This is a genomic window from Ectothiorhodospira lacustris (genome assembly GCF_022227785.1).
Lineage (GTDB): Bacteria > Pseudomonadota > Gammaproteobacteria > Ectothiorhodospirales > Ectothiorhodospiraceae > Ectothiorhodospira > Ectothiorhodospira lacustris.
Map to the genome: position 1 here is coordinate 1 of NZ_JAJNQM010000011.1, position 56,528 is coordinate 56,528.

Annotated in this window: 58 protein-coding genes and 2 tRNA genes (1 of these 60 running past the window's edge); 27 read left to right on the plus strand and 33 right to left on the minus strand. The window is 64.0% G+C overall.

Annotation, left to right across the window (positions count from 1 at the left end; genetic code table 11):
* The coding region (locus tag LQ952_RS03640; RefSeq protein WP_238621302.1) for an RNA-guided endonuclease InsQ/TnpB family protein at positions 1-410 on the minus strand (410 nt) is incomplete at its 3' end.
* Between LQ952_RS03640 and tnpA the strand changes: the two genes are divergently transcribed.
* Positions 351-764, plus strand: coding sequence for an IS200/IS605 family transposase (gene tnpA / locus LQ952_RS03645; protein ID WP_238621303.1), 414 nt, complete (start codon positions 351-353; stop codon positions 762-764). The two genes, LQ952_RS03640 and tnpA, sit on opposite strands and share 60 nt — an antisense overlap.
* A 79-nt stretch (positions 765-843) precedes the next feature.
* Entirely contained in the window at positions 844-1,221 is a 378-nt protein-coding gene (locus LQ952_RS03650) for a diguanylate cyclase domain-containing protein (RefSeq protein WP_238621304.1), read from the plus strand.
* A gap of 48 nt (positions 1,222-1,269) precedes the next feature.
* On the opposite strand, the gene LQ952_RS03655 is transcribed toward LQ952_RS03650, so the two are convergent.
* Positions 1,270-3,657: a catalase gene (locus LQ952_RS03655; protein WP_238621305.1), complete on the minus strand. Its 2,388-nt coding sequence runs from the start codon at positions 3,655-3,657 to the stop codon at positions 1,270-1,272.
* 286 nt (positions 3,658-3,943) lie between these two features.
* Here LQ952_RS03655 and LQ952_RS03660 point away from each other — a divergent pair, with 286 nt between their 5' ends.
* The 5 genes from LQ952_RS03660 (at position 3,944) to LQ952_RS03680 (ending at position 9,034) form a co-directional block, all read left to right on the plus strand.
* Positions 3,944-5,209 carry a phospholipase D-like domain-containing protein gene (locus LQ952_RS03660; RefSeq protein ID WP_238621306.1) on the plus strand — a complete coding sequence of 422 codons (1,266 nt, stop codon included), beginning with the start codon at positions 3,944-3,946 and terminating at the stop codon, positions 5,207-5,209.
* A 175-nt stretch (positions 5,210-5,384) separates the two neighbouring features.
* The gene (locus LQ952_RS03665) at positions 5,385-5,564 is read left to right on the plus strand and encodes a CsbD family protein (RefSeq protein ID WP_238621307.1); all 180 of its coding nucleotides are present in this window, start codon (positions 5,385-5,387) and stop codon (positions 5,562-5,564) included.
* A gap of 66 nt (positions 5,565-5,630) precedes the next feature.
* Positions 5,631-5,849: a DUF3185 family protein gene (locus tag LQ952_RS03670; protein WP_238621308.1), complete on the plus strand. Its 219-nt coding sequence runs from the start codon at positions 5,631-5,633 to the stop codon at positions 5,847-5,849.
* A gap of 217 nt (positions 5,850-6,066) precedes the next feature.
* Positions 6,067-8,328, plus strand: a complete 2,262-nt coding sequence (locus tag LQ952_RS03675; protein WP_238621309.1) for an Ig-like domain-containing protein — start codon at positions 6,067-6,069, stop codon at positions 8,326-8,328.
* Between the two features lie 37 nt (positions 8,329-8,365).
* Positions 8,366-9,034 (plus strand): outer membrane beta-barrel protein, encoded by a 669-nt coding sequence (locus LQ952_RS03680; protein WP_238621310.1) that lies wholly within the window; start codon positions 8,366-8,368, stop codon positions 9,032-9,034.
* Positions 9,035-9,171: 137 nt separating this feature from the next.
* Here LQ952_RS03680 and LQ952_RS03685 read toward each other — a convergent pair whose 3' ends face one another.
* From LQ952_RS03685 to LQ952_RS03695, 3 genes are all read right to left on the minus strand, one after another.
* A complete protein-coding gene (locus tag LQ952_RS03685) occupies positions 9,172-9,351 on the minus strand; it encodes a CsbD family protein (RefSeq protein ID WP_238621311.1) in 180 nt (59 codons plus the stop codon).
* Between the two features lie 28 nt (positions 9,352-9,379).
* The gene (locus LQ952_RS03690; protein WP_238621312.1) at positions 9,380-9,778 is read right to left on the minus strand and encodes a PRC-barrel domain-containing protein; all 399 of its coding nucleotides are present in this window, start codon (positions 9,776-9,778) and stop codon (positions 9,380-9,382) included.
* A gap of 137 nt (positions 9,779-9,915) precedes the next feature.
* Positions 9,916-10,347, minus strand: a complete 432-nt coding sequence (locus tag LQ952_RS03695) for a DUF1523 family protein (protein ID WP_238621313.1) — start codon at positions 10,345-10,347, stop codon at positions 9,916-9,918.
* A 583-nt stretch (positions 10,348-10,930) separates the two neighbouring features.
* On the opposite strand from LQ952_RS03695, the gene LQ952_RS03700 reads away from it, so the two are divergent.
* Positions 10,931-11,716: a Crp/Fnr family transcriptional regulator gene (locus tag LQ952_RS03700; RefSeq protein WP_238621314.1), complete on the plus strand. Its 786-nt coding sequence runs from the start codon at positions 10,931-10,933 to the stop codon at positions 11,714-11,716.
* 333 nt (positions 11,717-12,049) lie between these two features.
* Complete coding sequence (locus LQ952_RS03705) at positions 12,050-12,205, plus strand: DUF3309 family protein (protein ID WP_238621315.1); 156 nt, start codon at positions 12,050-12,052, stop codon at positions 12,203-12,205.
* A 117-nt stretch (positions 12,206-12,322) separates the two neighbouring features.
* On the opposite strand, the gene LQ952_RS03710 is transcribed toward LQ952_RS03705, so the two are convergent.
* From LQ952_RS03710 to LQ952_RS03765, 13 genes are all read right to left on the minus strand, one after another.
* Positions 12,323-12,526, minus strand: a complete 204-nt coding sequence (locus LQ952_RS03710) for a hypothetical protein (RefSeq protein ID WP_238621316.1) — start codon at positions 12,524-12,526, stop codon at positions 12,323-12,325.
* A gap of 82 nt (positions 12,527-12,608) precedes the next feature.
* Positions 12,609-14,840, minus strand: coding sequence for a putative bifunctional diguanylate cyclase/phosphodiesterase (locus LQ952_RS03715; protein ID WP_238621317.1), 2,232 nt, complete (start codon positions 14,838-14,840; stop codon positions 12,609-12,611).
* Positions 14,818-17,475, minus strand: coding sequence for a chemotaxis protein CheB (locus LQ952_RS03720; protein ID WP_238621318.1), 2,658 nt, complete (start codon positions 17,473-17,475; stop codon positions 14,818-14,820). The genes LQ952_RS03715 and LQ952_RS03720 overlap by 23 nt, the downstream gene beginning before the upstream one ends.
* Complete coding sequence (locus LQ952_RS15850) at positions 17,472-17,606, minus strand: hypothetical protein (RefSeq protein WP_255721711.1); 135 nt, start codon at positions 17,604-17,606, stop codon at positions 17,472-17,474. Before LQ952_RS15850 ends, LQ952_RS03720 begins: the two co-directional genes overlap by 4 nt.
* A gap of 184 nt (positions 17,607-17,790) precedes the next feature.
* A tRNA-Met gene (locus tag LQ952_RS03725) sits at positions 17,791-17,867 on the minus strand.
* Positions 17,868-18,052: 185 nt separating this feature from the next.
* Positions 18,053-19,144 (minus strand): redox-regulated ATPase YchF, encoded by a 1,092-nt coding sequence (gene ychF / locus LQ952_RS03730; protein WP_238621319.1) that lies wholly within the window; start codon positions 19,142-19,144, stop codon positions 18,053-18,055.
* Positions 19,145-19,205: 61 nt separating this feature from the next.
* Positions 19,206-19,787, minus strand: a complete 582-nt coding sequence (gene pth / locus LQ952_RS03735; RefSeq protein WP_238621320.1) for an aminoacyl-tRNA hydrolase — start codon at positions 19,785-19,787, stop codon at positions 19,206-19,208.
* A 43-nt stretch (positions 19,788-19,830) separates the two neighbouring features.
* The gene (locus tag LQ952_RS03740; RefSeq protein WP_238621321.1) at positions 19,831-20,460 is read right to left on the minus strand and encodes a 50S ribosomal protein L25/general stress protein Ctc; all 630 of its coding nucleotides are present in this window, start codon (positions 20,458-20,460) and stop codon (positions 19,831-19,833) included.
* An 80-nt stretch (positions 20,461-20,540) separates the two neighbouring features.
* Positions 20,541-21,479, minus strand: coding sequence for a ribose-phosphate diphosphokinase (locus LQ952_RS03745; RefSeq protein WP_238621358.1), 939 nt, complete (start codon positions 21,477-21,479; stop codon positions 20,541-20,543).
* Positions 21,480-21,707: 228 nt separating this feature from the next.
* Positions 21,708-21,782: transfer RNA gene (locus LQ952_RS03750), tRNA-Gln, on the minus strand.
* Between the two features lie 8 nt (positions 21,783-21,790).
* Positions 21,791-22,672, minus strand: coding sequence for a 4-(cytidine 5'-diphospho)-2-C-methyl-D-erythritol kinase (ispE, locus tag LQ952_RS03755; protein WP_238621322.1), 882 nt, complete (start codon positions 22,670-22,672; stop codon positions 21,791-21,793).
* A complete protein-coding gene (gene lolB / locus LQ952_RS03760) occupies positions 22,669-23,268 on the minus strand; it encodes a lipoprotein insertase outer membrane protein LolB (protein WP_238621323.1) in 600 nt (199 codons plus the stop codon). Before lolB ends, ispE begins: the two co-directional genes overlap by 4 nt.
* Positions 23,265-25,043 (minus strand): tetratricopeptide repeat protein, encoded by a 1,779-nt coding sequence (locus LQ952_RS03765; protein WP_238621324.1) that lies wholly within the window; start codon positions 25,041-25,043, stop codon positions 23,265-23,267. Before LQ952_RS03765 ends, lolB begins: the two co-directional genes overlap by 4 nt.
* Positions 25,044-25,488: 445 nt before the next feature.
* Between LQ952_RS03765 and hemA the strand changes: the two genes are divergently transcribed.
* The 3 genes from hemA to prmC are packed head-to-tail and all read left to right on the plus strand — an operon-like array spanning position 25,489 to position 28,702.
* Positions 25,489-26,763 (plus strand): glutamyl-tRNA reductase, encoded by a 1,275-nt coding sequence (gene hemA / locus LQ952_RS03770; protein ID WP_238621325.1) that lies wholly within the window; start codon positions 25,489-25,491, stop codon positions 26,761-26,763.
* Positions 26,760-27,842, plus strand: a complete 1,083-nt coding sequence (gene prfA, locus LQ952_RS03775) for a peptide chain release factor 1 (protein ID WP_238621326.1) — start codon at positions 26,760-26,762, stop codon at positions 27,840-27,842. The genes hemA and prfA overlap by 4 nt, the downstream gene beginning before the upstream one ends.
* Positions 27,843-27,850: 8 nt before the next feature.
* The gene (gene prmC / locus LQ952_RS03780) at positions 27,851-28,702 is read left to right on the plus strand and encodes a peptide chain release factor N(5)-glutamine methyltransferase (RefSeq protein WP_238621327.1); all 852 of its coding nucleotides are present in this window, start codon (positions 27,851-27,853) and stop codon (positions 28,700-28,702) included.
* On the opposite strand, the gene lipB is transcribed toward prmC, so the two are convergent.
* The 9 genes from lipB to ppa form a co-directional block, all read right to left on the minus strand.
* The gene (lipB, locus tag LQ952_RS03785) at positions 28,689-29,315 is read right to left on the minus strand and encodes a lipoyl(octanoyl) transferase LipB (protein ID WP_238621328.1); all 627 of its coding nucleotides are present in this window, start codon (positions 29,313-29,315) and stop codon (positions 28,689-28,691) included. The two genes, prmC and lipB, sit on opposite strands and share 14 nt — an antisense overlap.
* Before the next feature lie 12 nt (positions 29,316-29,327).
* Complete coding sequence (locus LQ952_RS03790; RefSeq protein ID WP_238621329.1) at positions 29,328-29,597, minus strand: YbeD family protein; 270 nt, start codon at positions 29,595-29,597, stop codon at positions 29,328-29,330.
* A complete protein-coding gene (locus tag LQ952_RS03795) occupies positions 29,597-30,448 on the minus strand; it encodes a D-amino acid aminotransferase (protein WP_238621330.1) in 852 nt (283 codons plus the stop codon). The genes LQ952_RS03790 and LQ952_RS03795 overlap by 1 nt, the downstream gene beginning before the upstream one ends.
* A 135-nt stretch (positions 30,449-30,583) precedes the next feature.
* Positions 30,584-31,753 carry a D-alanyl-D-alanine carboxypeptidase family protein gene (locus LQ952_RS03800; RefSeq protein WP_238621331.1) on the minus strand — a complete coding sequence of 390 codons (1,170 nt, stop codon included), beginning with the start codon at positions 31,751-31,753 and terminating at the stop codon, positions 30,584-30,586.
* 87 nt (positions 31,754-31,840) lie between these two features.
* Positions 31,841-32,710: a septal ring lytic transglycosylase RlpA family protein gene (locus LQ952_RS03805; RefSeq protein WP_238621332.1), complete on the minus strand. Its 870-nt coding sequence runs from the start codon at positions 32,708-32,710 to the stop codon at positions 31,841-31,843.
* Positions 32,707-33,774, minus strand: a complete 1,068-nt coding sequence (mltB, locus tag LQ952_RS03810) for a lytic murein transglycosylase B (RefSeq protein WP_430733755.1) — start codon at positions 33,772-33,774, stop codon at positions 32,707-32,709. Before mltB ends, LQ952_RS03805 begins: the two co-directional genes overlap by 4 nt.
* Positions 33,771-34,889, minus strand: coding sequence for a rod shape-determining protein RodA (gene rodA / locus LQ952_RS03815; RefSeq protein ID WP_238621334.1), 1,119 nt, complete (start codon positions 34,887-34,889; stop codon positions 33,771-33,773). The genes mltB and rodA overlap by 4 nt, the downstream gene beginning before the upstream one ends.
* On the minus strand, positions 34,889-36,742 hold the full coding sequence (gene mrdA, locus LQ952_RS03820) for a penicillin-binding protein 2 (protein WP_238621335.1): 1,854 nt from the start codon (positions 36,740-36,742) through the stop codon (positions 34,889-34,891). The genes rodA and mrdA overlap by 1 nt, the downstream gene beginning before the upstream one ends.
* 116 nt (positions 36,743-36,858) lie before the next feature.
* A complete protein-coding gene (ppa, locus tag LQ952_RS03825) occupies positions 36,859-37,392 on the minus strand; it encodes an inorganic diphosphatase (protein WP_238621336.1) in 534 nt (177 codons plus the stop codon).
* A 180-nt stretch (positions 37,393-37,572) separates the two neighbouring features.
* On the opposite strand from ppa, the gene LQ952_RS03830 reads away from it, so the two are divergent.
* The 11 genes from LQ952_RS03830 (at position 37,573) to LQ952_RS03880 (ending at position 48,457) form a co-directional block, all read left to right on the plus strand.
* Complete coding sequence (locus tag LQ952_RS03830; protein WP_238621337.1) at positions 37,573-38,226, plus strand: adenylate kinase; 654 nt, start codon at positions 37,573-37,575, stop codon at positions 38,224-38,226.
* A gap of 145 nt (positions 38,227-38,371) precedes the next feature.
* Entirely contained in the window at positions 38,372-40,555 is a 2,184-nt protein-coding gene (locus LQ952_RS03835) for an LPS-assembly protein LptD (RefSeq protein WP_238621338.1), read from the plus strand.
* Positions 40,539-41,888 (plus strand): peptidylprolyl isomerase, encoded by a 1,350-nt coding sequence (locus tag LQ952_RS03840; RefSeq protein WP_238621339.1) that lies wholly within the window; start codon positions 40,539-40,541, stop codon positions 41,886-41,888. The genes LQ952_RS03835 and LQ952_RS03840 overlap by 17 nt, the downstream gene beginning before the upstream one ends.
* Entirely contained in the window at positions 41,888-42,886 is a 999-nt protein-coding gene (gene pdxA / locus LQ952_RS03845; RefSeq protein ID WP_238621340.1) for a 4-hydroxythreonine-4-phosphate dehydrogenase PdxA, read from the plus strand. The genes LQ952_RS03840 and pdxA overlap by 1 nt, the downstream gene beginning before the upstream one ends.
* Positions 42,887-42,909: 23 nt before the next feature.
* On the plus strand, positions 42,910-43,239 hold the full coding sequence (locus tag LQ952_RS03850; RefSeq protein ID WP_238621341.1) for a DUF4156 domain-containing protein: 330 nt from the start codon (positions 42,910-42,912) through the stop codon (positions 43,237-43,239).
* A gap of 26 nt (positions 43,240-43,265) precedes the next feature.
* Positions 43,266-44,057, plus strand: a complete 792-nt coding sequence (rsmA, locus tag LQ952_RS03855; protein ID WP_238621342.1) for a 16S rRNA (adenine(1518)-N(6)/adenine(1519)-N(6))-dimethyltransferase RsmA — start codon at positions 43,266-43,268, stop codon at positions 44,055-44,057.
* A 54-nt stretch (positions 44,058-44,111) separates the two neighbouring features.
* The gene (gene tal, locus LQ952_RS03860; protein ID WP_238621343.1) at positions 44,112-45,236 is read left to right on the plus strand and encodes a transaldolase; all 1,125 of its coding nucleotides are present in this window, start codon (positions 44,112-44,114) and stop codon (positions 45,234-45,236) included.
* Between the two features lie 169 nt (positions 45,237-45,405).
* Positions 45,406-46,413, plus strand: a complete 1,008-nt coding sequence (glk, locus tag LQ952_RS03865) for a glucokinase (RefSeq protein WP_238621344.1) — start codon at positions 45,406-45,408, stop codon at positions 46,411-46,413.
* 89 nt (positions 46,414-46,502) lie between these two features.
* On the plus strand, positions 46,503-46,886 hold the full coding sequence (gene apaG / locus LQ952_RS03870) for a Co2+/Mg2+ efflux protein ApaG (protein ID WP_238621345.1): 384 nt from the start codon (positions 46,503-46,505) through the stop codon (positions 46,884-46,886).
* Positions 46,887-47,008: 122 nt separating this feature from the next.
* Positions 47,009-47,608, plus strand: a complete 600-nt coding sequence (locus LQ952_RS03875) for a class I SAM-dependent methyltransferase (protein WP_238621346.1) — start codon at positions 47,009-47,011, stop codon at positions 47,606-47,608.
* 9 nt (positions 47,609-47,617) lie between these two features.
* Complete coding sequence (locus LQ952_RS03880) at positions 47,618-48,457, plus strand: symmetrical bis(5'-nucleosyl)-tetraphosphatase (RefSeq protein WP_238621347.1); 840 nt, start codon at positions 47,618-47,620, stop codon at positions 48,455-48,457.
* 11 nt (positions 48,458-48,468) lie between these two features.
* Here LQ952_RS03880 and LQ952_RS03885 read toward each other — a convergent pair whose 3' ends face one another.
* From LQ952_RS03885 to LQ952_RS03900, 4 genes are read right to left on the minus strand one after another with little or no spacing between them, the layout of a single operon-like run.
* Entirely contained in the window at positions 48,469-49,008 is a 540-nt protein-coding gene (locus tag LQ952_RS03885; RefSeq protein ID WP_238621348.1) for a phosphatase PAP2 family protein, read from the minus strand.
* The gene (locus tag LQ952_RS03890; protein WP_238621349.1) at positions 48,999-50,231 is read right to left on the minus strand and encodes a glycosyltransferase family 4 protein; all 1,233 of its coding nucleotides are present in this window, start codon (positions 50,229-50,231) and stop codon (positions 48,999-49,001) included. Before LQ952_RS03890 ends, LQ952_RS03885 begins: the two co-directional genes overlap by 10 nt.
* A complete protein-coding gene (locus LQ952_RS03895) occupies positions 50,228-50,998 on the minus strand; it encodes a lysophospholipid acyltransferase family protein (protein WP_238621350.1) in 771 nt (256 codons plus the stop codon). Before LQ952_RS03895 ends, LQ952_RS03890 begins: the two co-directional genes overlap by 4 nt.
* Entirely contained in the window at positions 50,973-51,782 is an 810-nt protein-coding gene (locus LQ952_RS03900) for a GNAT family N-acetyltransferase (protein ID WP_430733387.1), read from the minus strand. The genes LQ952_RS03895 and LQ952_RS03900 overlap by 26 nt, the downstream gene beginning before the upstream one ends.
* A 146-nt stretch (positions 51,783-51,928) precedes the next feature.
* Here LQ952_RS03900 and LQ952_RS03905 point away from each other — a divergent pair, with 146 nt between their 5' ends.
* Genes LQ952_RS03905 through LQ952_RS03920 form a run of 4 tightly spaced genes read left to right on the plus strand, consistent with a single transcriptional unit; the run spans position 51,929 to position 55,271 of the window.
* Positions 51,929-53,131, plus strand: coding sequence for a class I SAM-dependent rRNA methyltransferase (locus tag LQ952_RS03905; RefSeq protein WP_238621352.1), 1,203 nt, complete (start codon positions 51,929-51,931; stop codon positions 53,129-53,131).
* 19 nt (positions 53,132-53,150) lie between these two features.
* Positions 53,151-53,948, plus strand: a complete 798-nt coding sequence (lgt, locus tag LQ952_RS03910; RefSeq protein WP_238621353.1) for a prolipoprotein diacylglyceryl transferase — start codon at positions 53,151-53,153, stop codon at positions 53,946-53,948.
* The gene (locus tag LQ952_RS03915; RefSeq protein WP_238621354.1) at positions 53,941-54,774 is read left to right on the plus strand and encodes a thymidylate synthase; all 834 of its coding nucleotides are present in this window, start codon (positions 53,941-53,943) and stop codon (positions 54,772-54,774) included. Before lgt ends, LQ952_RS03915 begins: the two co-directional genes overlap by 8 nt.
* A complete protein-coding gene (locus tag LQ952_RS03920) occupies positions 54,771-55,271 on the plus strand; it encodes a dihydrofolate reductase (RefSeq protein WP_274521502.1) in 501 nt (166 codons plus the stop codon). The genes LQ952_RS03915 and LQ952_RS03920 overlap by 4 nt, the downstream gene beginning before the upstream one ends.
* Before the next feature lie 4 nt (positions 55,272-55,275).
* Here the strand turns inward: LQ952_RS03920 and znuB are convergent, their stop codons facing one another.
* A complete protein-coding gene (gene znuB / locus LQ952_RS03925; RefSeq protein ID WP_238621355.1) occupies positions 55,276-56,088 on the minus strand; it encodes a zinc ABC transporter permease subunit ZnuB in 813 nt (270 codons plus the stop codon).
* Positions 56,081-56,528, minus strand: partial view of a zinc ABC transporter ATP-binding protein ZnuC gene (znuC, locus tag LQ952_RS03930; protein ID WP_238621356.1) — the 3' portion only. The gene runs 395 nt beyond the window's last position; the window shows 448 of its 843 coding nt (coding positions 396-843); the start codon falls outside the window, past its right edge — the gene reads right to left on this strand; the stop codon is at positions 56,081-56,083. The genes znuB and znuC overlap by 8 nt, the downstream gene beginning before the upstream one ends.

The following is a 56,528-nucleotide window of genomic DNA, read 5'->3' on the forward strand; positions in this document are numbered from 1 at the left end:
TCCGACCGGCCTTTCTTCTTGAAGCGCGGGAAGTCCGCACGCTTGGCGAAGAAATTGGCGTAGGCGCGCTCCAGGTCCTTGAGCGTCTGTTGAAGCGGGTGCGTCGGCGCATCGGCCAGCCACGGCGTTTCCGGCCCTTTGCGCCACTCGGTGAGCAGCTTGCACAGTCCGGCATAGCCAAGCTTCTTCTCGCCTTGCTCGTAACGCTCCTTCTGCAACGCCAACGCCTTGTTGAACACGAACCGGCACGAGCCAGCGAAACGGCGCATTTGCCGTTCCTGCTGGCCGTCGGGGCGTAGCTCAAACTTGAAGGCTTGGAGTTGTTGCATGCAGAGATTATAGTTTGGCCTATGAGCAACGACAATGATATTCGACACGGTCGGCATTGCGTTTTCAAGATGCACGTCCATTTGGTCTTTGTGGCGAAATATCGCCGAAAGGTATTTGATGCCGACGCCATCAACCGGTTGCGCACGATCTTCGCCAAGGTTTGCACCGACTTCGAGGCACAACTGATCGAGATGGACGGCGAGGACGATCATGTGCATCTGCTGGTGGAGTATCCGCCCAAGGTGGCCGTCTCGAACCTCGTGAACAGCCTCAAGGGCGTCTCCAGCCGTCTGCTTCGCAAGGAGCGCCCGGATATCGAGAAACGCTACTGGAAGGGCGTGCTGTGGTCCCCGTCCTACTTCGCATCCTCCTGCGGCGGCGCGCCGATCTCCATCGTGCGCCAGTACATCGAGCAGCAGCAGACACCTCACTGAAACCCAACGACGGCTACGCCGTCCGCGCTATCCTTCCCCGCCCTGAACGGCGGGGCTTGTCGCGCGCCGGGTCAATGACTTGCTCGGACATGAGGCGGGGGACCGTCTATTGTCTGGCGTGGCGGAACGCCTGACCGATTGTGTCCGGGAGGCGGATACGGTGGCCCGTCTGGGCGGCGATGAATTTACCGTGATTCTCACCGGTGCCAAGCAGCGCAAGGACATTCAGCTGGTGGCCCGAACGATCATTGATGCGCTCGCCATGCCCTTCCCCATCGCACAACCCCCCGTGCAGATTTCCGTCAGCATCGGGATCTCGTGCTACCCCCAGGACGCATCCTCGCCCGCCGCCCTGATGGAAGCCGCAGATCGGGCCATGTACCAGGCCAAGAAATCCGGTGCTAACCGGATGTGGTTTCACGATACACCCGAAAACACAGACGGATATCCTTGCTGAGCAATGCCTTCGCGGCCCAGTGGCCAGGCCGCCGACAGGCGGGCTGAGTCATTGGGCATACGGGTCGCTTTCACGGGAGAAATGGCGATGGCTGGCCATCGCATCGATGAAGGCCGACGCGACCCCGGCGGCATCGGCGCCGTCCGCCAGCAGGATGCCCTCGTCATCATCCATGACCGGCCCGACACCGGCCAGTTCCAGCAGATCCCGGCCGGCACCCAAGGCGAGTATCGTTTTGCAGTGACGGAACGTATTTTTTATGAACTCCATCGTATGCCCGTTGCCTGCCAGCGCCTGGACCGCATCGATTCCATCAGGCAGCACCAGCGCATCGAACAGGACGGCGGGAGAATTTTCCATCGATTTGTTGGCTTCTATGTGCTCGCCGGAATCACCGACGAACAGGCCCACCCGTGGCCCCACAAAATGCACCACTGCACCCGCATCGGCCAGCGCACCATACAGGCTCACCAGCGAGGCATGGTGGGCGCCATCTTCGACCAACACGGCAATCTGACGCGTGCGGATACCGCACTCGCCCGGTAACGCCATCAGTGACAACGCCGGAGATACGGTCACCTCCGGCACCTTTGGATCGGCGATGGCCTTCGGCATGGCATCGGGCACCGCCATACCCAAACCGCCCGCGACCTGGGCAGCCAGGGCCGGTGAGACGTTCACCAGGGAGGACAGCATCCGTTCACGGATGGCGAGGACGCCGACCTTGCTCAGCTCAAAGCGGAAGGCGGCCGCAATATGCGCTTTTTCGACAGCCGTCTGACTCTCGTAGAATAGCGTGGCCTGGGCATAGTGCTCGGCAAACTTCTCCGGCTTGCCGCGGACCTTGTCTTCGGTAATGACCTCGGGGAAGGACATGAATCCGGCAGTTCCGGCCTGAAAGGGGCAGCCCCCCGCCAATGAATTGGGCTCGTACGCCACGCGCCCCCGATGCAGGGCCTGGCGGTGCATGCCATCGCGTTGATTATTCTGCACGGGGGCAAGCGGTGTATTGATCGGGATCTCGTGGAAATTGGGGCCGCCGAGTCGCGTGATCTGCGTATCCGCATAGGAATGGATTCGACCGGCAAGCAAGGGATCATTGGAGAAATCGATGCCCGGGATGATGTGCGCCGCGCAGAAGGCGACCTGCTCGGTCTCCGCAAAGAAGTTGTCGGGGTTGCGGTTGAGCACCATGCGTCCGACGGGCAGGAGCGGCACCAGCGCCTCCGGGACGATCTTGGTGGAGTCGAGCACATCGAAGCTGAAGCCCTCGGCCTGTTCCTCGGTGAATATCTGCAGCCCCAGCTCCCATTCCGGGAATTCCCCCGACTCGATGGCTTCCCACAAATCACGCCGATGAAAGTCGGCATCAGCGCCTGCAATCTTCACGGCCTCGTCCCAGACGAGTGAATGGGTTCCCTGCCGAGGCGTCCAGTGAAACTTGCAGAAGACGGATTGGCCCTGATCATTGACCAGACGAAAGGTGTGCACGCCAAAGCCCTGCATCATCCGATAGCTGCGTGGTATGGCCCGATCCGACATCGCCCACATCAACATATGGGTGGACTCCGGCATCAGGGAGACGAAGTCCCAGAACGTGTCATGGGCGGACCCCGCTTGAGGCATGCCGTGGTGTGGCTCCGGCTTGAGGGCGTGGACCAGATCGGGAAACTTCATGGCATCCTGAATGAAGAACACCGGGATGTTGTTGCCCACCAGGTCCCAGTTGCCTTCGTCGGTATAGAACTTCACGGCGAAGCCACGGGCATCGCGCGCCGTGTCCTTCGAGCCCCGCTCCCCGGCCACCGTGGAAAAGCGCACGAACACGGGCGTGATCTTGCCCTTCTTGGCAAACGGCGCCGCGCGGGTGTACTGGGTCAGGGCGTCGTAGGCCTCGAAGAAGCCGTGGGCGCCCGAACCCCGTGCATGGACGATGCGCTCGGGGATGCGCTCATGATCGAAATGGGTGATCTTTTCCCGAAGAATGAAATCTTCGAGTAGCGATGGCCCACGCAATCCGGCTTTCAACGTGTTCTGATTATCGCCGATGCGAACCCCTTGATTGGTGGTCAACGGCTGATCGCCGGCATCGACCCTGACCCGGTCGAGCGAAGCGACGGTCGCGTTCGTTCCGAGCCTTGCCGCGCCGCCGGTTTTCGCAGTCCGGGTTTCCTCGGTTGACGTACTTGCGGTCAACGCAGCGGAGTCCGGCTCCACAGTCACGCCGGCCGCTGGTGTGACGGCGTTGTCGTAACCGTATTCGAGCTCTTTGATGCTGTTGTGGGGCATCTCAGCGACAAGGTCATCACTTGCAGCGGCTTGCTCGGCGACGACGTCGTTGGTTCCGAGTATGACGTTGGCGCCCTGGGCTGCCATATCGGATGTGTCGCCTTTGCTTTTCCGCGACGACCGAGCCGATTTTTTATTCGTAGCCATGCTTCTTCTCCGCAGAGAGGGGGAATGCAGGCAGTCGAGATGCCGCTCGGACCGCCGACGCGTGACGGATTCTCAGGCCGCCCACGTAAGTCGTCTGTGCGATAACAAACGCACGCGCTGCGCCTGACCCGAAGCCATACAACCCCGCCGTGTGCTCAGTGTGATAACGCACGGACGCGCCCCTCGTCGCCCCTTAAACTGGGCGGAAAGCCACCGCATCACCTTCAGGCGCACCCGCGTTCTCCCACGGGCGGCCGGGACGGCATGGATGAGGAGCCGAAAATCTATGCTCTGGATTGTGGGGATCACGGTACTGGCCACCAGTCTGGTGCTGGTGTTGTTGCAGAACTTCAAGACACCCGAGCAGGTGGTCGAGCGCAAAGTCGAACATCGCCATGCCGTCTGCGATCCGCAGTTTCGGCGCGAGATGTCCGTCCTGCTGGGTCCGGCGATAGTGCAAGGCAATCAGGTGACCGCGCTACAAAACGGCAACGAGATTTTTCCGGCGATGCTGCCCGCCATTCGCTCGGCGCAGAGATCGATCACTTTCGAGACCTTCATCTACTGGTCAGGTGAGATTGCTGAAGAGTTCTCGCAAGCACTTTCTGAACGCGCCCGCGCGGGTGTGCCCGTCAGCGTCATCATCGATTGGGTCGGCAGCAACAAGATGGATCAGTCGTTGCTGGATGCCATGGAGGCCGCCGGGGTGCGGTTGCATCGATATCGGCCACTGCACTGGTACAACTTCGGCCGCATGAACAACCGCACCCATCGCAAGCTGCTGGTGGTCGACGGCCGCATCGGGTTCACCGGCGGGGTGGGCATCGCGGATCAGTGGACTGGCGACGGTGGCGATCCCGAGCACTGGCGAGACACCCACTTCCGGATTGAAGGACCCGTCGTGGCACAGTTGCAAGCGGCCTTCAACAACAATTGGATCAAGACCACCGGCCAGGTGCTCAATGGCCCGAGCTACTTTCCGGCCCTGGAAGAAGAGGGTGGGATGGACGCACACATGTTCGTCGCCTCCCCATCCGGCGGGAGCGAGAGCATGCATCTGATGTATCTGCTTGCCATCGCGGCGGCCGAGGCGACGATCGACCTGGCCGCATCCTACTTTGTACCCGACACGCTGTTGATCCAGGCCTTGATCGCTGCCCGTGGTCGCGGCGTTCGCGTTCGCATCCTGTTGCCGGGGCCTTACCTGGATGCGATCACGGTCAGGATCGCATCCAGGGCGGACTGGGGCGTACTTCTGCACGCGGGTGCCGAGATCCACGTCTATCAGCCGACCATGCTGCATACCAAGCTACTGGTCATCGATGCCGAGTTCGTTTCGGTGGGTTCCACCAATTTCGACATGCGTTCAATTCGGCTCAATGATGAAGCGAGTCTGAATGTATACAGCAGCGATTTCGCCACTCAGATGACGACCATATTCGAGAAGGACCTGCTGGCGGCTGAGCCGTATTCCCTTGACCGCTGGAAGAGCCGTCCGTTTCGCGAAAAGTTCTCCGAAAAAATTCTGCTACCCATTAGATCGCAGCTTTGATTGGGGGACGGATCCAACGCCGGCAACGATGTCGGGGGGTGTTTTTAAGTTAGGCAACGCACAGACCCGGCCTCAAGCTTCCATTACCGTGGGAGCCTCACCCTGCATCTACATGAGTTTGAGTTCATGATAAGAGGCAGAACCCAAAACCGAACCATCATCCGGAGATCGGCTCATGAGCAAGCATCAGGGAAATGATAGTACGAACAAGGAGAAGGGAAAGACCAAGGAGGTTACCGGAAAAGTAACCCACGAAGAAAGCACGGAGAAAAAAGGTAAAACCGAAAAACACGGCGGCAAGCATGGGACTGTGTTGGGAGAGGTCAATAGCGACGCCAAAAAGGAAAAGAAATGAACCATATATGGATGGCCGTGCCGATGACGCCATGTGTCATGGTGAAAAAAAGTAAAGGAGATGGAAATGGCAAATAATAAAGTTCTGGCTCTGGTGTTGCTTGTTGTGGGTTTGATCCTGCTTTTCTTTGCGTATCAGTCATCCCAAAGCCTGGGCGATCAGGTGACGGAGGCGGTGACCGGCCGCTTCACTGAGTCCACCATCTGGTTCCTGATCCTTGGTGCGGCTTCTGCGGTGGCGGGTGTGGGAATGCTGGTGTTCGGAAAATCCGCACGCAACTATTGATACAGCCATCGAATACCCTTCGGGCTGAACCGCCTGCTTAACGTGAAAGAACCCAGGTTCAGCCACAGACACTCCCTTCTCCCCTTGGGGGAGAAGGGCCGGGAATGAGGGTGCATCGCCATCAAGATGCATGAGAGTTAGGTAACCACTGCGGTTCATTCAAGGGACTCAAACCATGCGCGCTCTATACACCATAAACGGGGTCCGGACGTGGCTGATGGCAGGCATGCTCGGCGCCCTCACCATGACGGTTATCGGGGGCTGTGATAGCCGCGACACGATTCTCGTGACCGATGGCAATGTCACCGGAGCACCTACGATCATCGCCACGAGCCCTGAGGACGGCGCGATCAGTGTGCCGACCGACGCCGTTGTCACGGCCACCTTCAGTGAGCCCATGGCACCCTTGACCGGCAGCGCCGGCTTCGTGTTGAGCTGTGACGCACCGTGTGCGAACCCCACCGGCGACACCACCCTTGATGGCGCGGGCACCACGGCGAGCTTCACGCCGGCCGCGGCACTCGAGGTGGCGACCCTCTACACGGCGACCATTACCGGCGCGAGCAGTCAGGCCTCAGGACGGGTACTGGCGGAACCTGTGACCTGGCGCTTCAGGACAGCAGGCCCTCCGCCCACGCTGACGGCCGTCACTCCGCTTGCCAATGCCACCGGTGTGGCGACCAATACCACGGCAATCTCGGCACAATTCACTCAGCCGGTGGACGCGCTGGCAGCCGGCGATTTCACGCTCACCTGCGAGTCACCCTGCACCGACGCCAACGGCGTGGTCGGCATGAATGGGACGGGAACCATTGCGACGTTCACCGTGACCGATCCGGCCGGACTGGAGCCGTCGGTGCTCTACACGGGCACGATCGTCAGCGCCACCAGCAGTTCCACCGGCCAGCCACTGCCGGCACCCTTCGTCTGGAGCTTCACCACCGGCTCGACGCCCGATTCAACGCGGCCGCAGGTGACCCTCACGGTGCCGGAAACATCGGACCCGGGTCCGACGACCGAGGTGCCGCCCAACACGGCCATCACCGCAACATTCAGCGAAGACATGGATCCGGCCACGATCAGCGACGACGGCTTCACGCTGACCTGTGAAGCTCCCTGCGTCACACCCGCACCCTCGGGCCGGGTTTCCTACGTGGTCGGCTCACGGACCGCCGTCTTCACGCCGGATAACCCCCTCGAAGCCGAAACGACCTATACGGCAACCATCACCGGCACCGCGACGGACCTTGCGGGCAACCCCCTGAGTGGTAACCAGGGTCCAATCGTTGATGGCAGTGATTACGCCTGGACCTTCACCACTGAAACGGCGCCGGCCATCGCAGAGCCCGTTATCGTGCAGTCCACCGCCCCCCTGAACGGGGGCACGATCGCCGTATGTCCGTTGGCCGGCATCAGTGCCGTCTTCGACGTGCCCTCCGGTCTGCGCCTGGATCCGGCTTCGGTCAACGGCCTGACGTTTCGGGTGGTCGAAGATGCCGCACCATCGAATACGGTGGCGGCGGAATCGGTGGTCGTCGACGTGGACACCGGTACGATCGTCACCTTCACACCCCAGGCCCTGCTGACGGACGGCGCCACCTACCGCGCCACCCTCACGGGCGGACCCGATGGCGTGACCGACCTCGCAGTCCCACCCAACGCGTTGCTGGAGGACTTCGCCTGGACCTTCACAGCGGTGGCCCCGATCGGGAGCTGTGTGGAACCGGCCATACTCCGGTCCGCAGCACCGTTCGGCTCCTTTGGCGGCTCGGCAGGCATCACCAACCAGGGCCTCCTGACCGTCATCAATGGCGATATCGGTACCACGGCCGTCTCCACGGCGGTGACCGGGTTCGTCTCCGAGCCCGACTGCACCTATACCGTCACCACCCTCAACCAGGGCCAGGTGAACGGCCGCATCTTCGCGTCGCCCCCGCCTCCGACCGTGGCCTGCCCGCAGGATGGAACAGTGGAAACCCAGGCGATCGCAGATCAGGCCCGGCTCGATGCCGAAGCGGCGTTTATCGCACTGTCACCGGCGAACCTGCCGGGCGGACAGGATCCGGGGAACGACAATCTGGGTAACCTGACCCTGACGCCGGGCGTTTACACCGCCCAGAGCGGCGCCTTCAGGATTCAGGGCGGAGACCTCACGCTGGACGGACAAGGCAATCAGAATGCTGTCTGGATTTTCCAGATGGCCACCACGCTGACGGTCGGGGGGCCCGGCGCCGATTTCCCTCAGAGCGTCACCCTCACGAACGGTGCCCAGGCCAAGAACGTCTACTGGCAAGTGGGTAGCGCGGCCACGATCAACGCGGCAGGAGGCGGCACCATGAAAGGGACCATCATTGCCGCAGACGGAGTCAGCTTCTCCACCGCGGACAATGTCGACATCGTGACGCTGGACGGCCGGGCAATGTCCCTGGGTGGGTCCGTGACGATGGTGAACACGATCATCAACGTGCCGGCCCCGTAATGGACGTCACGCACACCCGTTCCTGGTGGAGGCACCCATGAAACTGCACACGCTCAAGTGGACATTCACGACCCTGGCCCTGGCAGGGCTTACCCTCCCCGCCGCGGCGGCCGATCCATCCCCTTGGTATTTTGGCGCGGGTCTTGGCCAGTCGCGCGCCGACATTGCCCGGAGCGATATCAGGGCCGATCTGCTCACGTCGGGATTCACCACATCGCGGTTCACCGACGACGAATCCGACGTTGGTTACAAGCTCTTCGCAGGCTACCAATTTCACCCCTATCTTGCCCTTGAAGCCGGCTATTTCGATCTTGGCCAGTTCGATTACAGGGCGACCACGGTACCGGCGGGTACCCAGTCGGGCAAGCTTGAGTTCCGGGGAGTGAATGTCGATCTGGTGGGCATGCTGCCCTTCTCCGAACGCGCGGCGGTGTTCGCCCGCGTCGGCGTTCATCGCGGTAAGGCCAAAGTCGCCTTTGCCGGTACCGGTGCGGTGGGCGTGCTGGACCCCGACGCCAGCGAAACCGATACCAATTACAAATTCGGCATCGGCTTCCAGTACACCGTCACCGATAACCTGGCCTTGCGTCTCGAGGCGGAACGATATCGGATCGACGACGCGGTAGGTAACGATAGCGATCTCGACCTGTTTTCGGCCGGGTTAGTCTTTCGTTTCGGGGGCACGAGGATCCTTGGGACGCGCTAAGCAGCGCTCCTGCTCACCACGGGTGGCGGCGGCCTCAATGGAGCAGGCCGCCGCGGTCTTGTGCTGGTGATGAAACGGCGCGGTGGTGGCTGGTTTTTTTACGACCTATCGGTACGACTTATGGGCAAAGGGCAGGACTAGCGTGAGTCCTTCTTGATATCCTCCTTCACATCGCCGTAGCCTGCCTGCACCTTACCCGTACCCTTCTGGATTTTCCCTTTACCTTCCAGCTCCTCATTACCGACCGCCCGGCCGGTGACTTCCTTGACCTTGCCTGTTGCTTCCTTGGCCCGACCTTTAACCTGATCTTTGTTCATGACACTCTCCTGCGGATATTCTCTTGACTCAGTCGCCAAGGCCATAGTGGCTTCTGACGTTCTTCGCCCAGGTGGCATCCGCCATGTCCGGCCAGTCATCCTTGTCAAAACCGGGAGCGGCCTTGAACTGCTCCACGTCCACATCCAGGATGAAGTTCTTCGCCCGAGTATCCAATGACAGGGCGTCCCAGGGCACGGCGTACAGCTTGTCGCCTATACCGAGAAAGCCACCTGCGGAAATGACGGCGTAGTTGATGCTGCCGCTGGTGGTATTCATCATGAAATCCTTGATACTACCCAGCTTTTCATCCGCTCTAGTCACAACTTCGGTACCGATCAGCGTATGGGTGCTCAGCAGAAGCTCATCGGTGAGCGCGTCCTGAGCGTACGTGGCGCTGCTTGCGCCGCCATGCGTTCTGATATTCATACTTTCTACTCCTGACAATGGCAGTGTAAGGCGCCGAACCATCCCTCAGGATCATTCAGTCGCCATGGCCCAGAGTAAACAAACATCTCTCCGGGATCTGTTCGCTGGCGAACGGAGCCAAAGCCGTTTTCAGTCAATTACTCAGCTTGTCCCGGTTCCAGCGTTTCGGCAGCTGCACCCGGGGAGCGCGTCGTCGCCTGGGTGCAACGCTCCGGGGCATCAATCGAGGTGGCATTGGGAAACATGTTCAGAAATGGGATGCGCAGGCTATATCCCTTGATGATGACGGGGACCTCCGGGCATTGCTCCTTGATCCTGCCGGCAAGGGCCTGCAGATCCGCCGAGTCGAATTTAAAATACGGCGGCAAAAAACCGGCATCCTCGTTGCGAAAGATCAGGGTCTTGGAGGTTCCCGCATAGACCGTCTCGATGCGGTACTGGATGGCCTGTCCATCGCCGGTGGTACCGGAAATCTGCACCTCCCAGGAATTCGATCCCCAGAGGAACCAGATAACGAACAAAACTGTGCTCAAAAGGACAATCAGGACAAGGGAGACCTTACTCTTCATGGGGCGCTCGGATCGAATGGATACGCTGACGGGTTGCGGTAACTTCCAGACCTGAAAGACGGCCTGTTCTCCGAAACGACACTACGGTGGCCCCATCTCCCTGTCTGTGTGCTACCGAACACAGCCCACGGTCGGGATGAAGCCCCGCCCGGGGTTACACGATGCCTGGCCGACACCCGGCTTCTCTGTGCGGCGCCGCACCGACGCGACATCCCGCCGCGCATACCGTGATAGGCGAATCACCGGGTTCATGCAGTCCGGCACCGGACCCGTCCATACAAAGGAGAAGCTCATGAATCAGATCATCTATATCGTCGGCCTTATCGTGATCGTCCTGTTCATCCTGGGGTACTTCGGCCTTCGGTAAGGTCAACGGTCGTCGGCGCCGGTCAGTGCAAGCCCCCCATGGGCGGTGAGCATCCGGCGCGGCGACAGCCCCGGACGAGGAAATTTGAAGGGCATTCCCGTTCACCCAGCGGTGCGATCGGACGGATTTCAGGACAGAGTTCACACTTGTTCCTGCAAGGATCCGGCTATACTGGTCGTGAGAAAGCAAACATGACCGGTGAAAGGAACTTCCCTCATGCAGGCCGTGCCGAACCCCAAGCTCAACCAACTTCTCGCCATGCTGCCGGATCATGACTACCGGCGCCTGCTCCCCGGCCTTGAACTCGTCACGCTCCCGCTGGGGCAGGTCATCTATGAGCCCGGCATCCCGATGGACCATGTCTACTTCCCTATCGACGCCATCGTCTCCCTGCTCTACGTCATGGAGGACGGTGCCTCAGCCGAAATCGCGGTGGTAGGCAAAGACGGCGTGGTCGGGGTCGCGCTGTTCATGGGGGGAGAGACCACCCCCAGCCAGGCGGTGGTGCAAAGTGCCGGGCAGGCCTACCGGCTCAGCGCCCGACGCCTCAAGGACGCCTTTCGTCGCGTGGGCGGGCGTCGCCAGGGGGTACTGCACGATCTGCTGCTGCGCTACGCCCAGGCATTGCTCACCCAGATGGCCCAGACCGCGGTCTGCAACCGCCACCACACCCTGGACCAGCAGTTGTGCCGCTGGCTGCTCCTGTCCCTGGACCGACTGCCCTCCAACCACCTCGTCATGACCCAGGAACTGATCGCCAACATGCTCGGCGTCAGACGCGAAGGGGTCACGGAAGCCGCCGGCAAGCTGCAACGGGCGGGGCTCATTCAATACCATCGCGGCCACATCACGATCCTCGACCGTGCGGGCCTGGAAGCGCGCAGTTGCGAATGCTACGCGGTGGTCAAACGCGAGTGTGATCGACTGGTATTCAAAGGGGCGCCCGCCAGACGCGGCAACCCGGAAGGTCGTCCCAGCACCGCCAGGGACGGCACCCGTTGACGCCCCCCCTTCGCCCTTAGGGCTGTTCTGAATCCGTCAGAGGTATTCTGAATCCCTCAGGGGTACTCTGAGTACTCTGAATCCCTCAGGAGTACTCTCGACCCGTTATTCCCGCGCAGGCGGGAATCCAGTCACGGACTGCCCCCTGGACTCCCGCCTTCGCGGGAGTGACGGTAACGGGATTGCTGCGGGAGTGACGGTAACGGCCCCCGGGGGGGCGCCTACAAAAACGGCGCCCACACCGGCCCGGGGCAATCGGTACGCTGGCGCACAGAACAGGCATGCTCACCGAAGGCAACATGGGACTCCAATCCCTGCGCGGAGTATCCGACCATGAGCCTGACAACCATTTTATTGATCGTCTTGATCCTGATCCTCATCGGCGTCATCCCGGTCTGGCCGCATGCCAGGACCTGGGGCTACGGTCCCAGTGGTGTGGTCGGAGCCATCGTGGTGGTACTGCTGATACTGGTACTGGTGGGACGCTGATGCGCCGGGGCCTGTCGCTGTCAGTGCCCTGGAAGCCGTTCACGGCAGATGGCTGAAGCCACCGCCGGGACAGGCTGGCAGCCTGTTCCGGCATCACCACGGGGCCTGGTGGAGGTATCAGCGGTCCACCTTCTCCAGCACCTGAGTCACCACATCACCCCGCCGGTAATAGGGTGGCGGCCGGCGCATCTCCCCCATCATGCGATCCCGCTCCCGGGCGCTGTCGAACCACCGGAACTGCTCCCAATGCGCGCCCAGTAGATGGTCGGCGGACAGGGTGTCCCCTTCGGGCAGGGTGACGCGGATGCCGTATCTCTTCATCAGGCTCACTCCAAAACCAGTGGAACGACAGTATCCACACAAGGGGGTGCCCGCTCAAGGTGATCCATTCAGCGCCCCGTTCCTACCCCGTTGGTTCCATCTCGACCAGTATCCGGTCGACGGGCAGGGGTTTGCCGAACAGGTATCCCTGGGCATAGTCACATTCCGCCTCACGCAACAGCTCGTGTTGCTGATGGGTTTCCACGCCCTCCGCCACCACCTTCAGCCCCAGTCGGTGGGCCATATTGATGATGCTGTGGACGATGGTACGGTCGGCCATGTCATGGGGCATGTTGTGCACGAAACTCCGGTCGATCTTGAGCAGATCGAAGGGATAGCGCTGCAGATGGGGTATCCCGGCTCTTTTGATGCCGAACTGACTCAGGGCGATTTTCAGACCGCTGGCATGCACCTCATTGATCCAGGCATCTACCCGACCATCCTCATCCTGAAGCAGTTGCTCGGTCACTTCGATAATGACGCAGTCGGGCGATATCCCCGACTGTGACAGTTGCTGCTTCCAGATATCAACGGAGACCCCTTCGACGCCGTCAGGGGACGATTCGTTGATGGCGATTTTGAGCGGTAATTCCTGTTCGCCACGGCGGGCGTTCAGCTGCTCCAGGGCGCTCAAGGACTGCTTAAAGACCCATTCATCAATCCGCCCCAGCAGGCCGGCGGCCTCCGCCAGGGCCAGGAACTGATCCGGGTTGAGCTGTCCACGCCGGGGGTGTTCCCAGCGCAGCAGGGCTTCGAACATGACGACCAACCGAGTATCCAGTGCCACAATAGGCTGGAAGCACAGGCTGAACTGGCCGTGCTCGATGGCATCGGGCAGCTCTCTGATCAGCGCTTCGCGTTCCTGCAGGGTGGCGTCCAGCTGCAGCGAAAAATGTGTCATCCGCTGCCCACCGGTCTCCTTGGCTGCGTACATGGCCCGATCGGCACACTTGATGAGACCGGCGGGGTCCGTGGCATCCCCGGGACAGAAGGCCGTGCCGATACTGGCTGAGAGTGCGACACGGGTGCCCGCCACCTCGAAGGGCTGGTCCAGGGCCTTGAGGATCTTTGCACCCACTTCATCCACACCACTGCCGCTCTCCAGCCCGCCCATGATCACCGTAAACTCATCACCACTGAGTCGTGCCGTGGTATCACTGGTGCGCACGCACCGACTGATGCGACGGGCTGCCTCCTTCAGCACGGCATCTCCGGCATCGTGTCCCAGTCGGTCGTTGATCTCCTTGAATTTGTCCAGATCGATGAACAACAGGGCCAGGAGCCGACCCCGCCGCTGGGCCTGACGGATGCCGTGGCGCAGTCGATCCAGAAACAGCAGGCGATTAGGCAGTTCGGTGAGCGGATCATAGTTGGCCTGGCGCCAGATGGCCTCTTCGGCCCGGCGCTGTTCGGTGATGTCCCTGAACACGCTGATATACCGCATCGGGAAACCGCGGTCGTCCCGCAGCAGATGCATGGAGACCCAGGCCATGTACTGCTCCCCCGACGGGCGGCGGTGCAGGATTTCTCCCTGCCAGTGACCGGTGGTGTGGAGATTCCGACGCAGTTGTTCTTCAAAAGCAGGGGACTCACGGTGGGCACGGATCAGTTCGATACTTCGATCCAGGGCCTCGTCGGCGCTAAAGCCGGTCAGGCGGGTAAAGGCGGGATTGACGAGGATGATGCGCTGCCCGGCATTGGCAACCATGACTGCTTCGTCCAGGGTCTCATAGACCGAGGCGGCGACCATCAATGCTTGGCGGGACTCCGCCAGATCGGTGATGTCCACGGCCGCCAGCAGGCAGAGATCCGAACCCACCTGACCGGCGCAGGCCTCCACCCGCAGGATGCGCGAGATACCGGTGAGGGTCGTGACCGGCAGTTCCGCATGTTCCGAGGCCTGACCGGCAAACACCTTATAGATCAGATCCGCCAGCCGAGGGCGGTCCTCCTCATTCACAAAGCCGGTCAGGTGCCGCCCCGCGAGCTCGCTTCGAGTGGTGCCCAGCAGCCTGGCTCCCGCCAGGTTGGTGCGATGCAGTATCCCCAATGAATCCAGGTTGAAATAGGCCATGGGGGCATGGTCGTAGAGCTGCGTGAACAAGTCCCTCGCCGCCTCCGCCTCAATGCGGGCCTGCTGCAAGGTCTCGTTCTGCATCTCCAGTTCCAGTTGATGCACCTGCAGCTCGTGCAGCAAGGCCAAGGCGTTGGACTCCGCGGCCGGATCAGCAGCATCGGATACCCGTTCCCGCAGCTTCTCCTCCGCCCGCCGTCTCAGTCTGCGGGCCTCATCATCCTCGTCTTGCCCGCTCATTGCCTGACTCCCTGCCGGATTCTTCCGGCGTCGATTGAAGACTGCGTAAACGATTTTCCAGGGCTTTGGCCTTGGTGATGTCCGTGAATGTGACGACCACGCCGTCGATGACGTCATCCAGGGTGCGATAGGGCATGATCTTGACCTGATACCAGCGCTCGTCCCGGGTGGGAATCTCCTCTATGGAGTGGGAGAGGGATTGCAGGACTTCCAGGGCATCATGCTGCAGGTCCGGGTATTCCAGTTCGGTGACGATATCACTCAGGGGACGTCCGACATCGGTGGCAATGAGCTTGAAGATCCGCCGTGCCGGAGCGGTGAAGCGTCGAATACGCAGGTCCTTGGTCAGAAAGACCGTGGCGATGTCGGTACTGTCGAGCAGGTTTTTCATGTCGCTGTTGGCCAGGGTGAGTTCTTCCACCTTGGACTGGAGCTCCACATTCACCGTCTGCAATTCTTCATTGAGTGATTGCATCTCTTCCTTGGAGGTGGTCAGTTCCTCGTTGGTGGACTGGAGTTCCTCGTTGGCCGAGCGAAGCTCCTCCTGGGAAGTCTGCATGTATTCCCGGGTCATGCGCAGCTCTTCCCGGGTCTGCTGCAGCGCCAGCTCCATTTCCTGAATGCGGGTATTCTTGTGTTCCTTCGGGTCCCGCGGCTCCGGCAAGGGGGCCGGCTGGGGCGACACGACCTGAAACACGATCATCAACATGCCGCTCAGGACCTGAGGCTCCTCGATGGGATAGACCGTCAGATCGATGAGTTGCATGCGCTCAGCACTGCCGACGCCGATGCCCGGTTGGCTGAAAACCTTTTTTTCCCTCATGGCCCGGGGCAGCAGTAAGGCCAGTTCCTGTCGCAACCCATCCCGAGCCATCACATGGATGTTCCAGTTGGCCCGTCCGGTGGCCGGCTCCAGATAGTCACCCGTGCGACCGAAGATGTAAAGGATGTCGCCGTCCGCGTTCACCAGCAGCGCAGGCGGTGCAAACTCCCTGAGCAGCACCTGTTCCGCCAGGGATTGCAGGCTGCCGGTGGGGGCCCCGCCGGCCCATTGGGCCAGGGTCTCTACCTCCGGTTCAGGCGGGCGGGCATGAAAATCCAGGTCGGCCACCCGGACGCGGGCCTCGGCGCGACGAAACAGATGGGCGCGGGCATCCAGCGCGGTGAACAATTCGTTGCCCCCACCGACACTTTCCGCATTGCCCAGGAAAAGAACGCCGCCCGGCAACAAGCTGTAGTGGAACAGCGGCAGCAGCTTATGCTGGAGCGTCGTATTCAGATAGATAAGCAGATTGCGGCAGATGACCAGGTTCAGCTTGGTGAAGGGCGGGTCCATGATGAGGTTCTGGGTGGCAAAAACCACCGTCTCCCGAACGGCGCGATTGACGCGATAGCCGCCGGCCTCTTCCTGAAAGAAATGCTGCAGGCGTACCGGCGAGACATCGGCGACGATACTGGCTGGATACAGCCCCTGACGCGCCCGCTCGATGGCATGTTCGCTGAGATCGGTGGCAAAGATCTGCAGGGTGACGCGACCAACGGGCGCACTTTCTTCCAGCACCTCCCGGAAGGCGATGGCCAGCGAATAGGCCTCCTCACCGGTGGAGCAGCCGGCCACCCAGGCCCGCAGGACGCACCCCCGGGATGGCGCGGACCGGATCAGGGGGGCGAGCACCTGTTTTTGCAGACTCTCCCAGGCCATCGGATCGCGAAAGAAGCTGGTCACGCCGATCAGCAACTCCTTGAACAGCAGATCCAGTTCCTGGGGATTGTCGCGCAGGAAGCGAACGTAGTTGGAGAGCCTGTCCAGCTGGTGCAGGCTCATGCGCCGCTCGATACGGCGATACAAGGTATTGGTTTTGTAATCGGCAAAGTCATGGCCGGTACGGGCCCGCAGCAATACCACGATCTTTTCCAGGGCATGGCGCTGATCCATGTCCCCGGTGCCGGTCCGCCGGGTCCCGATCTGTTGTTTGCGAACCAGATAGTCGCGGATCCGCTCGCCCATGCCGCGAACCGGCATCACCATGTCGGCCAGGCCGGCATCAATGACGCTGCGCGGCATGTCCGGGTATTGAGCCTCTTCGGGAATCTGGGCCAGCGTCAGTCCCGCATGCTCCTTGAGGGCACGCATGCCCAGGGTGCCGTCGCAGCCGGTACCCGACAAAATCACGCCGACACCATGCTCCCCCTGATCCGCCGCCAGTGAGCGAAGGAAGAAGTCGATGGGCAGCCGGGTCCCGCGACGGCCGGCGGGCTCCAGCAGGTACAACACGCCCTTGAGTACCGAAAGATCCTTGCCGGGGGGGATGACGTGAATTCGATTCGGTACCACCGTCATGCCGTCTTCCACCTGTACCACCGGCAGCGGTGTCACCTTCTGTAACAGCTCTGTGAGCATGCCCTTGCGGGTGGGGTCCAGATGCTGGACCACCACGACGGCGAATCCCGGTTGTTCAGGCAACCCCCGCAGCAGCCCCTCCAGGGCTTCCAATCCCCCGGCCGAGGCACCGACACCGACGATGGGAGGGGGCGTATGCGTGGCGGCCAGGGCTTCACGGGGCGGCCCCTGCAGCGTACTGTCCACCGGGGAGCCTGAGTCATGAGGCGGCAAGGGATTCTCGGGTGAAGTCACGGGGAGGGAGTCCTGTCGATATCGAAGGGCATGCCTCCGGACGGCCCGCCCCCGTCCTGCAGATTGAACACCCCCGACTCCGATCCGGCCCGGCGAGCCTGGGTGGCGGTGAGCTTGCTGGATGCGGCCATGGGTTCCTCCCTGGTGGACTGCGGGGATACCCGGGCGGGGCTGCTGTCCCCTGCCCTCTGATATGTCCCTGCATCTATCCCCGCAGCATACTAGGCCAGCGTGGGGATAGATGGAACCATGGACACAAAAAAACCGCGTCATACGCGGTTTTTTTGATTCACCGGACACGGCCGGGAAGCTGGATGGTGGCTACGGGTGGATTTGAACCACCGACCCCCGCATTATGAGTGCGATGCTCTGACCAGCTGAGCTACGTAGCCTTGAAAGCGCGCTATTTTGCGCGGATCCAGGATCGTTGTCAAGCGCCCCCCTTGCCGTCACTCCCGCACAGACGGGAGTCCAGGGTCTTTGGCCTGCACTGGATTCCCGCCTGCGCGGGAATGACGGGCTCTGACGCTCTCCTGACCTTCCTGTGCCTCTTGCTCAAGAGACCTTGAACAGGCTCTTAGACATTAAACCGGAAGTGCACCACATCCCCTTCCTTCATGGTGTATTCCTTGCCCTCCAGGCGCCACTTGCCGGCATCCTTGGCGCCCTGCTCGCCCTTGCAGTTCACAAAGTCGTCATAGCCGATGACTTCGGCGCGGATGAAGCCCTTCTCGAAGTCCGTGTGGATGGCGCCGGCCGCCCTGGGTGCGGTGGCACCGCGCTTGACGGTCCAGGCACGGACTTCCTTGACACCGGCGGTGAAGAAGGTCTGCAGGCCCAGCAGTTCGTAGGCGGCCCGGATCACCCGGTCCAGTCCGGCCTCTTCCAGCCCCATCTCACCCAGGAATTCGGCCTTGTCCGCCTCGTCCAGCTGGGCGATCTCCGCCTCCATGGCGGCGCAGACGGGTACGACCTGGGCGTGTTCCGCCGCGGCGTGTTCCCGCACCCGGTCCAGCAGGGGGTTATTCTCGAAGCCATCCTCATTGACGTTGGCAATGTACATGGTGGGCTTGGCAGTGATGAGCTGCAGTTCCCGCAGCAGCAGGCGTTCGTCATCATCCAGTTCGGCACTGCGGGCGGAACGCCCCTCGGCCAGCACCGCCTGCACCTTCTCGGCCACCTGCTTGCGGGCGATGGCGTCCTTGTTGCCGGACTTGGCATTGCGGGTGAGGCGATTCAGGGCCTTTTCCACGGTCTCCAGGTCCGCCAGGGCCAGTTCCGTGTGGATGACCTCGATGTCCGACAGGGGGTCCACCTTGCCGGCCACATGGATCACGTCGTCATTTTCGAAGCAGCGCACCACGTGGGTGATGGCGTCGGTCTCGCGAATGTGGGCCAGAAACTGGTTACCCAGGCCTTCACCCTTGGAGGCACCGGCCACCAGGCCGGCGATATCCACGAATTCCACGGTGGTGGGCAGCACCCGCTCCGGTGAGACGATCCCGGCCAGGACCTTGAGCCGAGGGTCGGGCACCGGCACCACCCCCACATTGGGGTCAATGGTGCAGAAGGGATAGTTTTCCGCCTGAATGCCCGCCTTGGTGAGGGCATTGAAGAGGGTGGATTTGCCCACATTGGGCAGGCCGACGATGCCGCATTTCAAGCTCATGGGAGGGTCCGGGTGGATCAGGTGGAAAAATCAGGATGGAAGAAGAGAGTCACCGGGGCAGTCACGCCGAGTGCAGACGGTTCGTGGCCTTCTGCAGCCCTTCCGACAGCAGCAGGGGCATGAGGTCGGCAGCGCGGTCGATGGCGTCCGTGATCAGGGATTCTTCCTCGCGGGATGGGCGGTTGAGTACGAACCCGACCACCTGCTCACGATGCCCGGGATGGCCTACCCCCAGACGCAGACGCATGAAGTCCTGCCCCTGGTGGGACATGATGTCACGCAGACCGTTGTGTCCGCCATGACCGCCCCCGCGCTTGAGGCGGGCCGTGCCCGGCGGCAGGTCGATCTCGTCGTGGGCCACCAGCACGGAGGTGATGGGAATTTTATAGAACTGGGTCAGCAGCCGGATGGGCTGCCCACTGTGATTCATGAAGGTCTGGGGCTTGATCAGCCAGATCTCTTGCCCCTCGATGTGGATGCGTGCCGTTTCGCCGGCGAACTTACTCTCCAGGCGAAACCGGCCGCCATGACGGCGGGCCAGTTCATCCACGAACCAGAACCCGGCATTGTGCCGGGTCATGGCGTAGTCGGAGCCGGGATTTCCCAGCCCCGCGATGACCTGAACGGTGTCTTTATCAGCCACGGGCCGGTGTCATCCTTTCTTGCAGTCGGAAAACGAAGGCGGCTTATGCCTCGCCTTCGCCCTCGGCTTCGGACTCTTCGGCAGCACTGCCGCCACGGGTCTTCAGTACGCTGACCACCGACAGATCATGATCCGGACCCTGGGCCAGGGCCACGATGCTCACCCCTTCAGGCAGCCGGATCTGGGACAGGTGCAGGGAGTCGCCCACGTTCAGGTCGGCCACGTCCACTTCGATGAACTCGGGCAGGTCCTTGGGCAGACATTCCACTTCCACTTCCACCGCCTGGTGGCTGAGCATGCCGCCGCCGGTCTTCACGCCCACGCAGCTTTCTTCGTTGATGAAGTGCAGGGGCACATGCACCTTCAGGGCCTGGTCTTCGGTGACGCGCTGCAGATCCATGTGCAGGACCATCTGCTTGACCGGATGACGCTGCAGGTCGCGCAGGATGACCCGCTCGGACTTGCCGTTCACCTTCAGGGTCAGGATGTGGGAGTAGAAGGCTTCATGGGCCAGGCTCAACCACACGGTGTTGTGGTCCAGAGTGACGGCCACGGGTTCCTTGCCGGCACCATAAACGATGGCGGGCAGCTTGCCGGCACGACGCAGGCGGCGGCTCGCACCCTTGCCCTGGTCCGCGCGCGGCTCGGCTTGCAGTTCGAAATTGACACTCATGTCGGGTTCTCCAGTCATACAAACAAAAAGCCTCTCCCGCGACCAGGAGAGGCAGTGGCGGTCGATCCGTTGTCAGTTCATCAGTCGATGAACAGGGAGCTGACCGATTCCTCGCGGTTGATGCGGCGGATGGTCTCCGCCAGCATGCCGGCAACGCTGAGCTGCTTGATGCGGCCGCAGGCCTTGGCCTCGGGACGCAGCGGCAGGGTATCCGTGACCACCAGCTCGTCGAGCTGGGAGTTGTTGATGTTTTCGATGGCGGGGCCGGACAGCACCGGGTGGGTGGCGTAGGCCATGACCTTGGAAGCCCCATGATCCTTGAGGGCCTTGGCCGCCTGGCACAGGGTGCCGGCGGTATCCACCAGGTCATCGATGATGATGCAGGCCTTGTCTTCCACGTCCCCGATGATATGCATCACCTGGGATTCATTGGGCTTGGGACGACGCTTGTCGATGATGGCCAGTTCCGCGTCATCCAGGCGTTTGGCCAGGGCACGGGCACGGACCACGCCGCCCACGTCGGGGGAGACCACCAGCAGGTTGGGGATCTTCTGGCGCCAGATGTGCCCCAGCAGGACCGGCGAGGCATAGACGTTATCCACCGGCACGTTGAAGAAACCCTGCACCTGATCGGCATGCACGTCCACCGTGAGCACCCGGTCGGCACCGACGGCTTCAAGCATGTTGGCCACCACCTTGGCGGAGATGGGCACGCGGGCGGACCGCACGCGCCGATCCTGGCGGGAGTAGCCGAAATAGGGGATGACGGTGGTGATGCGACCGGCGGAGGCCCGGCGCAGGGCATCCACCATGATCAGCAGCTCCATCAGATTGTCGTTGGTGGGCGCGCCGGTGGACTGGACGATGAAGACGTCCCGACCGCGCACGTTCTCCAGGATTTCCACCTGGACTTCGCCATCACTGAACCGGCCGACAACGGCCTTGCCCAACGGCAGGTTCAGGTGATTGACGACACTTTGAGCCAATTGGGGAGTGGCATTCCCCGCGAAGACCATCATCTTGGATTTTTCCACCACTGTGGACCTGGGCAGCATGATTCCAACAATGTCCGGTTGCGAGCGAAGCGGATGACAGGGCTGCACCAGCAGGGCTGACGCGGGCCACCCTGCCGGCGAAAAGACGTACCACCCTGCGCCATAGCGTAAACGCCGCCAGCCGGTGAGTGTCACGGAGACAATGAACCGGTGGCGGCGCTGGCCCGGCGACGGCAGGCAACGTCTGAAGAATGGCTGGGCCGGCAGGATTCGAACCTGCGAATGCCGGGATCAAAACCCGGTGCCTTACCACTTGGCGACGGCCCAATAAATCGTTATTCCTGAACAGCAGGCGCGGCCCGGAACTGCGCCCTACGCCGATGCAGCGGAGACTGATTGCAGCCTCGGGCAACGAACCCCGACCATCCGCACGGCAGGCACTCCAGGGCGGCGCGGGCGGCCTCTTCCGTCTCGAAGACACCAAACACACAGCTGCCGGTCCCCGTCATGCGCGCCGTCACGCCCTGCCCTTGCAGCCATTCCAGGGCTTTGGCCACCGCTGGAAAGCGCCGGCAGACGACCGGCTCACACACGTTGCCTGCTCGTCCTGCAAGAAAGTCCGCTATTTTGATGGGTGGGCAGTCCCGTGTCAATCCAGGATCGGTGAAGATCGCCCCGGTGGGCACCATCACGCCGGGATGCACCACCAGATACCAGGGCTCCGGCGGCGACACCGGCGCCAGCCGCTCCCCCACCCCTTCCGCCCAGGCGGCGTGGCCGCGCACGAACACCGGCACATCCGCCCCCAGCTTCAGCCCCATGGCGGCCAGGGCCTCGTCATCCAGCCCGGTCTCCCAGAGGGCGTTCAGGGCCACCAGCACCGTGGCGGCATCGGAACTGCCGCCCCCCAGTCCACCGCCCATGGGCAGGCGCTTGCGGACCCGGATGGCCACCCCCCCGGGATGCCCGGTGGCGGCCTTGAGGGTACGAGCGGCCCGCACGGTCAGATCATCATCGTGGGCCACCCCGTCCAGGGCATGCTCGGCCCGCACCCGATCTTCATCCAGCAGCCGGAAATCCAGCGTATCCCCGAAGGTGAGAAACTGAAACACGGACTGCAATTCGTGGTAACCGTCGGGACGACGGCCGGTGATATGCAGGAACAGGTTGAGCTTGGCCGGCGCAGGCCAGCCCATGCAAGGGTCTTGTTGCGTCATGGTGTCATTTGCCAGTCGTCCACCACCAGGCGAACGCGTATGTGGTCGAATTCCAGCCTCATGCGATCAGGCAGCGGCGCCGGGCCGACGGCCTCGGCGTAGCGATCGTACCCCACGTCCCAACCGGACTGCAGTAATCGCTGCGGCCGACCCGCCGGATCCAGGGTCCGCCCTTCCAGCCGATCATGAGACGGTACGCCCAGCACCCAGTAGCGCAACCCGCTGACCGGCAGCTGCCAGCCCAGGGCCTGATGCACCAGCCGATCCACATCCCGATCCTGGTACACCGCCCCTTCCGCGTTGCGCAGGGTCACACCGGCGGCATTGCCTTCCAGGGTCGCGGCGTGACGCCCGAAGGGTCCGAACAGCTGGATGTCGTAGTCATCCCCCCGCTGGCGCCAGCGCAGATGGGCATTCCACTGCTCGTTCTCCAGGAACAGCGCAATGCGACCGTTCAGGGTCCACTCATCCCGCGCGGAAAGCAGCTGCACGCGCTCTCGCCAGGCCTGCTCCCGATCATCTACCGGCACCGGCGGGCGCACGGCACAGGCGGTGAGCACCAGGCTCACCAGACCGATCAACCAGAACGTTCTCATGGATCCAGGCGCTCCTTGAGTCTGAGCAGACGCTCATGCGCCGGGTCCCGCTCCAGCGCCTTACGCAGGATACCCAGGGCCTCATCCCGGCGCCCCTGTGCCCACAGCAGGGCCGCCAGGTTGCTCGCAATCTCGCTGTCTTCCATCATGTCGTGCGCCCGACGCAAATAGACTTCCGCCTCATCCAGACGACCCAGGCGATAGAGCACCCAGCCCATGCTGTCGATGACGGCCGCATCGTCCGGACGCTGCGCATAGGCCCGACGGATATAGCCATAGGCCTCCTCGTGACGATCGGTGCGATCCGCCAGGGTATACCCCAGCGCGTTGAGGGCGGCCGCGTTATCCGGGTCCTGGGCCAGGATCAGGTTCAGATCCGCCTCCACCTGATCGATCCGGTCCAGACGCTCCGCCATGAGCGCCCGGGAATACAGCAGTTCGGGGTTGCCGGGATACTCCCTGAGCCCCTGATGGAGCAGGTCCATCCCCGCCTCGTAGTCACGGGCATCTCTGAGCAAACCGGCCTCGGCCAGATAGACCCGCACCCGTTCGCCCGGCTCATCCAGCCGATCCCGCAACGCCGACAGGTCCGCGCGGGCCTGCGCCAGCTGCCCCACCCCCCCCTTGAGCAGGGCGGCACGTATGACGGATTCATCACGATGCTCACCCCGATTCACTTGCGCATAGAAACGAATGGCCCGCTCCGGATCACCGCCGGCCTCGGCGATCCGCCCCAGGTAATAGCGGGCCTCCTGAACCCGGCGACCGGTCTGCAGCACTCGTTCCAGATAGCGCTGCGCATCCTCGTACTGTTCCACCTCGATGTTGAGCAGTCCCAGGGTGTAAAGCAGGTCGGCATCCCCCGGCCGCTCCCGGGCCACCCGCTCGAACTGCCGACGGGCGTCTTCATAACGCTCGGACTGCAATAGCAGGCGAGCATAGGTGACGCGCAGATCCACATCCTCGGGATAGCGGGCCACCAGATCGCCCATGGCCCGCAGGGAGGACGCCTGATCACCGGCCTGCCCCAGCGCCCGGGCGCGCAGCACGTGCGCCTCTCTGAGCCCATCATCCAGGGTCAGCGCCCTTTCGGCCGCCGCTACGGCCGTCAGGGGCCGATCCTGCTGCAGGGCCAGGCCGGCCACGGCCAGATAGGCAAGGGAGTCGTCTCCCCTGGACTCCGCCACCAGAGCGAGGGCCTCCAGCGCCGCATCGCCGTTCTGACTGCGGGCCAGCATGTTCACCAGCAGGCCATAGCCATCGCCCTCCACCGCCTCCACGCGCTCAAGCACGGTCAACAGATGCGGGGCCGCCGCATCGGGGCGGCCTTCGTTGACCAGCAGCGCGGCCAGAATCTGACGGGCTTCCAGATTCTCCGGTTCCAGCGCCAGCCAGCGTTCGGCGCCCGGCAGGGCCGCGGCCGGATCACCGGCAAACAGGGCGATACGGGTGGCCCGCTCGGCCACTTCGGGGTTGCGGGTACGCTGAGCCGCACGCAGATAGTGCTCCACGGCGACCTGCAATTCTCCCTGGTGTCCGGCAATCTCGCCGACCAGCAGTTCGTAGAGCAGATCGGAGACACCGTTGCCCTCCCCTTCCAGCGGCAACAGATGGCCTTCGGCCAAGGGCTGCCAAGGCTCCTCGTAGCCCTCGCCGTCCCGGGACAGACCGGCGCAGGCGGCCAGCAATCCACACAGCACCACCGCCGCCCCCAGGCGGGGTACCGGGCGGCGGGGAGGAAACCAGGGGAAAACGGATCTTTGATCGGGCAGCATGGAAAGACTATAAACCCATTTGTTCAAAAAATGATGGTCCTGCGGGGCGCGCCAAGGTCACGGGACAGTGTAAACTAGACTGGACATCACTCGACTGACACCATGTCAACCGTACCTGCCGGCATGTCAAGCCCCGGAACCGGGAAATCGCAAGCTCTTGATACGGGACATGGACGACCGGCGGGGAATCCACCACATTGGGGCGGATCTGATACGGTCGACGGCAGAATCGGACCGGGGCAGCGAGCGGGAAACCCGAACAATCAGGTTAACCGTCCCATGCTCCTTAGCACCCCGCAACGGCCGATAAGTTCCCGCCGCAGCGGGTCGAATTTTGCGGACAGGTCAGTTTTCCGAGCGGACTCAAAGGGTTGAAAATCCGGGACATCTTGTCATGACTTCAATGCTGGCGCAGAATACGCTATTCCACAGGTCCTCACGTGCGATGCTTTTTACTCTCGGAGTCAACCATAAATCCGCCCCGGTCGGGATTCGTGAACGCGTCGTGTTCTCCCCGGACCGCATGGATGAGGCCCTGACCGGCCTGACCCGTTCCACCCCGGTGGATGAGGCGGCGATCCTGTCCACCTGTAACCGGACGGAGATCTACTTCCGCTCCGAGGCGCACCAGCCCGCCGATCGCGTGCTGCATTGGCTGGCGGATTTCCACCGCCTCAAGCCCGGCGAGATCCAGCCCTACATCTACCGTCACGCCGAGGCCGATGCGGTCAAGCACCTGCTCCGCGTGGCCTGCGGCCTGGATTCCCTGGTGCTGGGTGAACCGCAGATCCTGGGGCAGCTCAAGGGTTCCTATCAGAGCGCCGGTGCCGCCGGCACCCTGGGCCGCCAGCTGGGCCGACTGTTCCAGCACGCCTTCTCGGTGGCCAAGAACGTGCGGACATCCACCGCCATCGGCTCCAGCCCGGTTTCGGTGGCCTTTGCCGCCGTCTCCCTGGCCAAGCAGATCTGGGGCGACATGAAGCCCCTCACCGCCCTCATGATCGGCGCCGGTGAAACCATCGAACTGGCGGCCCGCCACCTGCACAGCAACCAGATCGGCCGCATCATCGTCGCCAACCGTACCGTGGAACGGGCCAAGGTCCTGGCCAGCGAATTCGACGCCGAGGTCATTACCCTGTCCGAGATCCCCGCCCGTCTGGCGGAGGCCGACATCCTCATCTCCTCCACCGCCAGTCCCCTGCCGATCCTGGGCAAGGGCGCCGTGGAGCGTGCCCTGAAGGCCCGCAAGCGCCGTCCCATGTTCATGGTGGACATCGCCGTACCCCGGGACATCGAGCCCGAGGTAGGCAATCTGGACAACGTCTTCCTCTACACCGTGGACGACCTGGAAGAAGTCATCCAGGAAAACCTCCAGTCCCGCCGCGAGGCGGCGCGCCAGGCGGAGGAGATCATTGAATCCCAGGTCAGTACCTTCATGGGCTGGCTGCAGGCCCAGAGCGCGGTAAGCACCATCTGCGCCTTCCGCGACAAGGCCCATGGCGTCCAACTGGAGGTGCTGGAAAAGGCCAACCAGATGGTGGCCGCCGGCAAGTCGCCGGAAGAAGCCCTGTCCTTTCTGGCCCACACCCTCACCAACAAGCTGCTGCATGACCCCTGCCACGCCATGAACGAGGCCGCCCGCGAAGGTCGCCTGGAACTGGTGGACGCGGCCCATGCCCTCTTCAAGCTGCCGAGTCTCACCAACAAGATCCATTCGTGAAAGACTCCATTCGTCGCAAGCTTGAAGGTATCGCGGATCGTTTCGAGGAACTCAGTGGCCTGCTGGCGGATCCGCAGGTCATCGGGAACCAGGATCGCTTTCGCCGCTATTCCGTGGAATACAGCCAGCTGGAGCCGGTGGTCCAGTGCTGGAAGGACTATGCCGGCGCCCTTGATGAACTGGAGGCCGCGCGCCAGATGGCCCGGGACCCGGACCCGGACCTGCGTGGCATGGCCGAGGATGAGATCCCCGTGCTCCAGACCCGCCTGGAAGCCCTGGAACTGGATCTGCAGCGTCAGCTGATCCCAAAAGACCCTCACGACGAGAACAATACCTTCCTGGAAATCCGTGCCGGCACCGGCGGGGACGAGGCGGCCATCTTTGCCGGCGACCTGTTCCGCATGTACAGCCGCTACGCGGAAACCCGGGGCTGGCAGGTGGAACTGCTCTCCGAGAGCGAGGGCGAGCACGGCGGCTACCGGGAGGTCATCGCCCGCATCATCGGCCGCGGGGTCTATTCCCGGCTCAAGTTCGAGTCCGGCGCCCATCGGGTGCAACGGGTGCCGGATACGGAATCCCAGGGGCGCATTCACACCTCTGCCGCCACCGTCGCCGTGATGCCGGAACCGGACGAGATGGAAATCCCGGAGATCAATCCGGCGGACCTGCGCATCGACACCTATCGGGCCAGCGGGGCCGGTGGCCAGCACGTCAACCGTACCGATTCCGCCGTGCGTCTCACCCATCTGCCTTCCGGCATCGTGGTGGAATGCCAGGACGAGCGCTCCCAGCACAAGAACAAGGCCCGGGCCATGAGCCTGCTGGCCGCCAAGCTGATCGAGCGGGAAGAAACCCGCCGCTTCCAGGAGCAGAGCGCCACGCGCAAGAGCCTGGTGGGCAGCGGGGACCGTTCCGAGCGCATTCGCACCTACAACTTCCCCCAGGGGCGGGTCACGGATCATCGCATCAACCTGACCCTCTACAAACTGGAGGCCATCATGACCGGCGAGCTGGATCCGGTTATCGATCCGCTGGTGAATGAACACCAGGCCGAACAGCTGGCCGCCCTGGCCGACTGAGCCGCCCCTTGCCCGCCCTTACCCTCAAGACCCTGTTGATTGAGGCGAGAACCGCCCTGGCCCATGGGGAAGCGCCCCGCCTGGAAGCGGAACTGCTGCTGGCCCATGCCCTGGGCCGGGATCGCGGCTGGCTCTATGCCCATGGGGGCGACACCCTGGAGGACCCCACCGCCCTGGCATGCTTCAGGACCCTGGTACAGCGACGCGCCCAGGGCGAGCCGGTCAGCTACCTGCTGGGCTGTCGAGAATTCTGGTCCCTGAATCTGCAGGTCCGCCCCGGCGTGCTGATCCCCCGCCCCGACACCGAAACCCTGGTGGAGGCCGCCCTGTCGCGGCTGCCCCAAGACCTTCCAGGCCGGGTGGCGGATCTGGGCACGGGCACGGGCGCCATCGCCCTGGCCCTGGCCGTGGAGCGCCCCCGGTGCCGCATCATTGCCGTCGACCGCTCACCCCAGGCGCTGGCCGTCGCCATCGAGAATGTGGAACGGCTGGGGCTGGGGCAACAGGTAACGTGTCGATGCGGTGACTGGTTCGAGCCGCTGGCGGGCGAACGCTTTGACCTGATCGTCTCCAACCCGCCCTACATCGCCGAGGCAGACCCCCATCTGGAGCAGGGGGACCTGCGCTTCGAGCCCCGCTCGGCCCTGGCCTCGGGGCCGGACGGTCTGGCCGATATCCGTCGCATCGTCGGTCAGGCCCCCGACCATCTCGACCCGGGCGGCGGACTGCTGCTGGAGCATGGGATGGGTCAGGGCAAGGCCGTCAGGGAGCTGCTGGTACAGGGTGGGTTTTGCGGGGTAGAAACCGTGCAGGACCTGGGCGGCAAGGACCGGGTGACTCTGGGGATCATGCCGCTGTGACCGGCCTTCCCAGCCGCAACGACAATGCCTTCGTCAACCCCGTCGCCGCCTGACGCCAGTCTTCTCTCCCCCCCAGCGCCGCTAGGGAGGTGGTCGCCAGCCCCCGGTAACCACAGGGATTGATGCGATCAAAGGCCGACAGGTCGGGATCCAGGTTGAAGGCCAGGCCATGATAACTCCCTCCCCGCCGGACCCGCAGGCCCAGCGCGGCAATCTTGGCGTCCCCCACATAGACCCCGGGCGCCTCGGCTCGGGCCTGGGCGGCGATCCCCTGGGTCGCCAGATAATCGATCACCGCCGACTCCAGCGCGGTCACCAGGGCCCTCACGCCCAGCCCCGAGCGCCGCAGATCCAGCAGGGTATAGATCACCACCTGACCCGGCCCGTGGTAGGTCACCTGCCCACCCCGGTCCACCGGGATCACCGGGATGTCGCCGGGATCGAGCACATGCTCCGGCTTGCCGTTGAGCCCCAGGGTGAACACCGGGGGATGCTCCACCTGCCAGAGTTCATCGAGGGTGCCTGCATCCCGGTGCTCGGTGAAGGCCTGCATCCGTCGCCAGGTGGACTCGTAGTCGCAGCGCCCCAGGCGGCGCACAAGGATGGCGGACATGTCGGCACAGGCTCAGAGGGTCATCTGCACCAGCTCACAGGCGCTGAGTTCAAGATAGAGGGCGTCCATCTGGGCCTGGCTTTGGGCATGGACACGGATGGTGATGGCCTGGTAGCGCCCCCCCTTGGAAGCACGCACGGAAAAATCCGACTCCCGGATATCCGGCACATGCTTGCCGACGATGACCCGTACCCGCTCTCCCAGCTCCGGCACCGAGGCACCGAAAACCTTCACCGGGAACTGACAGGGAAACTGCAATCCCATTTCTTCGGGCTTTTGCATCACACGCCCTCCCGCAGTCGAGCCTTGTAATCCTGATACAAGCCATGCAGCCGCCGCCAGACGGGGCCGGGGACGCCCGCGCCCACCGGTCGGCCGTCCAGGCGGGTCACGGGCAGAATCTCCCGGGTGGAACTGGTCAGCCAGATCTCCTCGGCCGCCCGCAGCGACTGTTCCGGAATGGCCGATTCCATCACCGGCAAGCCGGCGTCCTGGGCCAGTTCCAGCACCAGGTCCCGGGTGATGCCGGGCAGGAGAGAACGGTCTTTGGGCGGGGTGACGATGACGCCGTCCCCCACCGCGAACAGGTTGCTCGCGGCACCTTCCGTCGCCAGTCCCTGACGGATCAGAATGGCTTCCGTCGCCCCGGAATCCAGGGCCTCCTGACGGGCCAGCACGTTGGGCAGCAGGGTGATGGCCTTGATATCGCAGCGGGACCAGCGATGGTCGGCGATCACCACCGCGGCCACCCCCTGCTCCAGCACCGCCGGGTTAGGGGGCGCAATGGGATTGACCATGGCAAAGACCGTGGGCCGGACACCGGACGGGAAGGCGTGGTCACGACGGGCCACGCCCCGGGTCACCTGGACATAGAGACTGCGGTCCCCACCCGGATTCTTCTCCAAGAGGGTCATGAACAGGCCCTTCCAGCCCGCCCGGTCATGCGGGTTGTCGATGCGCACCTCGGCCAGACTGCGCTCCAGACGTTCCAGATGCTCTGTCAGGCGCAACGGATGCCCACCGAAGACCGGGATCACCTCGTAGATCCCGTCACCGAACAGAAAGCCCCGATCGAACACGGACACCCGGGCCTGGGCTTCCGGCACGAACTCGCCATTGAGATAGATGATCATGTCTTGAACCAACCGAAGGTTTAGGGAAACACTGAAAAAGCCCCCGTGCCGTCACTCCCGCGAAGGCGGGAGCCCAGAAGATCCATTCCGTGACTGGATCCCCGTTTGCGCGGGGATGACTTGCTCAGAACATCCTTAGCGAACCCACATCCAGGCACTGTCGATCAGACGCCGGAACAGGCCGCCATCATCAACCCCCTGCAAGGCCACCAAGGGCAGGACCCGCAGAGGCTCCCCATCCAGCATGATGCGCAGTTCGCCATAGGCCCGTCCCTGCTCAATGGGGGCTTCCAGCTTGCTGCCCAGGGAAATCTCCGCCTGGAGACGATCATAACCGCCGCGGGGAATGGTCACATGAAGATCCTCCACCAGACCCAGGGGAACCCGGTTCTGCTCTCCCTTGTAGACCCGGGCCTCGGTCAGGGCCAGCCCGCCATCATAGAGCTTGTGGCCCTCGAACTGCCTGAAGCCCCAGTTGAACAGGGCCTGGGACTCGTTGGCGCGGACTCGCCCCCCCTGCTCATGGTCGGCGGCCTGGATCCCCATGACGGAAGCCACCAGGCGCATGCCGTCCCGCTGTGCGGAAGACACCAGGTTGTAACCGGCAGTGCTGGTCCAGCCGGTCTTGCCCCCATCCACGGCATCGTCCCGCCACAGCAGGATATTGCGGTTGGACTGGGAGATGCCGTTGAAGGTGAAACTGCGCTCGGAGTAATAGGAATAGTATTCGGGGAAATTCCGGATCAGGGCCTGCATCAGCACGGCAATGTCCTGGGCCGTGGTGTACTGGGGCGTATCACTGGGCAGCCCATGGCTGTTCTGGAACTCGGTATCGTACATCCCCAGGGCGCGGGCCTGGGCATTCATCATGTCCACGAAAGCGCCTTCGGTACCGGCAATGCGCTCCGCCAGGGCGACGCAGGCATCGTTGCCGGACTGAACGATCATGCCCCGGATCAGTTCCTCGACCCCGACCTGGGTATTCACCTCGATGAACATGCGCGACGCACCGCGCATGCCGGTACGCCAGGCGCGCTCGCTCACATCCACCCGTTCGTTCAGGGTCAGGCGACCATCCTGCAATTCCTTGAAGACGATATAGGCGGTCATGATCTTGGTGAGACTGGCAGGCTCCACCCGCTCATTGGCGGCACGCTCGGCAAGCACCATACCGCTGACCGCATCCAGCACCACGTAGTTGCGGGCGGTCAGGTCCGAGGGGGGGGAGACACGCAGGTTGGCGCCGGCCAGTCCGGGCAACAGGAGGGCAAGCAACAGAACGCTGACGACGAGTCTTGGCATCATGGCATCTTCAGGGGCTGAAAAACCGACAGAATGGATATTCGGATCGAGAAGGGTAACATACCAGGGACACCCCGGATGCGAAGGGGTTCAATCGGTGACGACCCGATAATCTCCAAGCCCCATGGACTGCAGGATGCGGACCGTCTCCCGCTTGCTGCGGACATCCGACAGAGGGCCGACACGCACCCGGTAAAGGGGGGTATCGGCCTGCCCGCCCTCCAGGACGGCCACCTGCTCAAGGCGGGCATGCAGGCGATCACGCAACCGTTCCGCATTCACGCGGCTGGAAAAGGCGCCCACCTGCAGAAAAACGGGCTCGCCCGGGTCGGATTCAACCTGGCCGGCCGGAGCGTCCTGCCCCGCCCACCCGGCCTGCATGACCTCGGGACGGGACGGCTCGGGGATCAGGGCCTTGACCTCCACCCGTGCCGTCCCCTCACCCAGCATGCCGATACGATGGGCCGCCGCATAAGAAAGATCAATGATGCGATTGTCCACGAACGGTCCTCGGTCATTCACCCGCACCACCACGCTGCGGCCGTTCTCCAGATTGGTCACCCGCGCATAGGTGGGCAGCGGCAATGACGTGTGGGCCGCCGTCATGGCGAACATGTCATAGGGCTCGCCGCTGGAGGTGCGCCGGCCATGGAACTTGGTCCCGTACCAGGAGGCCACGCCGCGTTCGCGGTAGCCCTCGGCACTGTCCAGGGTGGTATAGCGGCGCCCGAACACCACGTAGGACGCCGGATTACCGTAACGGCTCGGGGGCTCCACCCGGGGCACCGGCTCAGGCACCCGGGACAGGTCCGGAATCCTGCCGGGATGAGGGGCGCCATCCCGCTCTTCAGGTGTGTAGCCGGGACCGGCGGGGCCGGGACCACGGCTACTGCTGCAGGCGGCCAGGGTCAGCGCCAGCAAGACCGCCGGCAGAAGACGCAGGGCAACCTGCCTGGTCACCGCGCCCCACCATCCGCCAGGGCCTGCTCCCGGGCCTTGCGAATCTCCCGCGCCAGCTCATATACCGCCATGGCATAGAGCGGACTGCGGTTATACCGGGTGATGACATAGAAATTCTCATAGCCCAGCCAGACCTGGGTCCCCTCCTCCGCCTGCAGCTCTATCACCGAGAAGCGGGCATCCGGTGCCACGCGGCCTTCCGGCACGATGCCGTGGCGGGCCAGCTCATCAAGGTCATGGCGGGCCTGATAGCCGCTCCCCATCAGGGATTTGTAGGCATCCCCCTCCACCCGGGCGCGCACCACCACGGGTTCTCCCATGACCCAGTGATGCCGACGGAAATAGTTGGCCACGCTGCCGATGGCATCGGGCCAGGAGTTGAGCAAATCACGGCGACCGTCGCCGCTGAAATCCACGGCATATTCCCGGTAGCTGGAAGAAATGAACTGCCCCCGCCCCATGGCTCCGGCGTAGGAACCGAGCGTTTCCCGCAGGTCCAGCCCTTCCTCTCGCACCAGGTGCAGGTAGTGACGCAGTTCGGAGCGGAAGAAGTTCGCCCGGGGCGGATAGTCAAAGCCCAGGGTCACCAGGGCATCCACCACCGGAAAGGTCCCCTGATGGCGGCCGTAGAAGGTTTCCACGCCGATGATCGCCACGATGATCTCCGCGTTGACCTGGAAGGTCTCCTGGGCGCGCAGGATGGTCGCTTCATGCTCCTGCCAGAAACGCTCCCCGGCACGGATCCGCTGTTCGGTGAGGAAGATCGGCCGGTAGTCCTTCCAGGGACGGGCCTCGGCCGGGGTGGAGATCAGATCCAGGATCCGCTGCTGCGGCCTGGCCTCGGCAAACAGCCGCTCCAGCTCGCGGGCATCGAAGCCATCCTCCCTGGCCAGGGTACTGATGAACTCCCGGACATCGCCGCGCTCAAGGTACGGCGGGTCACCGGCCACCAGGCCACGGGGATTGGCCCCGGCTGCGGCACAGGCGCCCAGCAGCAACGCTGCCAGCAGCAGGGAAGACATACGACGGTGGAAAGGCACCGGGGAAGCGCACAGGAAGGTCATCGGGCGAGTAGTCTGCGGTGGGAGTTGATGGACATCAGAATACCGAAAGCCGCCATCAGGGTCACCATGGACGTACCGCCGTAACTGAACAGGGGCAAGGGGACCCCCACCACCGGCAGCAGCCCCACCACCATGCCCGTATTGACGAACACGTAGACAAAGAAGGTGAAGCTCAGACTTCCTGCCAGCAGACGCGAATAGGTGTCCTGGGCCCGCAGGGCGATGGTCAGCCCGCGCAGGATCACCAACAGGTAAAGGGCCAGCAACAGCAGGATGCCCATCAGACCGAACTCCTCGGCATAGACGGCGAAGATGAAGTCGGTGGAGCGCTCCGGCAGGAACTCCAGCTGGGACTGGGTGCCGTTGAGCCAGCCCTTGCCGTACAGCCCCCCGGAGCCGATGGCGATCTTGGACTGGATGATGTGATAGCCGGCCCCCAGGGGATCACTCTCCGGGTTCAGCAGCGTGAGTACCCGCCGCCGCTGATAATCCTGCATGAAATGCCACAGCACCGGCGCCGCCACCATGGCCAGGGCCCCCAGTCCCATGAGGATGCGCCAGCGCACCCCGGCAAGAAAGATGATCACCAGGCCGGAACCCGCCACCAGCAAGGCGGTGCCCAGGTCCGGCTGCTTGGCGATCAGCACCGACGGCACCAGCACCAGCAGACCCGCCGCCACGACTTCCACGAACCGGGGCGGCAGCGGTCGATCGGCGAAATACCAGGCCACCACCATGGGCACGGCGATCTTCATGAATTCGGAAGGCTGAAACCGCACGACCCCCAGATCCAGCCACCGCTGCGCGCCCTTGCCCACCTCACCAAAGAACATCACCGCCAGCAGCAACAGGACCCCGGCGGCATACACCCAGGGCGACCATTGGCGCAGATGGTGCGCCGAGATCTGCGCCATCACCATCAGTATGGTAAAGGCAATGCCTACCCGCACCCCCTGCCGATACAGGGTATCCAGATTTTCACCGCTGGCGCTGTAGAGCACGACAAAACCCATGGCCAGCAACAGGGCCACCCCCCCCAGCAACAACAGGTCCAGGTGCAGGGCACGGACAATGGCGCGCCCCAGACCGTGCTCTTCCGCGGTGCCGTTCAGCATCAGGGGGTCATCTCCAGCATGAAATAGTCCATCACCTTACGGGCCACCGGCGCCGCCACCCGGCCACCGCTGCCGCCGTTCTCCACCAGCACCGCTATCGCAATCCGGGGTTCATCCGCCGGGGCGAAACCGATGAACAGGGCATGATCACGCAGGTGCTTGGCCACCGTTGCCTCGTCATATTCCTCATCATCCGCCAGCCCGAACACCTGCGAGGTCCCGGTCTTGCCGGCGATGCGGTAGGGGGCGTCCCGTCCTGCCGACTGATAAGCCGTGCCGTTGCTCCGGTGCATGACGTGCTCCATCGGGGTCAGGACCTGACCCCAGTGTTCCGCACGGCTCACCTGCACCGGGCTGAGGAATTCCGGCTCGGCCACATGCAGCTCCTCACCGTCTTCACCCAGCATGCCACGCAGCAGATGGGGACGCACCCGCTGGCCGCGCATGGCCAGGGTGCTGCTGATGGAGGCCATCTGCATGGGGGTGGCCAGCATGTACCCCTGCCCGATGGCGGTGATCAGGGTTTCGCCGGGGAACCAGGGCATGCCCTGCGCACCCCGTTTCCACTCACGGCTGGGCAGCAGGCCGCGACGCTCGCCGGTGCTGTCGATGCCCGTGGCCTCCCCCACCCCGAAGCGCCCCAGGAATTCCGACATGCGGTCGATCCCCAGTCGATAGGACATGTCGTAGAAGTACACGTCCGATGACTGGGTGATGGCCTTGTCCAGGTCCACCCAGCCATGGCCGTACCGCCGCCAGTCCCGGTAGCGTCGGGTATCGTTGGGCAGGGTGTAGTAGCCGGCGGCGAACATCTGTCGATCCGCGCGGATCACGCCATGCTCCAGCCCCGCCAGGCCCACCAGCATTTTCAGGGTGGAACCGGGCGGGTACTGGCCCGACAGGGCGCGATTGAACAGGGGCTGGCGCCGATTGTTGCGCAGCTCCTGGAAGGTGCGGGCCGGAATCCCGTGCACGAACAGGTTGGGGTCGAAGGTGGGCATGCTGACCATGGCCAGGACCTCGCCGTTGCGGGGGTCCATGGCCACGATGGCGCCGGCCATACCGTCCAGGGCCTCCTGGGCCACGGCCTGCAGACGCACGTCCAGGCTCAGCACCAGATCACGCCCCGGCGCTGGCGGCTCCCGCTCCAGGACCCGCAGCATACGACCCTGGGCGTTCACCTCCACCTTCTGGAAGCCCACCTGACCGTGCAGCTGATCCTCATAATAGCGTTCGATCCCCAGCTTGCCGATATGGCTGGTGCCGGCGTAGCGCCGGGTATCGATGCGGGCCAGCTCCCGCTCATCAATGCGCCCCACATAGCCGATGACATGGGCCAAGGCGTCGCCATGGGGATAATGGCGCGCCACCCGAGCCTGCACGTCCACGCCGGGGAACAGATGCCGATTGACGGCGAAGTTGGCCACTTCCTCGTCCGTGAGATTGAGCTTCAAGAGGACCGCCTGGAAGGGGCGCTTGCCCCGCAGTGAGCGGCGAAACCGCTCGATCTCGGCCGGCTCCAGATCCAGCAACGCCGAAAGCCGGTCAAGGGTGTCCTGCAGGTTCTCCACCTGCTCCAGGGTCACCTCCAGCTGATAGGCCGGACGATTCTCTGCCAGCACCACCCCGTTACGGTCATAGATCAGCCCCCGGGGGGGTGGCAGGGCTTCCAGACGCACCCGGTTGCTCTGGGACAGGGTCGAAAAATGGGAATGGTTGAGCACCTGCAGCTGCGTCAGCCGCCCCCCGACAAGACCAAACAGCAGAACGATGATGACGCCCAGGGTAATGACTCGGGCCAGGAACAGCCGCTGTTCCAGGTGGTGATTCTTGATGGGTTGACGCGACGACATGCCCTTGATCCGGAAGACTCATGGCCACACGGGCAGGAGGAGGTTGCGAGGGCCGGCGTGCCTGAAGTTAAGTGGGCAAAAGCGGTGGGGAGGCCGCAGCCACCCCACCGCCGAGATCAGGCCTGGGCCTGATGGCGCTTGACGGAACTCTCGATCTCGGCCTTGGCCTCATCAACGCCGACCCAGCCTTCGACCTTCACCCACTTGCCGGGTTCCAGTTCCTTGTAATGCTCGAAGAAGTGCTTGATCTGGTCCAGCAGGAGGGCGGGGACGTCGTCGGGGCCCTGGATGTGATCATATTCCCGGGACAGCTTGGACACGGGCACCGCCAGCAGCTTGGCGTCCTCGCCCGCCTCGTCGGTCATCTTCAGCATGCCCACGGGACGGCAACGAATCACGCTGCCGCTGACCACCGGGAAGGGGGTCATCACCAGCACGTCCACCGGATCACCGTCATCGGACAGGGTGTGGGGCACGAAACCGTAGTTGCAGGGGTAGAACATGGGGCTGGCCATGAAACGATCCACCAGCAGGGCACCGCTGTCCTTGTCCACCTCGTACTTGACCGGCGAGGCATACGCAGGAATCTCGATGATCACGTTGATGTCGTTGGGCAGGTCTTTGCCTGCGGAGATCTTGTCAATATTCATTGGATCAGGCCCAAGGGGGTTGTGGATCAGGAGGCGGCATTATAACGGCAACCCGGCCGGCGAAAAGCCACCTCCCAGGGGGGAGTGCTTGCGTGCCGGGCGCTTGAGCAGGTATAAGTTTCGGCCTAATGTCTTTATAACCCATCTGATACACGCCTATTATTCTAAAGAGGAAATGCCATGCGTATCGTGCTTCTGGGCGCACCGGGATCCGGCAAGGGGACCCAGTCCAAGCTGATCATGGAGCGCTACAAGGTGCCTCAGATCTCCACCGGGGATCTCCTGCGCGCTGCCGTTTCCGCCGGAACGCCCCTGGGCCGGCAAGCCAAGGCCGCCATGGATGCCGGCCAGCTCGTGACGGATGATATCGTCCTGGGCATGATCCGCGAACGCCTGGCCATGCCCGACACTCAGCAGGGCTACATCCTGGACGGGTTCCCCCGCAACCTGGCCCAGGCCGGGGCGCTGGACGACCTGCTCAAGGAACTGGGCAAGCCGCTGGATGTGGCGCTGCTCATCGACGTGGACTTCGACAATCTGATGCAGCGCCTCACCGGCCGCCAGACCTGCGGCTCCTGCGGCGCCGTCTTCAACCGTCACACCAACCCTTCCCGGAAGGAAAACGTGTGCGATGTCTGCGGCGGTGAACTCACCCACCGCGCGGACGACAACGAAGAAACCATCGGCAAGCGTCTCAAGGTCTACGAAGAGCAGACCCGCCCCCTGGTGCAGTATTACAGCGAACGCAGCCTGCTGCAGACAGTGAAGGGTGAAGGTGAGATCGAGTCCATCTACAAGGCGGTCTCCGAGGTGCTGGAGTCCTGCCGCAAGTAAGGACGTGCTCCGCCCCGAGACACACTCCGGGTGTCTCGGGGTCATCTCACCCCGATGTCTCCCCGGTCCCCATGCATTCCAGCGCAATTCATCTAGGCACCACGCCACCCGGCCTCTTCCCGGTGGTTCAGGCGCACCAGCGCGCATGAACCCTCGCAAGCTTCTCTCCTGCTGCCTGCTCATGACCTGCTGCGTCACCACGGTCCAGGCGAATGACTGGTCCCTGTGCCGCTACCAGCCGGAATCCCTGGAGTACCCGTTCCCCCGGGACGATCAGACCCGCTTCTTCGCCGACAGCGCCTTCATTGACCGGGACGGGATCTCCCGCCTGGAGGGCAACGTCGCGCTCTATGACCAGGGCCGCATGCTGCGGGCGGATCGCATCACCTACGAGGAAAGTCGATCCTTCCTGGAAACCGAAGGCAATGTGCGTTTTCAGACCGATACGGGACTCTTTTTCGAAAGCCCGGGCGGTTTTCTGCATCTGGACACGGAGACCGGCCGTTTCGAGCATGCCCGCTACCGCTTTGACCCCCGTCATGCCCGGGGTGAAGCGAAGGCACTGGAACCCCGCGGTCACAACACGCTGTATCTTCAGGAGGCCACTTACACCACCTGCGACCCCGGCCGGGACCACTGGCTGCTCAGTGCGCGCCATGTACAGCTGAATCAGGACAGTGGCCAAGGCACGGCCAGGGGCGTCCTCCTGCGCTTTCAGGGGGTGCCCCTGTTCTATACGCCGTGGATCACCTTTCCCATCGATGATCGCCGCAAGTCCGGCCTGCTGCCACCCAGCTTCGGGACCTCGGACAACACCGGCGCGGATCTGCTGATCCCGTTCTATCTGAACCTGGCCCCCCACCGGGATGCCACCCTGGGCCTGCGCCTGATGGACAGCCGGGGCGCCATGCTGATGTCCGAGTTCCGCTACCTGAACCCCAGCAACCGAGGCCGGATCCAGCTGGATTACCTGCCCAACGACACGAGCTATGGCGAAGACCGCACCCTGGTGGCCTGGGACCACCACTGGCGCATCAGTCCCCGGCTGCACTTTCACACAACGGGCAGCGACGTCTCGGACGACCGCTACTTCCGCGACCTGGGTGACTCCCTGGACGATACCAGCATCACCCATCTGGAACGGCGGGCGGACCTTGTCTACGCCGGCCAGGGCTGGACGCTGCTGGGGCGGGTGCAGGATTTCCAGATCGTGGACGAGACCCTCTCCAGCACCAGCCGTCCCTACAAACGGCTGCCCCAGCTGCTCTACCAGGGCCGCTGGCCCTGGCAGGCGGGTGGATTCGACTATCGCCTGCGCGCCGAATGGGTCGCCTTCGAGCGGGATGACAGCGTCACCGCCCGGCGCACGGATCTGATGCCGGAGATCAGCCGCCCCATGCACGGGGCCGCCTGGTTCGTAACCCCGAGCCTGAAATACCGCGTCACCCATTATGACCTGGACGACCAGCCCGCCGATGTCGACAGCAACCTGACCCGAGCGCTGCCCATCGCCAGCCTGGATGCCGGACTATTCCTGGAACGCCCGCTGGAAAGCGGGAACATCCAGACCCTGGAGCCGCGGTTGTACTATCTCTACACCCCCCGCCGGGATCAGGATGACATCCCTTTGTTCGATACCGCCCAGTTCGATTTCAGCTTTGATCAGCTGTTTCGGGATCATCGCTTCAGCGGCCCGGACCGGGTCGCCGATGCCGATCAGCTCACTACGGGCCTCACCACCCGCATCATCGACGGCCGCTCCGGCGAGGAACGTCTGCGGGTCAGCCTGGGGCAGATCCACTACTTTGATGATCGTCGCGTGACCCTGCGCGAGGAAGGCCGCGCCGAAACCGCCGACAGTTCCTCCATGGTCGCCGAAATGGCGGCGCGCCTGGGGGATCGCTGGCGCACCCGCGCCGGCGCCCAATGGGACCCGCGACGGGAACAAATGGAGCGTTCTTCCGCTCTTCTGCAATACCGGGTGGATGGACGCCGCGTGATCAACCTGAGTCACCGTTACCGGGAAGACCTCCTGGAACAGGCCGATCTCTCGTTTGCCTGGCCCCTGTCCCGTCACTGGGACGTGGTGGGGCGCTGGGCCTACAGCCTGGAGGATAACCGGGACCTGGAAGTCCTGGCAGGCCTGGAATATAAGAGCTGCTGCTGGGCCTTCCGCCTCGTCTCCCGCCGTTACCTCAACGACGGCGCCCGGGATGAGTACAATGACGGCATTTATTTTCAACTTATCCTCAAAGGGCTCGGCAGTCTGGGCACCGGCCTGGGTGACCTGCTGAGCGAGGGCGTGCTGGGTTATGAAACTGATTACTAGACTGCTGATACTCGTGGCGCTGACCTGGTCCTTGGGCATCGGCGCCCAGACACCCTCACCGGAAGACGGGCGACTGATGGACCGGATCATCGCCGTGGTGGAAGAAGACGTCATCATGCAGAGCGAACTGCAACAGCGCATGGATGAGATCGGGCAGCAACTGGCGGCCCGTGACGGGCAGGCCCCGCCGCGTGATGCGCTGGTGCGCCCGGTGCTGGACCGCCTGATCCTGGAGCGCCTGCAATTGCAGGAAGCGCGCCGCATCGGCATCCGCATCGACGACATCACCCTCAATAACGCAATGGAGAACATCGCCCGGGAAAACCGCATGACCCTGACCGAGTTCCGTGACCGGCTGGTGGCCGACGGCATGGATTTTCCGGCCTTCCGGGAACAGATCCGCAATGAACTGGCCATCTCGCAGCTACGCCGCCGGCAGGTGGACAGCCGCATCCAGGTCAGCGAACAGGAGATCGACGACCTGATTGCCAGCGAAAGCGGTGCCATCGACAGGGACGTGGAATACCGCCTGCTGCATCTGCTGATTTCCCTCCCCGAAGGGGCAACCCCCGACAGGATCCAGGCGGCCCGGGAACAGGCCCGGAAGATCCGCGAGGAAGCTGCCACCGGGGCCGACTTCACCGCCCTGGCCCTGCGGGAATCCGCCGGCCGGCACGCCCTGGACGGCGGTGACCTGGGCTGGCGCAGCGCCGCCCAGGTCCCCACCCTGTTCGCCCGGCACGTGGTGCTGATGCGGGAAGGCGAAGTCAGCGAGGTCATCCGCTCTCCCTCCGGATTCCACATCATCAAACTGGCGGAGCGGCGGGGCGGCACCCGTACCCAGGTCCGTCAGACCCAGGTGCGCCATATCCTCATCACGCCCACCGAAGTGCTGAGCAACGATGAGGCCTTCGAGCGCCTCTCCAGCCTGCGCAGCCGCATCGAAGACGGCGCCGACTTCGCTGAACTGGCCCGTGCCCATTCCGACGATCGGGGCAGCGCCCTGCGGGGCGGCGAACTGGGCTGGACCGACCCGGGTGACCTGGTACCCCAGTTCGAGGACGTCATGAACCGGCTGCCGCCGGGACGCATCAGTGAACCCTTCCGCTCCCCATTCGGCTGGCACATCCTGGAGGTGCTGGAACGACGGGATCACGACAGCTCCCGGGAGCTGATGCGTGCCCAGGCTCGGGAGATCATCCGGGACCGCAAGCGGGACGACGAACTGGAACTGTGGCTGCGCCGACTGCGGGACGAGTCCTTTGTGGAACTGCGCCTGGACGCTCGTAACCCGGGGGATCCGACGGCCCTGATCAGCCCGCGGGGACGATAATGACTCGTCCCATACCCCGTATCGCCATCACCCCGGGGGAGCCGGCGGGCATCGGACCGGATCTGGTGGCCATGCTGGCCCAGCAACCCTGTCCGGCCCAGCGGATCGTGATCGCGGATCCCCTGGTGCTGCAGGATCGGGCCGCGGATCTGGGACTGCCTCTGACCCTCACGCCCTTTGACCCGGACAGCCCACCCCACACCGATCGCGCGGGTTGCCTGAGCATCGTCGGTGATTGCCAGGTGGCCCACCCCGTCAGGGCCGGTCATCTCGATCCGGCCAACGGGGACTATGTGCTGCAGACCCTGCGTCGGGCGGCCGACGGCTGCCTGGCCGGCACCTTCGATGCCCTGGTCACGGGCCCTGTACACAAGGGCGTCATCAATACCGCCGGCATCCCCTTCACCGGCCACACGGAATTCCTGGCGGAACGCTGCCGAGCCCCCATGCCGGTGATGCTGCTGGCCGCCGGTGAGTTGCGGGTCGCCCTGGTCACCACCCATCTGCCCCTGTCCAGGGTGGCCGCCGCCATCACGCCGGCACGACTCCTGAGCGTGCTGCGAGTACTGCACCAGGACCTGCGCGAGCAGTTCGGGTTGGCCCGACCCCGCATCCTGGTCTGCGGCCTCAACCCCCATGCGGGCGAAGGGGGCCACCTGGGAGACGAGGAGATCCGGATCATCACCCCGGTGCTGGAACAGCTGCGCACCGAGGGCATGGATCTGCGCGGCCCCCTGCCCGCCGACACCCTGTTCACCGACCGCTATCTGCGCGAGGCGGACGCGGTGCTGGCCATGTATCATGACCAGGGACTGCCGGTACTCAAGCACGCGGGCTTTGGCCGGGCCGTGAACATCACCCTGGGGCTGCCCATCATCCGCACCTCGGTAGACCATGGCACCGCCCTGGAACTGGCCGGTACCGGCCGGGCCGAAGTCGGCAGCTTCCTTGAGGCCCTGTCCCTGGCCATCCACCTATCCTTGCAAAGAGCATCCTGACCATCCGTCCCGAGGAATCACCCATGTCCCGAGCCATGCGCATCGGCACCCTGTCCCTACTCAGCCTGGCCCTGATGCTGGGCGGCTGTACCTTCGTCAAGCTCACTCCCGGCGGTGAACGGGTCCGTATCCTGGATGCCCGGGATGTGACCCAGTGCGAGCGGGTCGGCAACACCTCCGCCACGGTGGCCGAGCAGGTGGGCATCTTCAAGCGTCCCCCGGAAAAGCTGGCCCAGGAAGTGGACCATGCCGCCCGCAATGCCGCCGCCGAGATGGGCGGTGATACCCTGGTCCCCCGCGGTCCCCTGCGGGAAGGGCGACGGGGCTATGACGTCTATCGCTGCATCCGCTGACAGACCCTCCGGAGACCCCGCGCCCAGTGGAACACGCCCCCAGAAAACGTTTCGGCCAGCATTTCCTGCATGACCCCGGTGTCATCCGGCGCATCGTCGGGGCCATCGATCCCTGTCCGGGGCAGACCTTGCTGGAGATCGGTCCCGGCACGGGCGCCATCACCCGACCCGTGCTGGAACGCTGTCGGCAACTGCATGTGGTGGAACTGGACCGGGATCTGATTCCCCGTCTGCAAACGGAGTATGCCGATGCCGGTGAGCTCATCGTGCACGCCGCCGATGCCCTGAAGTTCGATGTCGGCGCAGTGCCGGTGCCCACCGGCCGCAAGCTGCGGGTGATCGGCAACCTGCCCTACAACATCTCCACGCCCCTGATCTTTCACCTGCTGAAGTGGGCCGACGGCATCCAGGACATGCACTTCCTGCTGCAAAAGGAGGTGGTGGATCGGCTGACTGCCCGTCCCGGCACGGCCGAATACGGGCGGCTGGGGATCATGGTGCAGTATCGCTGCCGGACCGAATCCCTGTTCCATGTCGGCCCGGGGGCCTTCCGCCCCCCGCCGCGGGTTGATTCCGCCGTGGTCAGGCTGATGCCCTGGGATACCCTGCCCTACCCGGCCCGGGACGAAGCCCTGTTTGCCGCCCTGGTCCACCAGGGCTTCACCCGCCGGCGCAAGACCCTGCGCAACGCCCTGCAGGGCCTGGCGGATCCCACCGCCATGACGGCGGTGGACATCGACCCCGCCCGACGCCCGGAAACCCTGTCAGTGGAAGAGTTCGTCCGTCTGGCCAATCAGGTGGCCGAGACCCATACTTAAGCCGGTCCCCATGTGGGGTTACAATGTATTTTTTCCGCCATCGGCGAGGACACAATGGCAGAACACAATCCGCTGCTTCGCTTGAGAGAATTGGGCCAGAGCGTCTGGTACGACTATATCCGCAGTGACCTCATGGCCTCCGGGGAACTGGATCGCCTGATCCGGGAGGACGGCCTGGGCGGCCTGACCTCCAACCCCGCCATTTTCGATAAGGCCATCACCGGCAGCGACCTCTATGACACCGCAATCCGGGAATGTCTGGCGCAGTCTCCGGACCTGACCACCAAAGGCCTGTTCTACCAGCTTGCCATCCGCGACCTGCAGGCCGCCGCCGATGCCTTTGCCGAGACCTACCGGCGCACCGGGGGGCGTGACGGCTTCGTCAGCCTGGAAGTCTCTCCGGAGCTGGCCTTCGACGCCGAGAGCACCGTGCGCGAAGCCCTGGAGCTGCATGCCCGGCTGGATCGTCCCAATCTCATGATCAAGGTACCCGGCACCTTGCCCGGCCTGGCCGCCATCGAGCAGCTCACTGCCGCCGGCGTCAATGTCAACGTCACCCTGCTGTTCTCCGTCACCCGCTATCAGGCGGTGCTGGAGTCCTTCCTCAAGGGCCTGGAGACTCGCCTGGAGCGGGGCGAACCCGTGGCCTCCATTGCCTCGGTGGCCAGCTTCTTCGTCAGCCGGGTGGATACCGCCCTGGACACGCTCCTGGAAGAGCGTATCCGCGAGGGCCGCCCGGTGGAACACATGCAGGGCCTGCTGGCCATTGCCAATGCCAGGCTGGCCTATGCCCATTTCCAGCAGGTCTGCGGCAGCGAACGCTGGCAGCGTCTGGTTCGGGCCGGGGCCCAGCCCCAGCGGCTGCTGTGGGCCAGCACCGGCACCAAGAACCCGGATTACAGCGATGTGCTCTACGTGGACTCGCTGATCGGCCCGGAAACGGTGAACACCCTGCCGCCGGCTACCTATGACGCCTTCCGGGATCACGGCACCCCGGCCCAGACCCTGAGCGAAGGACAGGAACAGGCCCGCGCCCTGATCCAGGGTCTGCCCGATCTGGGTATCGACCTGGAGAGCGTCACCGACCGTCTGGAGGCCGAGGGCGTTCAGGCTTTTGCCGACGCCTTCGCCCACCTGATCCAGGGCCTGGAAGACAAGCGCCGCCGCCTGGCGGCCTGAGGAACCATAGCCTGAAACTCCTGAAAGACACGGAAGAGGCATTTTGGCAGTCCCTTTCCGTCACTCCCGCGAAGGCGGGAGCCCAGGGGTTTCAGTACGTAACTGGATTCCCGCCTTCGCGGGAACGACGGGTTCATAACTGACTCACGGCATTCCCAAGGAGACGATCGTGGACGTTCTGGCGGGAGATATCGGAGGCACCAAGACCCTGCTCATGCTGGCCAAAGTGGAAGACGGCCGGCTGATCCCCGGGGAGATCCGGCGCTACACCAGTGCCGACTACCCCGGACTGGCGCCCATGGTCCGGACCTTCCTGGCGGATCAGGGTACCGGCGTACCGATCAGCGCCGCCTTCGCCCTGGCCGGCCCGGTCGCCCGCCGGGATGACGGCCAGCAGGCCCGCCTCACCAACCTGCCCTGGCAACTGGACTCCCGGCAATTGGCCCGGGACCTGGGCCTGCCCCGGGTCACCCTGGTCAACGACTTCGAGGGCATCGCCCACAGCCTGGACGACCTGCCCGCCGACAGCCTGCATGGACTGCAGCAAGCGGACAGGGATCCGGACGGAGTGCGCCTGGTGGTGGGGGCGGGAACCGGCCTTGGGGTGTGCATCGTCTGTCCCGGCCGGTCCGGGCGGCTCATACCCACCGAGGCGGGTCACGGCGAGCTGGCACCCGCCGATGCCCGCCAGTCCCGCCTGTGGGCCGCCGTCACACGGCAGGAAGGGCGCTGCAGCCGGGAGCACCTGCTCAGTGGCCGAGGGATTAACCGCATTGCCCGTTTCCTCATCAGCGAAGGCCCTCAAAGGCCGGGCAAGGTCCTGGCCGAGGCCATGACGCAACCGGACCCGGCCCCCGAACTCACCCGGCTCGCCCTGGCGGGCAGCGATCCCCTGGCCGTGGAGACCCTGTCCCTGTTCTGCAGCCTCTATGGGGGGCAGACGGGTGATCTGGCCCTGGGCTGTCTGCCCTTCGGCGGGGTCTATATTGGCGGCGGTATCGCGCCGCGCATCCTGCCTCTGCTGGATGCCGGGGGCTTCATGACGGCCTTTTGCCACAAACCGCCCATGACCCACCTGCTGGAGCGGATGTCGGTTCAGGTCATCACCGATCCCCGGTCGGGACTACTGGGTGCCGCCCGCCTGGCCGCCCTGCAGATCACCCAAGACCGCGGCTAAGACCCGCTCCGGGCTACAACTTCCCACGGGAATCCGGCAAGATACCGTTTCTTGCCAGGCGCCCCTTCCAGGCCACCGGAGACAACCCCATGCCGGAAAGCAGCGACCACCACATCCAGGTCGAGGTCAACTGCAGTTACGTGGAATCCCAGTCCGACCCCATGCACGGCCGCTTCGTGTTTGCTTACACGATCACCCTGCGCAACCTGGGCACCCAGGGCGCCAAGCTCCTCAACCGCCACTGGATCATCCACGACTCCAACGGCAAGGTGCAGGAGGTGCGGGGCGAAGGGGTCGTAGGCGAACAACCCCACCTCAACCCCGGCCAGGGTTTTCAGTACACCAGCGGCGCCATGATCGAGACCCCGGTGGGCACCATGCACGGCACCTACCGGATGGTCGCCGACGACGGCACCCGGTTCGAGGCCGTCATTCCCACCTTCACCCTGTCCGTGCCCAGGGTGCTGCACTGAATAAATCCGACCTGGGTCAAGCCTGCAAACCCCTACTTTAGACAGGGGCTTGGTCACTGATTACAATCGTGAGCACTGGAAAATAACCCTGTAAGACTCATCCACAACCACGGGCTAACCTCATGCGCATCCCTTACACCCTCTGGGCACCCATCTACGATCGACTGATTGAAAAACCTTCAACAGGCATCAGACAGCACAGCCTGGAGCGTTTGGGCGACGTGGAAGGTCGATCCATCCTGCTGGTGGGCGTGGGCACCGGGCTGGATTTTCCCTTCCTGCCCCAGGGCGCCCATTACACCGGCGTGGACCTGACCCCGGCCATGCTCAAGAAGGCGACCGAACGCGCCCAGTCCCTGAACCTGGGCATCGAGCTGCATGAGGGCAACGCCATGGCCCTGCCCTACGAGGATGCCCAGTTCGACGTGGTGGTCATGCACAATATCCTGGCGGTCGTCCCCAATGCCGGCAAGGCGCTGACCGAAGCCACCCGCGTGCTCAAGCCCGGTGGCCGGATCCTGATCCTGGACAAGTTCCTCAAGCCCGGTGAAAGCGCTCCCTTCCGCCGTCTGCTGGGCCTGGTGTCCCAGTTCCTGGCCACCCGCACCGACGTGGTGTTCGAGAACCTGATGAAAAAGCGCACCGACCTGACCCTGCTGGAAGACAGTCCGGCGATGCTGCGCGGCTGGTTCCGTCACATCCTGCTGGAAAAGAAGGCCTGACCCCGCTGCATGGCACTGTATGCCGTCGGCGACCTGCAAGGCTGTCTTGACCCGCTGAAACGGCTCCTGGACCGGGTGCGATTCGACCCGGCCCGGGATCGGCTGTGGCTGGTGGGGGATCTGGTCAACCGGGGGCCGGATTCCCTGGGCTGCCTGCGGTTCGTACGGGATCTGGGGAAAGCGGCGGAGACGGTGCTGGGCAACCACGACCTGCACCTGCTGGCCATCCACGCCGGACTGCACAAACCCCGGCGCCGGGACACCGTCCAGCCCATCCTCGACAGCCCCGATCGAGAAGAACTCATGAACTGGCTGCGGCGGCGGCCGATCCTGCACCATGACGCTGCGGCCGGCTGGACCATGGTCCATGCCGGACTGCCCCCCCAGTGGGACCTGGCCACGGCCCTGGCTTGCGCCGACGAACTGCACCAGGTGCTGCAAGGCCCCGACTACCGTACCCTGTTACAGCGGATGTACGGTGACCAGCCCGCCCGCTGGGACCCGGCCCTGTCCGGCTGGTCCCGCCTGCGTTTCATCACCAACTGTTTCACCCGCCTGCGCTACTGCACCCGGGACGGCGCGCTGGATATGGATCACAAGGGCGCCCCGGGCACCCAACCAGCCGGTCTGCTGCCCTGGTTCCAGGTACCGGGCCGGGCCAGTACCGACCTGAGGCTGGTGGTGGGCCACTGGTCCACCATCGGCTGTCGTTACGAACAACAGGTCCTCACCTTGGACACCGGCTGCGTCTGGGGCGGCCAAATGACCCTGGCCCGTCTGGATACCCTCACGCCGGAGATTGTCCAGCAGGACTGCCGGACCCATCGGACGCACTCGCCGATCACCTGACCCATCGCGGGCTACAGGGGCACCACACCCCCCATCCACCACAGACTGCCCAGGGCCACGGCAGCGCCGATGGCGGCACCGGCCAGCACATCGGTGGGATAATGCAACCCCAGCACCAGACGGGACAGGGCCACCATCAGGGTGAAGGGCAGCACCAGCCAGGCCCAGACCGGTAACCAGGCCAGCAGTACCACGGTGAAGGCCACCGCATGCAGGGTATGGCCGGAAGGAAAGCTGAACCGGTCCAGCGGCGCCACGTTCAGGCTGATGTCGCGGCTGTGCCGGAAGGGCCGATCCCGCCCTGTGGTTGCCTTCAGGATCTTGTAGATAGGCAGGCACAAAAGCCCCACCAGGGCCATGTGCAGGCTCACATGGAGGGCCTGCATGCCGTGGATCAGGGGCAGGCAGAGCATCAGGGTGTACCAGAAGACCCCGTCCCCCAGCCGGCTGACCACCGCAAATACCCGGTTGATAAGCCGCCGATGCCCCATGCGGTTGAAGACCAGGCAGACCGGAATCTCCGCGTCCGTCACTCGCTGAATCAGTCCCATGTTGACCTCTCTTGAGCACACTCGAAAAACAGCGCTTCCAGCCGATCATGGATGCAGCGCCAGTCCACCGACTCGGCCACGACTCGGGCCTGTTCGCCCAGGCCCCGGATCCGTGCGGGATCGGTGATCAGTTCCCGTGCCAGACCGACGAACCGGTCCCGGTCATTGAGGGGCGGCAGCAGTCCGCTCTCACCGTGGCGCAGATGCTCCCGCGGCGCTGCATAATCAAAAGCCACCACCGCCAGCCCCGAGGCCATGGCCTCCAGGACCACGTTGCCGAAGGTGTCAGAGGTGGAGGGAAACAAAAAGATGTCACCACTGGCATAGTGACGGGCCAGATCTTCCCCGGTCCGGGTGCCCACCAGGATCAGGTCCGGGTGCAGGCGCCGCAGTTCCGCGGCCTCGGGGCCGTCCCCCACCAGGATGAAGCGGGCCCGGGGCTGGTGGGACTGCATGGCCCGGAAGGCCTCCACCGCCAGGGACAGATTCTTCTCCGCCGCCAGACGCCCCACATGGATCACCGCGGGATCGGCGTCTTCCAGCCCCCAGTCCCGACGCAGCGCAGGGTCCCGCCGGGTGGGATTGAAAAGTGCCGTATCCACCCCCCGGGCCAGTACTTTGCAATTCCGGTATCCCTGCGCCGTCAACTGGGTGCGCAAGGACTCGGTCGGCACCAGGGTGCAGCGGGTCCGGTTATGGAAGCGGCGGAGAAAATGACCGATGGCAGGCTCCAGAAACCCCACCCCGTAGTACCGGCTGTAGCTGTGAAAATTGGTATGAAAACCGCTGATCACCGGGATCTTGAGGTGCCTGGCGGCGGCCACTGCGGACCCCCCCAGGGGGCCTTCCGTGGCCACATAGATCACGTCGGGCGGATGCTCGTGCCAGACATCCAGGATCGCACCCCGGGCCGGTAGTCCAAAATGCAATCCCTTGTAGCCCGGGACGGGAAGACCGGCCGTCGCCTGTTCCCGCAACGGTCCCTGTTCACCACCGACATCCCCGCGGTACTGGCGGGGACGAATGAGATGGACCTGATGCCCTCGCGCCAGCATGCCCTGCACCATGTGATGCAGGGTATGGGCAACGCCGTTGATCTCCGGAGGATAGGTTTCGGTCACCACGGCGATATGCAGCCGGGGCGCCTCATCGCCATCGGCATGGGACCCCTGGGTGAAAATCCGGTCCCAGTTCAGGGATGAGGCGCGCCCGGCGGCGTTCATGAGGGAGAATCTCCTTCGAGAGGGGGCGGGAGGCCGTCATGGAACGCCTCCCTGACGGCCGCTTCGGCCGCCCGGGACAACCCGCGACGATCCGTACCATCGACAGGGATCGGCGGCATGAAACTGAGCGCCACGTCCACCCGCGGCATGGCCAGCAGGCGCAGGGCATGGGTGAGGAAATGCTGGTTATCCACGAAGGCCGCCGCATGATCCGCCGGGGGCAGGTAGCGGATGGACACCGGCTGTACCGGGCAGCCCGCGCTCTGGGCGGCCTGGAACAAGCGGGGATGAAAACGTCGTACCTCCTTGCCCGGGGTGGTCGTCCCTTCGGGAAACACGTGCACCGAGTGGCCGCGGCCCAGATGTTCGGCCATCTGATCGGAGACATGGGAGGCGGCACCCGAGACCCCGCGATGGATGAACAGGGTGCCGTTGCGGCCGGACAGCCAGCCGATCAAGGGCCAGCGCCGCACCTCGGACTTGGACAGGAAGCCCACCGGGGCATAGGCCCCCAGGACCGGGATATCCAGCCATGAAACATGGTTGGAGACGGACAGGACAGGTCCGGTGGACGGCTGACCACGCACCTGAATACGGACACCAAAAAGACGGCAGAAAACCCGGTACCACCACTGGATGGCACGCCGGAACCGCTGATCGGGCATCCCGGCCTCGTTGGGCCGCCCCAGCAGCAGGGTCAGGATCACGGCGATGAACAGATGGAGGATCAACGGGATCAACCTATAAATGCATCTGATGGCTTTCATGACAATCCGCGGATAAGGGTGTCCGCAGAAAATGCCGCCGGTAGCGCGCGGGCACAAGCCCTTCGTCCAGAAAAATGAACACGTCCGCCACGTTGAAGTCCGGATCCCAGCAGGGCTCGGCACCGATCCGCGCGCCCAGACGCAGATAGGCCTTGAGCAGGGGCGGCATGATCACGGCGCCCTCGCATCCCGCCACCTGCCGAGGTAACGGCAGGCGGGACCGAACCAGCAAGGTTTCCGGGTCCGGGTGACGGCCCTTGAGCCTTTCCATGATGGCGTGGGCCTGATGCCCGCCATCATGGAGTCCGATACTGGCGCAACCGATCAGATACCGGATGCGATGGGTGGCCATGAACCGCCCCAGTCCGGACCAGAGCACGGCGATGGCCGTACCACTGCGATAGTCGGGATGAACGCAGGTGCGGCCGATTTCCATGATCCGCCCGGGCAGACGATCCAGGCCGTCCAGTTCGAACTCGTTCTGAGAATAAAAGCCGCCGGCGAGGCGGGCCTCGGTGTCCTTGAGGATGCGGGTATAGGCCACCACGGCCCCGGTGTGGCCGTCACGGACCAGCAGGTGATGGCAGTAGCGGTCGTAGCGATCATGGTCCAGCCCCAGCAGGGCCGCCGCCGCGGGCAGGGTGGCCCCCATTTCCCGGGCAAAGATCTGATAACGCAGACGCTGGGATGCCAGCACGTCATCATCACAGGTGGCCAGGGACACACTCAAGCCGGGGCGCGGGACATTCCAGTCATCGGCTGCGGGCGTGTCGGCGGTCTGCATGGCCTTGTCATTATCCATCGTCATGGGGCCATGCTAGGGAGCGCGCCTTTCAGGGATGTGAAGACGTCGTGACGATTACGTGACCCAGGGCAGCGGCGTGATGCACGCGGACAACGGCTATAATGGGCGTTTTGCCGGAGCCTCCCATGGAAACCCTCGACTACGTCCCCCTGCGCCTCAAGAAAAACGAAGAACGGCGCCTGCTGGCCGGCCACGCCTGGATCTTCAGCAATGAGGTGGACGTGGAGGCCACGCCCATCCGCCCCCTGGAACCGGGACAGCCGGTGACGATCCAGGACAGCCGGGGCCGCACCCTGGGGACGGGCTACGCCAATCCCAATTCCCTCATCTGCGCCCGACTGGTGACCCGGGACGCGGATCACCCCTTCGGCCCTTCCCTGCTGGTCCACCGGCTCAAGGTGGCCCTGTCCCTGCGGGAGCGGCTGTTCGATGAACCCTTCTACCGACTGGTCCATGGCGAGAGCGACGGCCTGCCGGGCCTGGTGGTGGACCGCTACGGCGACGTGCTGGTGGCCCAGATCACCACCGCCGGCATGGAGCGCCTGCAGGATGCCCTGCTGAATGCCTTCGAGAAGGTCCTGCGCCCCAGCGCCGTGCTCTGGCGCAACGACAGTCCGGTGCGCAGTCTGGAAGGCCTGGGCCTCTATGTGCAGCCGGCCACCGGCCCCATCCCTGAGACCGTGGAGATCACCGAAAACGGCACTCGTTTCCGGGTCCCCCTGCTGGCGGGCCAGAAGACCGGGTGGTTCTATGACCAGCGGGACAACCGGGCCTGGCTACGGCGCCTCGCCACCGGGGCTCGGGTACTGGACCTGTTCAGCTATGCAGGAGGCTGGGGGATCCAGGCGGCCGTCCATGGGGCGGAACACGTCACCTGCGTAGACGCCTCCGCCGATGCCCTGGCCCAGGTGGAAGCCAATGCCCGCCTGAATCAGGTGGAAGAACGGGTGCAGACCCTGGCGGGGGATGCCTTCGAGGTGCTGCGTCAGCTGCGGGAGGAACGGGCACGGTTTGATCTGATCATTGTCGATCCGCCGGCCTTCATCAAGCGCCGCAAGGATCTGAAAGAAGGCACCACCGCCTACCGGCGCATCAATCAGATGGCCCTGCAGGTGCTGGCCCGGGACGGCTTTCTCATCGCCTGTTCCTGTTCCCAGCACATGGCGGCGGAGTCGCTGGAAAAACAGGTCTACGCCGCCGCCCGCCACGTGGACCGGCAGATGCAGATCCTGGCCCGCGGCGGCCAGGCCGGCGACCATCCCATCCACCCGGCCATGCCGGAGACGGCCTACCTCAAGGCGATTCTCTGTCGCTGCACCGGGCAGTAGCGTAGGTTAGAATCAGGGGATGACTCCCACACATCCTTTCATTGATCCCGTCGCCCTGAGCCTGGGGCCCCTGCAGATCCACTGGTACGGCCTCATGTACCTGCTGGGCTTTGCCGCCTTCTGGGCCCTGGGCTGGCTGCGGGCCGGCCGCCCCTGGAGCCCCCTGAACCGGGAGCAGGTCTCCGACCTGCTCTTCTACGGCGTCATCGGTGTCATCGTGGGGGGGCGGCTGGGCTATGTCCTGTTCTACAACCTGGACGCCCTGGCCGGCGATCCGTTGATGCTGATCCGGCTCTGGGAAGGCGGCATGAGCTTCCACGGCGGCCTGATCGGGGTGCTGGTCACCTGCTGGCTCTATGCCCGCAAGCTGGGCTGCCGCTTTTTGCAGCTCACCGACTTCGTCGCGCCCCTCATCCCTATCGGCCTGGGGGCCGGACGCATCGGCAACTGGATCAACGGCGAACTCTGGGGCAAGCCCACGGAGATGCCCTGGGGCATGATCTTCCCGGCCGCGGACATGCTGCCCCGTCACCCCACCCAGCTCTACCAGGCGGCCCTGGAGGGCCTGGCCCTGTTCCTGATCCTGTGGTTCTTCTCCCGGCGCTGGCGCCCGGTGGGGGCGGTCTCCGGCCTGTTCCTGGCGGGTTACGGGGTGTTCCGTTTCCTGGTGGAATTCTGGCGCCTGCCCGATGCCCATATCGGCTATCTTGCCTTCGGCTGGCTCACCCTGGGCCAGCTCCTCACCCTGCCCATGATTCTGGCCGGTGTCCTCATGCTGGCCTGGGCCCGGCGGCAGGAGAAAGCACGCCATGCATAGTTATCTTCAGCTCCTGCAACACCTGCTGGAACAGGGCACGGAGAAATCCGACCGCACCGGCACCGGCACCCGTTCCGTGTTCGGCCACCAGATGCGCTTCGATCTGGCCCGGGGCTTCCCCCTGGTGACCACCAAGAAGCTGCATCTGAAGTCCATCATTCATGAACTGCTCTGGTTCCTCAAAGGGCACACTGCCACCGCCTATCTGCAGGCCAACGGGGTACGTATCTGGGATGAGTGGGCTACGGAAGACGGCGATCTGGGACCGGTCTACGGCCGGCAGTGGCGGTCCTGGCCCCTGCCCGACGGCGGCCATGTGGACCAGATCAGCCGGCTGGTGGAACAGATCCGGACCCGCCCCGACTCCCGGCGCCTGATCGTGAGCGCCTGGAACGTGGCCGACCTGCCGGATGAAGGGGTCTCCCCCCAGGACAATGTCCGTGCCGGGCGCATGGCCCTGGCCCCCTGCCATTGTCTGTTCCAGTTCTATGTGGCCGACGGCAGGCTCTCCTGCCAGCTCTATCAGCGCAGCGCCGACATCTTCCTGGGAGTGCCGTTCAACATCGCCTCTTACGCCCTGCTCACCCTCATGGTGGCCCAGGTCACGGACCTGGAGCCGGGAGAGTTCATCCATACCTTCGGCGACGTGCACCTGTACCTGAACCACCTGGAACAGGCCCGGGAGCAGCTTGCCCGCGAACCCCACCCCCTGCCCCGGATGGTGCTGAACCCGGCAGTGAAATCCCTGTTCGACTTCCGTTACGAGGACTTCACCCTGCTGGATTACCAGGCCCATCCCCACATCAAGGCCCCGGTGTCCATATGACCGACTCCCAACCACTGCTCACCGCCGTGGTCGCCATGGACCGCAACCGGCTCATCGGCGCCGACAATCGCCTGCCCTGGCACCTGCCGGCGGATCTTGCCCACTTCAAGCGTCTGACCATGGGCGGGTGCATGCTCATGGGACGCAAGACCTTCGAATCCATCGGTCGGGCGCTGCCGGGGCGGCACAGCCTGGTGATGACCCGGGATACGGACTTCGAGGCCCCCGGCTGCACGGTGGTCCATGACCTGGAACAGGCCCTGGCGGCCGCCGGGCCGGTGGAGGAGATCTTCGTCATCGGCGGGGCGGACCTGTTCCGGCATCTACTGCCGCTGTGTCGACGGATGCATCTGACGGTGATCGAACATGAATTCGAAGGCGACACCTTCCTGGCCCAGCTCAATGAGACTTGGCAGGAGGTGGCCCGGGAAGCCCATGATGCCGACGACAAAAACCCCTATCCCTACACCTTCCTGACCCTGGAGCGCCGCCCCTAGCCGGCTACGACGGAGTACGGAGCCGACGCAGCAGGGCAATCCCCGGCAGACTGAAGATCACGGCAAACAGCAGCGCCGCCGCCACCACGATGGACGGCCCGGCGGGGGTATCCCAGGTCAGAGAACCCCACAGTCCGCCGGCCACGGCCAGACAACCGATCAGGGCGGCGAACAGGGCCATCTGCTCCGGTGTGGACGACAGCCGCCGCGCCGCCGCCGCGGGGATGATCATCAGCGAAGTGATCAGCAGGATGCCCACCACCTTCATGGCCACGGCAATGACCAGGGCCATGAGCAGCATGAAGCCCATGCTCACCAGAGTCACCCTCACCCCTTCCACCCGGGCCAGATCCTCATGCACGGTCATCGCCAGCAGGGGGCGCCACAAGGCCGCCAGCATCCCCAGGGCCAGTGCACCACCGATGAAGATCCCTATCAGGTCCTCATGGGACACGGCCAGGATATCGCCGAACAGGTAGGCCATCAGATCGATCCGGACCCCTTCCAGAAAGGCCACCGCCACCAGCCCCAGGGACAGGCTGCTGTGGGCCAGGATCCCCAGCACGGTGTCCGTGGCCAGCCGCCGCTGTCGCTGCAACAGCATGAGCACCAACGCCAGGGCTACACAGAGGATGATCACGGTCAAATTCACGTTCAGACCGATGAGAAAACCCAGCGCCACCCCCAGCAGGGCGGAATGGGCAAGGGTATCGCCGAAGTAGGCCATCCGGCGCCAGACCACGAAGGAGCCCAGCGGCCCCGCCACCACGGCTACGGCCATGCCGCCGATCAGGGCCCGGACAATGAAATCATCCATGGTGTTCGTGCTCCCCGGGCCCGTGGCAATCACACCCGGGCGGCCCGTCGAATTCCACCACGTCGCCATGCAGATCATGACGATGGTCATGGTGATGGGTGTACAGGGCCATTCCCGCCGGCATGGTCTTGCCGAACAGTTTGAGATAGGCGGGATCGCGGCTCACCACGTCCGGTTTGCCGGTACAGCACACATGCTGATTCAGACAGATCACCGAATCGGCGGCAGCCATGACCAGATGCAGTTCATGGGACACCATCAGCACCCCGCACCCATAACGGTCCCGCAGGCGGGCGATGAGCTGGAACACCTCCCCCTGCCCGGTCACATCGACCCCCTGGGCGGGCTCATCCAGCACCAGAAGGTGAGGTTCCCGCAGCAACGCGCGGGCCAGCAGGATGCGCTGCATCTCCCCGCCGGAAACCGACTGAACGGGCTGC

Bases quoted from the DNA above. Each gene is read 5' to 3' on its own strand.
- tnpA (WP_238621303.1), top strand. From the start codon at position 351: ATGAGCAACGACAATGATATTCGACACGGTCGGCATTGCGTTTTCAAG.
- LQ952_RS03655 (WP_238621305.1), bottom strand. From the start codon at position 3,657: ATGGCTACGAATAAAAAATCGGCTCGGTCGTCGCGGAAAAGCAAAGGC.
- LQ952_RS03660 (WP_238621306.1), top strand. From the start codon at position 3,944: ATGCTCTGGATTGTGGGGATCACGGTACTGGCCACCAGTCTGGTGCTG.
- LQ952_RS03665 (WP_238621307.1), top strand. From the start codon at position 5,385: ATGAGCAAGCATCAGGGAAATGATAGTACGAACAAGGAGAAGGGAAAG.
- LQ952_RS03670 (WP_238621308.1), top strand. From the start codon at position 5,631: ATGGCAAATAATAAAGTTCTGGCTCTGGTGTTGCTTGTTGTGGGTTTG.
- LQ952_RS03675 (WP_238621309.1), top strand. From the start codon at position 6,067: ATGGCAGGCATGCTCGGCGCCCTCACCATGACGGTTATCGGGGGCTGT.
- LQ952_RS03680 (WP_238621310.1), top strand. From the start codon at position 8,366: ATGAAACTGCACACGCTCAAGTGGACATTCACGACCCTGGCCCTGGCA.
- LQ952_RS03685 (WP_238621311.1), bottom strand. From the start codon at position 9,351: ATGAACAAAGATCAGGTTAAAGGTCGGGCCAAGGAAGCAACAGGCAAG.
- LQ952_RS03690 (WP_238621312.1), bottom strand. From the start codon at position 9,778: ATGAATATCAGAACGCATGGCGGCGCAAGCAGCGCCACGTACGCTCAG.
- LQ952_RS03695 (WP_238621313.1), bottom strand. From the start codon at position 10,347: ATGAAGAGTAAGGTCTCCCTTGTCCTGATTGTCCTTTTGAGCACAGTT.
- LQ952_RS03700 (WP_238621314.1), top strand. From the start codon at position 10,931: ATGCAGGCCGTGCCGAACCCCAAGCTCAACCAACTTCTCGCCATGCTG.
- LQ952_RS03705 (WP_238621315.1), top strand. From the start codon at position 12,050: ATGAGCCTGACAACCATTTTATTGATCGTCTTGATCCTGATCCTCATC.
- LQ952_RS03710 (WP_238621316.1), bottom strand. From the start codon at position 12,526: ATGAAGAGATACGGCATCCGCGTCACCCTGCCCGAAGGGGACACCCTG.
- LQ952_RS03715 (WP_238621317.1), bottom strand. From the start codon at position 14,840: ATGAGCGGGCAAGACGAGGATGATGAGGCCCGCAGACTGAGACGGCGG.
- LQ952_RS15850 (WP_255721711.1), bottom strand. From the start codon at position 17,606: ATGGCCGCATCCAGCAAGCTCACCGCCACCCAGGCTCGCCGGGCCGGA.
- ychF (WP_238621319.1), bottom strand. From the start codon at position 19,144: ATGAGCTTGAAATGCGGCATCGTCGGCCTGCCCAATGTGGGCAAATCC.
- LQ952_RS03740 (WP_238621321.1), bottom strand. From the start codon at position 20,460: ATGAGTGTCAATTTCGAACTGCAAGCCGAGCCGCGCGCGGACCAGGGC.
- LQ952_RS03745 (WP_238621358.1), bottom strand. From the start codon at position 21,479: ATGATGGTCTTCGCGGGGAATGCCACTCCCCAATTGGCTCAAAGTGTC.
- ispE (WP_238621322.1), bottom strand. From the start codon at position 22,672: ATGACGCAACAAGACCCTTGCATGGGCTGGCCTGCGCCGGCCAAGCTC.
- lolB (WP_238621323.1), bottom strand. From the start codon at position 23,268: ATGAGAACGTTCTGGTTGATCGGTCTGGTGAGCCTGGTGCTCACCGCC.
- LQ952_RS03765 (WP_238621324.1), bottom strand. From the start codon at position 25,043: ATGCTGCCCGATCAAAGATCCGTTTTCCCCTGGTTTCCTCCCCGCCGC.
- hemA (WP_238621325.1), top strand. From the start codon at position 25,489: ATGCTTTTTACTCTCGGAGTCAACCATAAATCCGCCCCGGTCGGGATT.
- lipB (WP_238621328.1), bottom strand. From the start codon at position 29,315: ATGTCCGCCATCCTTGTGCGCCGCCTGGGGCGCTGCGACTACGAGTCC.
- LQ952_RS03790 (WP_238621329.1), bottom strand. From the start codon at position 29,597: ATGCAAAAGCCCGAAGAAATGGGATTGCAGTTTCCCTGTCAGTTCCCG.
- LQ952_RS03795 (WP_238621330.1), bottom strand. From the start codon at position 30,448: ATGATCATCTATCTCAATGGCGAGTTCGTGCCGGAAGCCCAGGCCCGG.
- LQ952_RS03800 (WP_238621331.1), bottom strand. From the start codon at position 31,753: ATGATGCCAAGACTCGTCGTCAGCGTTCTGTTGCTTGCCCTCCTGTTG.
- mltB (WP_430733755.1), bottom strand. From the start codon at position 33,774: ATGACCTTCCTGTGCGCTTCCCCGGTGCCTTTCCACCGTCGTATGTCT.
- rodA (WP_238621334.1), bottom strand. From the start codon at position 34,889: ATGCTGAACGGCACCGCGGAAGAGCACGGTCTGGGGCGCGCCATTGTC.
- mrdA (WP_238621335.1), bottom strand. From the start codon at position 36,742: ATGTCGTCGCGTCAACCCATCAAGAATCACCACCTGGAACAGCGGCTG.
- ppa (WP_238621336.1), bottom strand. From the start codon at position 37,392: ATGAATATTGACAAGATCTCCGCAGGCAAAGACCTGCCCAACGACATC.
- LQ952_RS03830 (WP_238621337.1), top strand. From the start codon at position 37,573: ATGCGTATCGTGCTTCTGGGCGCACCGGGATCCGGCAAGGGGACCCAG.
- LQ952_RS03835 (WP_238621338.1), top strand. From the start codon at position 38,372: ATGAACCCTCGCAAGCTTCTCTCCTGCTGCCTGCTCATGACCTGCTGC.
- LQ952_RS03840 (WP_238621339.1), top strand. From the start codon at position 40,539: ATGAAACTGATTACTAGACTGCTGATACTCGTGGCGCTGACCTGGTCC.
- pdxA (WP_238621340.1), top strand. From the start codon at position 41,888: ATGACTCGTCCCATACCCCGTATCGCCATCACCCCGGGGGAGCCGGCG.
- LQ952_RS03850 (WP_238621341.1), top strand. From the start codon at position 42,910: ATGTCCCGAGCCATGCGCATCGGCACCCTGTCCCTACTCAGCCTGGCC.
- tal (WP_238621343.1), top strand. From the start codon at position 44,112: ATGGCAGAACACAATCCGCTGCTTCGCTTGAGAGAATTGGGCCAGAGC.
- apaG (WP_238621345.1), top strand. From the start codon at position 46,503: ATGCCGGAAAGCAGCGACCACCACATCCAGGTCGAGGTCAACTGCAGT.
- LQ952_RS03875 (WP_238621346.1), top strand. From the start codon at position 47,009: ATGCGCATCCCTTACACCCTCTGGGCACCCATCTACGATCGACTGATT.
- LQ952_RS03880 (WP_238621347.1), top strand. From the start codon at position 47,618: ATGGCACTGTATGCCGTCGGCGACCTGCAAGGCTGTCTTGACCCGCTG.
- LQ952_RS03885 (WP_238621348.1), bottom strand. From the start codon at position 49,008: ATGGGACTGATTCAGCGAGTGACGGACGCGGAGATTCCGGTCTGCCTG.
- LQ952_RS03890 (WP_238621349.1), bottom strand. From the start codon at position 50,231: ATGAACGCCGCCGGGCGCGCCTCATCCCTGAACTGGGACCGGATTTTC.
- LQ952_RS03895 (WP_238621350.1), bottom strand. From the start codon at position 50,998: ATGAAAGCCATCAGATGCATTTATAGGTTGATCCCGTTGATCCTCCAT.
- LQ952_RS03900 (WP_430733387.1), bottom strand. From the start codon at position 51,782: ATGCAGACCGCCGACACGCCCGCAGCCGATGACTGGAATGTCCCGCGC.
- LQ952_RS03905 (WP_238621352.1), top strand. From the start codon at position 51,929: ATGGAAACCCTCGACTACGTCCCCCTGCGCCTCAAGAAAAACGAAGAA.
- lgt (WP_238621353.1), top strand. From the start codon at position 53,151: ATGACTCCCACACATCCTTTCATTGATCCCGTCGCCCTGAGCCTGGGG.
- LQ952_RS03915 (WP_238621354.1), top strand. From the start codon at position 53,941: ATGCATAGTTATCTTCAGCTCCTGCAACACCTGCTGGAACAGGGCACG.
- LQ952_RS03920 (WP_274521502.1), top strand. From the start codon at position 54,771: ATGACCGACTCCCAACCACTGCTCACCGCCGTGGTCGCCATGGACCGC.
- znuB (WP_238621355.1), bottom strand. From the start codon at position 56,088: ATGGATGATTTCATTGTCCGGGCCCTGATCGGCGGCATGGCCGTAGCC.